This is a genomic window from Frigoribacterium sp. CFBP 13729 (assembly GCF_014841875.1).
Classification (GTDB): domain Bacteria; phylum Actinomycetota; class Actinomycetes; order Actinomycetales; family Microbacteriaceae; genus Frigoribacterium.
Window position 1 is genome coordinate 55,610 of record NZ_JACYUR010000006.1, and the last position, 57,538, is coordinate 113,147.

A 57,538-nucleotide genomic window follows, 5' to 3' on the forward strand; every position below is an offset into this window, starting at 1 on the left:
TCGCGGGCATCGACCTCGCCGTCACCAAGATCATCACCGGACAGGTCGCCATCCAGGGCATGACCAAGGTGCCCGCCTACGACTCGATCCAGCCCCTGTTCGGCGCGTCGGTCCAGATCGGCGGCGGCACCTTCTACGTGTCGGTGCTCTGGTGGTTCCTCGTCGCCGCGGCGGCCACCTGGATCCTGCTGCGCACCCGTGCCGGCAACTGGATCTTCGCCGTCGGCGGCGCGCTGAACTCGTCCCGCCAGGTCGGCGTGCCCGTCCTCAAGACCAAGATCGGCCTGTTCATGGGCACGGCCGGCGCCGCCTGGCTGGTCGGCATGATCTCGCTCTTCCGCACCTCCACGGTCCAGGCCAACACCGGCGTGGGCCAGGAATTCATCTACATCATCTGCGCCGTCGTCGGCGGCTGCCTGATGACCGGCGGCTACGGCTCCGCGATCGGCGCCGCCCTCGGCGCGCTGATCTACGGCATGGTCTTCCAGGGCATCACCTTCGCCCAGTGGGACACCAACTGGCTGCGCACGGTGCTCGGCGCCATGCTCCTCGCCGCGGTGCTGCTGAACAACTTCGTCAGGACACGAGCAGGAGGCGGGCGATGAGCACCGACACCACCAGCGACCGCAGCGACCGCACCTCCCGCACCGACGCGCAGCCCGTGCCGCCGCGTGCCGGGGTCGGCACGACGATCGTCGAGGTCCGCGACATCGGCAAGAGCTACGGGGCCGTCAACGCCCTCTCCGGGGTCTCGACCACGGTCGCGGCCGGCCAGGTCACCTGCGTGCTGGGCGACAACGGCGCCGGCAAGTCGACCTTCATCAAGATGCTGGCCGGGGCCCACACCCCGAGCGAGGGCGAGCTGCTGCTCGACGGCGAGCCCGTCACCTTCGCCTCGCCGCGCGCCGCCCTCAGCGCCGGCATCGCGACGGTCTACCAGGACCTGGCGGTCGTGCCCCTGATGCCCGTCTGGCGCAACTTCTTCCTCGGCTCCGAGATGACCACCGGGGTCGGCCCCTTCCGTCGCCTCGACGTGAAGGCGATGAAGCAGATCACCTTCGAGGAGCTGGCCCGCATGGGCATCGACCTGCGCGACGTCGACCAGCCGATCGGCACCCTGTCGGGCGGCGAGCGCCAGTGCGTCGCCATCGCCCGCGCCGTCTACTTCGGCGCCCGCGTGCTGATCCTCGACGAGCCGACGGCCGCCCTCGGCGTCAAGCAGTCCGGCGTCGTGCTCAAGTACATCGCCCGCTCGCGCGACCAGGGCCTCGGCGTCGTGTTCATCACGCACAACCCCCACCACGCGTACCCGGTGGGCGACCGGTTCCTGCTGCTCAACCGCGGCATGAGCCTCGGCAACTTCGAGAAGAGCGAGATCACGCTCCCCGAGCTGACGGCCCTGATGGCCGGCGGCGCCGAGCTCGACTCGCTCGCGCACGAGCTCGAGCGCGAGATGCCGGGCTCGCCCGTCGCTCGCGAGCTGGCTGCCGACGCCTCGGAGACGTCTGCGCCGCCGACCGTGACACCGCCGCCGACGACGACCACGGCGCCGCGCAGCTGAGGCCGCGCGGCTGAGGCCGCACGGCCAGGCCCGAGCTCTGCCGATCCGCCGCTGTGGGAGGATCGAGGACCACCGATCAAGAGCGGACATGATGCCTCAGGACGAGCAGCTGCTGCCCCCCGACTTCTTCCTCGGGCTCGATCGCTCCGGCCCCGTCCCGCTGTACTACCAGGTGTCGAACCTCCTCGAGGAGGCCATCCACGACGAGACGCTGCCCGCCGGCGCCCGCCTAGAGAACGAGGTGGCGCTGAGCGCGCGGCTCGGGCTCTCGCGCCCGACCATCCGCCGAGCGATCCAGGAGCTCGTCGACAAGGGCCTCCTCGTGCGTCGCCGCGGCATCGGCACCCAGGTCGTCCACGGTCGCGTCACCCGCAACGTCGAGCTGACCAGCCTCTACGAGGACCTGGAGCGGACGGGCCAGAAGCCCGAGACGCTGCTGCTCTCGTCGTCCGTCGAGGGCGCCGACGAGAAGACGGCCGAGGCGCTCGGCGTCGAGGTCGGCAGCCCCACGCTCCACCTCGCTCGGATGCGCTCCGCCGACGGCGTGCCCCTGGCCATCCTCGACAACGTGCTGCCCGAGCCGTTCGTCGACCTCGACATGGACTCGCTCGAGAAGCACGGGCTCTACCAGCTGCTGCGCGGACGCGGGGTGACGATGCGGGTCGCGAAGCAGCGCATCGGGGCTCGGTCGGCCACCGCCTCCGAGGCTCGCCTGCTCGACCTGCCCAAGAGCGCGGCCGTCCTGACGATGGGACGCACCGCCTTCGACAACAGCGGGCGCGCCGTCGAGCACGGTCAGCACTGCTACCGGCCCGACCTCTACTCGTTCGAGATCACGCTCGTCGAGCGCTGACGGGCGACGACGCAGGCCGGGCGCGCACGTTCGCGTGCGCCCGGTCCTGCGGCGGGATCGTCAGAACTGACGGGCTGCGACGTCCGCACGAGTCGACGCAGCCAGCAGTTCACGCAGACGGTCAGCCGTGACGGGGGCGGCAGGGGCGGACAGGTAGTCCGCGGTGAAGGCTTCGAGGTCGGCGGCGTAGATCGACGTGTAGGCCCCCGACTCGGGCTCTGCCCGCCACGACTCGGCCAGCGTGCCTGCATCGACGGACTCGAAGCCGAGATCGTCGACGATGGCCGAGACCTTGCCCTTGGCCTTGGCCTCATCGCCGGACACCGCGAGGGCGGTGCGGGGCGAGGAGTGGGCCAGCGTGGGGATGTGGTGGAACAAGATGTTGTTGAAGGCCTTGATCACGACTGCTCCGGGCAGCATGTCCTGCTCGAGCTCAGCGGTCGTGAGCTCGAGGGCGTCCAGGCGGGCGATCCGGCCGTCCCGATGCGGGTAGTAGTTGCCCGTCGACAGGATGGTCCTGCCCGAGAACGCGTCCCCGGGAAGCGCCTGATACGCGCCGAGCGGAACGGCCAGGACCGGCACGTCCCCGAACTCGACGGCCTCGCGGCTCTCGCCGGCGCGAGCCCGGGGTCCTAGCTCCTCGACGAGGCCTCGGAGCGACTCCGGCCCACGCGAGTTCGCGATCAGGACGTCGTAGCCGGCGGCGACTGCCAGGCGGGCGATGCCACTTCCGATGTCTCCGCTGCCGATGATGCCGATTCGCTTCGTGTCCGTGTCGTTCATCTCTGTCTCCTTCGTGGTGCGGTGGTTCGTGCTCGTGAGGACCCGGGGGACCGTCCTGTCAGTCACGCGGGCCTTCGGGTTGCGGTGTGGACTCCGCCCATCCCGTCCGGGTCAGCGCCGACAGCGCTGTCGCGGTCTCGTCGTCCGCCAGTGCGGCACCGCTCGCCCAGCTCGTCGCCAGCGCCGACAGGAAGAGGTCCCGAGCGCGGACGTCGCCGCGTGCCAGCCCGGCGCGCTGGGCAGCTGCCAGGAACTCGGCCGTCGTGGTCACGAATCCCTCGCAGGTCGTGGCCAGAGGCGACGAACTCGTCGTCGTCGCGGCCCGCAAGGGCTCAGGAAGGCCCTCGTACGCCGCAGCCCACGTGACGACTGCTCTGAGCCAGCCGTCGAGTGCCTGACCAGCGTCGACCGAGTCCTCGCGGAGGCTCTCACGCCTGGCGACCAGCTCCTCGTCACGTCCTGCGAGCAGGGCGGCCAGCAGGGCCTCGCGAGTCGGGAAGTGGCGGTAGAGCGTGCCCGCACCGACGCCCGCACGTTTCGCGATCGCGTCCAGCGAGCCACCGACGCCGTGCTCGACGAAGTGCTCCTCCGCAGTTCCGAGGATGAGGTCTCGGTTGCGCTGGGCATCAGCCCTGGGTGTGCGCCCTGGTGCACTCACGTCGATCGCCACGGGGCCCTCCTCCACAACGGAGACATTCTCCGCCTATAGAAGGAGACTATCTCCGTTTGTACGGCGTGCACAAATGGAGACATCTTCCGCGGCCTGCGGTCCGTGGCCCGGCCCGCGGCGTCAGCCCAGCAGCGGGCGGCGGGCCGCCGACTGGGTGACGTACTCGTCGTGCGCGCGCTGCGTGCTGGCCATGGTCGACACCTCGGCGACCGGCACGTCCCACCAGCCCTCGCCGCCGGGCGCGTAGAGCAGCGGGTCGCTCTCGACGTGGATCAGCGTCGCGGTGTCGGACGACTTCGCGGCCGCCACGGCCCTGCCCAGGTCGGCGACCGCCTCCGGCCCGGCCTCGATCTCGATGGTCTCGACGCCGTAGCTGCGGGCGTTGGCGGCCAGGTCGACGGGCAGGGTCGCCCCGCTCCCGTCGCGGTACCGGGTGCCGAACCGCTCGGAGCCGACCGTCTCGGAGAGGTGCCCGATCGACGCGTAGCCGTGGTTCTGGATGAGCACGACGATGATCTTGACGCCCTCGGCCACGGCCGTGACGAGCTCGGTGTGCAGCATCAGGTACGAGCCGTCGCCGACCATGACGATCACGTCGCGGTCGGGCGCGGCACGTCGGACGCCGAGGCCGCCGGCGATCTCGTAGCCCATGCACGAGAAGGCGTACTCGACGTGGTAGCCGAGCGCGTCGCGCACCCGCCAGAGCTTGTGCAGGTCACCCGGCAGCGAGCCGGCCGCCTGCACGACGACGTCACGGGGGTCGGAGGCGGCCTGCACGGCCCCGATGATCTCCGCCTGACCCGGCAGGGCGAGGCCCGAGGGCTCGAAGACGCGGTCGACGACGGCGTCCCAGCCGGCCTTCTCGGCGGCCGCCCGCTCGACCCACCCGGCCGGCGCGCGCCAGTCGGCGAGCTCGGCGCGCAGGGCGTCGATCGCCTCGCGGGCATCCGCGATCACCGGCAGCTGAGTGCCGTGCTTGTACGCGTCGAACGACGCCACGTTGACGTTGACGAACTGCACGCCGTCGGCCTGGAACGCGGTCCGGCTGGCCGTGGTGAAGTCCGAGTAGCGGGTGCCGATGCCGATCACCACGTCGGCCTCGGCGGCGAGGCGGTTCGCGGCGGTGCTGCCGGTCGCCCCGACGGCGCCGAGGTAGCCCGGCTGGTCCCAGACGAGCGAGCCGCCGCCGGCCTGGGTGGTGCCGACCGGGATGCCGGTCAGCTCGACGAGGGCGCGCAGCGACTCCTCGGCCCCCGAGTACAGGACCCCGCCGCCGGCGACGATGACCGGCGACTTCGCGGCGCGGATCGCGGCGACGGCGCGCTCGAGCGGGCCGCGCTCGGGCAAGGGACGGCGCACGTGCCACTCGCGCGGCGCGAGGAACTCGACGGGAACGTCGAGCGCCTCCGCCTGCACGTCCTCGGGCAGGGCGATCGTGACCGCTCCCGTCTCGGCCGGGTCGGTCAGCACGCGCATCGCGGCCAGCGCGATCGAGAACAGCTTCTCGGGTCGGTCGACCCGGTCGAAGAACCGCGACAGCGGCCGGAACGCGTCCGTGACCTGCACGCTCGTGTCGTGCGGCAGCTCGAGCTGCTGCAGCACCGGGTCGGCGACCCGGGTCGCGAACGTGTCGCTCGGCAGCAGCAGGGCAGGCAGCCGGTTCGCGGTCGCCAGCGCGGCGCCGGTGAGCATGTTGGCGGCGCCCGGACCGACGGAGGCGGTGCTCGCGAAGGTGCCCCGCCTCCTGGTCATCCGCGCGTAGCCGACGGCCTGGTGCACCATCGCCTGCTCGTTGCGGGCCTGGTGGTACGGCATCAGGCCCGGCTGCTCGACCTCGAGCTGCGCCAGCGCCTGGCCGACGCCGGCGACGTTGCCGTGGCCGAAGATGCCGAACGTGCCGGCGACGGTGCGCTCGCGGTGGTCGCCGTCGACCGTCCACTGGTTCGTGAGGAACTCGATCAGCGCCTGCGCGACCGTCATCCGCCTGGTGGAGCCCATGTCATCGTGTCCTGTCGTCGTGGCTTCGTCGCCGTGGGTGGTCGTCACGTGGTGGTCGTCGTGCTGGTGGTGCTGGTGCTCGTGCTGCCGCCGGGTGCTCGTCAGGCCCGGCGCTCGTAGGGGAGGCGCGGATCGACGCCCTGCCCCTCCCACGTGCCGCGGACCCAGCCGTGGGCCGGGTCGTCCGAGATGTTCCAGACCCGCTCGGGGTCGGGCCCCGCCATGACGTTGAGGTAGTAGAGGTCGTAGCCGGGGGCCGCGACGCAGGGGCCGTGCCAGCCGTGCGGCAGCAGGGCGACGTCGCCGGTGCGCACCTCGGCGAGCACGTCGATCTCGCCGGCCGGGGACGAGTAGGCGCGGACGAACCCGAACGGATCCGCCTCGGGCGGCGCCTCACGACCCCGCTCGACCGCGGTCTCGAAGTAGTAGATCTCCTCGAGCCGCGACTCCTGCCCCGGCTTCAGCTCGTCGTGCTTGTGCGGCGGCCAGCTCGACCAGTTCTCGGCGGGCGTGACGACCTCGCAGACGATGAACCGGCCGGCGTCGAGCGCCTGGGGCGTGCCGAAGTTGTGCACCTGGCGGCTGGAGCGGCCTGCGCCGCGCAGCTCGACGGGCACCTCCTCGCGCCGGACGTGCCGGCTGGGCCGCACCTCCTCGGTGGGCGCCGCGGCCACGGCCACGCGCCCCTCCCCCTCGATCGTCGCGGAGGCGCCGGTCGAGAGGTAGAGGACGTCGGTCGGGCCGTCGAAGACCGAGGGCCGTCCCTCCAGCCGCGTGGTCTCGAGGTCGCCCGAGCCCTGCTGCCGGACGGTGAACGACCCCGACAGCGGGACGACGAGGCGCTCGACGCCGGCCGCGGGCAGCGAGAGCTCGCCGCCGGCCGCGAGCTCGGCGACGCGCAGGCCGGTGTGCTGCCAGCCGTCGATCCCGCCGTCGACGACGGACTCCCACTGGCCGCGCGCCAGGGCGCCCCTCGGGAACACCGTCTCGTTCTGCGTGGTCATGCCGCGCCTCCTCGTGCTGTCTCGGTCCTGGCGGCTCAGTTCTGCGGGAACCCGAGGTCGACGCCGCCGTGCGACGGGTCGAGCCAGCGCGAGGTGATCGCCTTCTGCTGGGTGAAGAACCGGACGCCCTCGGCGCCGTGGGCCTTCGTGTCGCCGAAGAGCGAGTCCTTCCAGCCGCCGAACGAGAACGTCGCGACGGGCACCGGGATCGGCACGTTGATGCCGATCATCCCGACCTGCACCTCGTTCTGGAAGCGCCGCGCCGCACCTCCGTCGTTCGTGAAGATCGCCGTGCCGTTGCCGAACGCGCCGTCGTTGATCAGGACGACGCCCTCCTCGTAGGAGGCGACGCGCACGATCGAGAGGACCGGTCCGAAGATCTCCTCCGTGTAGGCCCGCGACGTGGTGGGCACCTTGTCGAGCAGGGTCGGTCCGAGCCAGAAGCCAGCGGCGTCGCCGTCGACCTCGACGCCGCGGCCGTCGATGACGACCTCGGCGCCGTCCTCCTCGGCGATCGCGATGTACGAGGCGACCTTGTCGCGGTGCTGCTCGGTGACGAGCGGGCCCATGTCGCAGCCGCGACGGCCGTCGCCGATGCGCAGCGTCGCCGCGCGCTCCTTGATCTTGGCGATCAGCTCGTCGGCCACGGGCTCGACCGCGACGACGACGGAGATCGCCATGCAGCGCTCGCCCGCCGAGCCGAAGCCGGCGTTGATCGCGGAGTCGGCGACGAGGTCGAGGTCGGCGTCGGGCAGCACCAGCATGTGGTTCTTCGCGCCGCCGAGGGCCTGCACGCGCTTGTGGTTCGCGGTGCCCGTCTCGGAGACGTACCGGGCGATCGGGGTGGAGCCGACGAACGAGACGGCACGGACGTCCGGGTGCGTGAGCAGCCCGTCGACGGCCTGCTTGTCGCCGTTGAGCACCGTGAAGACGCCGTCGGGCAGGCCGGCCTCGGACCAGAGCGCGGCGAGCCAGAGCGCGGCGGAGGGATCCTTCTCGGACGGCTTGAGGACGACGGTGTTGCCGGCGGCGATGGCGATCGGGAAGAACCACATCGGCACCATCGCGGGGAAGTTGAACGGCGAGATGACGCCGACGACGCCCAGCGGCTGCTTCGTCGAGTAGACGTCGACGCCCGTCGACACCTGCTCGGAGTACTCGCCCTTGAGGTGGTGCGCGAGGCCGGTCGCGAACTCGACGACCTCTTGGCCGCGGGTGATCTCGCCGAGCGCGTCGGAGACGACCTTGCCGTGCTCGGAGGTGATGATGTCGGCCAGCTCGCCCTTCTTCGCCTCGAGCAGCTCGCGGAACCGGAAGAGGATCTGCTGGCGCTTGGCGAGCGAGAGATCGCGCCAGGCGGGGAACGCGGCCTGGGCCGAGGCGATGGCCGCCGCGATCTCGGCGTCGTCGGCGAGGGCGACGTGCTTCGTCACGACGCCGAGGGCCGGGTCGTAGACGGGGGCCGTGCGCCCGGAGGTCGACGGCGACTCGCGGCCGTCGATCCAGTGCGGGACGACGGGCAGGTCGGCGGCGGTGTCGGCAGCGTTCGTCGGGGTGTCAGACATGGTCCTGCTTCTCTTCTCGGGAGGGATCAGCCGTGCACGAGCGCGGCGGCGGTGTCGACCGCGGCGACCACGTCGCCGTCGGCCGGGTACAGCAGGGTGCGGCCGACGACGAGGCCGCGGACGCCGGGGAGGCCGAGCGCGGCCTCCCACGACGCATAGGTCTCGTCGGGGCGGCCCGACGGGTCGCCGCCGAGCAGGAGGGTCGGCAGCGTCGTCGACGCCATCACCCGCTCCATCTCGGGCACGACGGGGAGCTTCAGCCACGACCAGGCGGACGTGGCACCGAGGCCCGAGGCGACGGCGACCGACGTGACGACCGCCTCCGGCGTGAGGTCGTTCTCGACGGTGCCGTCGACCCAGCGGCTGACGAACGGCTCGAGCATGATCGGCACCTGTGCCGCCGCGGCGGCGTCCACCGCCCGGGCGGTCGACTCGAGGGTGGCGGCGGTCGCGGCGTCGCCGAGGTTGATCCTGATCAGCAGCTTGGCGAAGTCGATGCCCGACGCGACGATGCTCGGCACGTCGTAGCCGGTGAACCGGTCGTCCATCTCGAACGAGGCGCCCTTGAGGCCGCCGCGGTTCATCGAGCCGACCACGACCTTGCCCTCGAGGGCGCCGAGGAGGGCCAAGTCCTCGATGACGTCGGGCGTGCCGAGCACGCCGTCGACGCCCGGTCGAGAGAGGGCGGTGACGAGGCGGGTGAGCATCTCGTAGCGGTCGGCCATCGCGGCGGGGTCGTCGCGGACGCCCAGCGCCCCGCGGGCCGGGTGGTCGGCGGCGACGATGAACAGGCGGCCGTCGTCGGCGAGCAGCGTCCGGCGGGCGCGGTCGCGCACCCGCGGCAGCACGGTCTGCGGGGCGAAGGTGCGGACGTGGCGCAGCGCCTCGAAGTCGAGGGAGGCGGTGGTGGGGCTGGCGGGGCTGGCGGCGGTGACCTCAGGCGTCGACACGGGCGATGCTCCTCACGATCTCGTCGACCTCGGCGGTCGAGGGCATGGCGGTCGAGCACTCGCGGCGGCTGGCCACGATCGCGCCGGCGACGTTGGCGAAGCGGAGGACGTCCCGCAGCGACCAGTCGTCCTGCAGCAGGCCGTGGCAGAGGGCGCCGCCGAAGCCGTCGCCCGCGCCGAGGCCGTTGACGACCTCGACGAAGTGAGGGGGCACCTCCACGGTCTCGTCGCGGGTCTTCGCGAGCACGCCGCGCGGGCCCTGCTTCACGATCGCCAGGTCGAGACCGCGGTCGAGCAGTGCGTCGGCGGCACGGTGCGGGTCGGTCTCGCCGACGGCGATCTCGCACTCCTCGCGGTTGCCGACGGCGACGCTGACGTGCTCGAGGGCGAGGGACACCTCGCGGCGGGCGTCGTCGGGCGAGGACCAGAACATGGGCCGGTAGTCGAGGTCGAGGATCGTGAGCGGTGTGCGTCCGCGTGCCTCCCAGGCAGCGTGGTGGGCCGTCCGGCTCGGGTCCTCGGAGAGCCCGGTGACGGTGGCCCAGAAGATGCGGGCGTCGGTGATCGCGTCGAGGTCGAGCTCGTCGGCGTTCACGACCATGTCGGGAGCCTTGGGCGCCCGGTAGAAGTAGAGGGGGAAGTCGTCGGGCGGGAAGATCTCGCAGAACGTGACCGGGGTGTTGAGGTCGGGCACCGTGCGGACGAACCGGGTCGAGACCCCGAGACGCTCGAGCTCGCCCGAGACGAAGCGGCCGAAGGGGTCGTCGCCGGTGCGGGTGACGATGGCCGTGCGGAGTCCGTGCCGCGCCGCGGCGACGGTCACGTTCGCGGCGCTGCCGCCGAGGTACTTGCCGAACGTCTCGACCTGCTCGAGGCCGACGCCGTCCTGCAGGGGGTAGAGGTCGACGCCCGAGCGGCCGATGGTGACGAGGTCGAGGGGCGCGGACGTCGCGGAGGTGGTGGTGTCGGTCATACGTCGCTGTACACCTTGCTGATCGTGGAGTCGGGACCCGCCCTGTCGTGGCCCCATGTGCTTACATATGAACATAGCGCACGACCGCCGAGAAGTCACGGCCGCCCCCTAGAGTCGAGTGACCCACACGTCCCAGCACGACGGGAGCGTCATGGCACTCCGCATCACCTCGGCCACCTCGAAGGTCGGCATCGTCCTCGTGGCGGTCGTCCTCGGCTTCGCCCTCGGCTTCTTCTCGATGTTCCTGCTCGGCCCCACGGCCGGGGCCCTCACGCTCCTGGCCGTCACCGTCGCCACGGTCGTCTTCTGCGGGCGCACCTTCCGAGCGGACGACGAGCCGACCGCCCCTCCTCGTCCGGCGTGGCGCCTCACCGGCGGGACGACCTCGAGCGTCGTGATGGCGGGGCTCTTCATCCTCCAGGGGCTGAGCACCGTCCTCGCCCTGGTCGCCGGCGACGACGGAGCCGCCGTCGCGGTCGTCTCCGCCGTGGTCTACACGGCCCTCGCCGCGGCCTACGTCCTGTCGGCCGTCAGACAGCGGGCAGGCCTGCTTCGAGCGCAGCATCCCGGCGGCGCCGGCTGAGGCTGCCCGCAGGCCGTCGAACGACCGACGCAGGCTCGGTCGCGCACGACGCCGGCGACTCGACTCGACCCGACCCGATCCGATCCGACTCACGATGCTCCCCCCGGCGGATGATGCCGACGCGCCGACGTGATGGACTCGTCCCATGACCGATGGTGACGCCCGCCTTCCCCCGCACACGTCTCGACCCGGCGCCGTGACGACAGCGGCGACGGCCGCGGGGCTGTGGCTCGTGAGCGGAGGCCTGGCCGTCGCCGTCAGCTGGAGCGGACTGCTGCCGGCCAGCGTCGGCGCGGTCCTGCCCGCGACCATCCCGTTCTCGCCCGGCGTGCGCCCCTGGGCTTGGGGCGTGGGCACGACGCTGCTGGCCGCAGCCGTCGTGTTCCTCGTCGCTCGCCTCCTCGTCCCGCTCGCCGGTCGGGTCGACGACCGCACCGCGCGGTTCGCGCTCGCCTGGTTCGCGCTCGTCCTGGCAGGAGGCTCGGCCGGCCTCGCCCTGGACCTCGCGACGATCGTGGGCGCGCTCCCGGCACCGCGCCTCCGCATGCTCCTCGACGGCCTGGGCACGGACGCGACCGTCGGCGCCTGGTGGGGAGTGGTGCAGGGCTGGCTGCCTGCTCTGCTCGTTCGGCGGCACGCGACGGGCGCGGACACATCGCCCGCCGGGCCCGACGACCGGACGACCCCTCCGACGGGCTCCGCCGCCCGCCGACGGCAGGCCGTCCTCGTCACGACCGCCGTCGTCGCGGCCGCTGCGGTCGTCGCCACCGGCGCGCTCGGGCAGCGTGCGGCACGCGTCGCGTCCGCGCAGGAGGCGGCGGTCGCCGAGGGCGCAGACCCCGGCTTTGGTGCCCTCCCCGACCCGTACGCCGACGGCACGCCCGTCCCGACGCTGGATCCCGACCGCGATCCGGACCGCGATCCGTCATGGTGCACCCGGGACCAGGCGATGCTGCTGCTCGGGGAGACCGGTGCGGCGACGGGTCACCGCAGCCAGACGCTGCGGCTGACGAACTTCACGGATGCCTCGTGCGTCGTCGAGGGCTATCCCGACGTCGCCTTCGCCGACCAGAACGGCAACGAGCTCGCGGTCACCGTCGAGCAGGGCGCGTCGTTCCTCGCGGAGAACCCGGGCTACGACCAGTTCGAGCTGCCCGCCGGGGCCTCGGCCGTCACGACACTGGGCTGGGACGCGGGCGCCACCTCCGACGCCCTCGTCGCGAGGACCCTCTTCGCGGCGCCCTTCCCGACCGACGAACGCGGCTCGTGGCCCGTCGAGCTCGACGTCGTCGAGGGGTCGGTCGTGCACGTGACCGCGTGGGCGCTCGAGACCGGTGGGCAGGGCGCGACGCCCTGACGCGGTCCTGTTCCGAGCATCCCGTCGCGTCCTGGCGAGACGGGATGCTCGGAACAGGACGGGACGGAACACGACGCACTCGGCGGACCCGCCCGCTACCCTCTCAGCCATGTCCGGAGACCGTGTCCTCGCCCCCGAGCCGCCCGCCGACGGGTCGAAGCCCAAGGGCCCCGCGTCGTACTTCGCGAGCATCGAGAAGACCTACGGGCGCCCGGTCCAGGAGTGGCTCGACCTCGTCAGCGAGCGTCTCGACCACGACGCCCACATGCAGGTCGTCGCGTGGCTGAAGTCCGACCACGGCATGGGCCACGGCCACGCGAACGCGATCGTCGCGTACGTGCGGGCCGCCCGCGCCTGACCGGGAGACCGCCCTGTCGCCGAATGCCGAAAGGTGACACGACCTGGAGATGATCTTTCCTCGATCGAGCGGATGACCTTAGGCAACAGGATGGTAACGGGCCCCTCGGGGGCGCGAACCGACTCGTACGGTGGGACACAGGGCCCCACGACCACCTGGTCACCGGGCTCGTGGGGGCGAGCACGAGGCTCGCGTCGATCATCCGTACAAGGGGGAACCATGAAGAGATCCGTGCTGACCGCACTGGTCCTGCCGTCCGTCGTCGCCGTGATGCTGGGGGGAACGGCGCTGTCCGCGCCGATGGCGTCGGCGGCGCCGGTCTCGAGCTCGACCGTGGCAGCAGTGCCCGACGACGGAGGCGCGGCGGCCGACCCGACGTCTGCTCCCGTTCCCGACGCGGCAGCCCCCGCGGCCGAGGCCGCGCCGGCCCCGGTCGAGTCCGCGCCCGCCGAGGCGCCTGTCGAGGCAGAGCCCGCCGAGTCCGGGCCGGTCGAGTCCGCTCCGATCGAGGCCCCCGCGGCCGACGACCCATCGGCCCCGGCCCCCGCCCCTGCCCCTGCCCCCGGCACGGACGAGGTCGTCGGCATCGCCGCCGCCACCGAGCCCGGCACCGTGACCATCGCGGGCACGACCGAGTTCGGCGACCTCCAGACCGCCGTCACCGACGGCTGGCCCGACGGCACGACCTTCACCTACCAGTGGACCCGTGACGACGCGGCCATCGAGGGCGCCACCGCCGAGACCTACGTCCTCGTCCGGGCCGACATCGGTCGCGTCGTCGAGGTCGCCGTCACCGGCACCGGACCCGCTGCGGGCGACGAGCCGACCACCGTGGTGAGCGAGCGTCGCGTCGCCGCCGGCGTGCCGCCCACCTTCGTCGCCCAGCCGGGCGCCGACCTCGTCGTCGTCGCGGGCGAGCCGTTCTCGTTCACGTGGGAGGCGGCTGGCGACCCCACGCCGATGGTCAACGTCGTCAGCGACCCGAGGACGCTGACCCGGTCGATCCCCGAGGGCGCGGTCGTCACCGAGACCCCTGGTTCCCTGACGATCAGCGGCACGAGCACCGTGGCGGGCTCCTACTCGTTCGGCGTCTCGACGTTGAACATGGTGGCCATCGGCGAGACCCTCGCCGTCGACCTCCGGGTCGCCCCGGGAGCTCCCACGAGCATCTTCGCCACGGTGGGCACCGCCTACGGCACCGGACCGTCGACCTTCGTGGGGGTCATCGGCTCCGGGCCCGGCGAGACGATCTCGCCCGTGGCCCTCGACCCCGGCGAGGGTGTCGTGCTGGCGGCCTTCCCGGGACCTGACGCGTTCGGCAACATCGTGACTCCTCAGGACCTGCCCGAGGGGGTCGAGGCCGTCTACTCGAGCAGCGACCCGGACGACGAACTCGTCGTCCGTGAGGCCGGGCTCCCCCCCAGGATCGACTTCACCGGGCCGGGAACGCGTGTCGTGACCATCTCGCTGGCCGGCTTCACGACCTCGTTCCAGGTCGACGTGCGGAGCGCGGTGGTCGTCGAGCCCGCAGTGTCCGGCGCGACACCGATCTCCACCTCCGGCAGCCTCGCCTACACCGGGAGCGAGCCCACCGAGGGCCTGTTCGCTCTCGCTGCCGGCCTGCTGGCCGCCGGTGCTGCGCTGACCGTCGTGCGCCTCCGTCGCCGCCGCCTCCAGCACTGACCACCGACGACGGGCCCGTCGCCCTCCCCCTGCGGGAGGGCGACGGGCCCGTCGGCGTTCCGGGGGGCCTGCGCGGTCCTACGGCCGGACCGCCGCCTCCTCGTCGGCCGCGACGTCCTCCTGCACGGCGAACTGGGTGCGGTGCAGCTCCTCGTAGCGGCCGGAGACGGCTCGCAGCTCGGTGCCGCCGGAGCAGGAGGCGCTACGGTCGACCCGTGATGCGAACGGTGATCCTCGTGGGCGTCGCGGTGGCGGTCGTCATCGCCGTGGTCGCGATCGTGCTGGGCGCCAGGGACATCCGGGCCGACCGGTCCCTGTCACGCGGAACGTTGTCGGCGTTCTGCGCCGCCGGCGTGGCGGCGGCCGCCGTCATCGCCTACGCGGTGATCTGACGCCTCTGCTGCGGGCCGACCTCGACCGCCGAGCGCTCGCCGCCGACCGCTCGCCGAGCCTGTCCTACCGCCGGACCGCCGCCTCCTCGTCGGCCGCGACGTCCTTCTGCACGGCGAACTGGGTGCGGTGCAGCTCCTCGTAGCGTCCGGCCGCGGCGAGCAGCTCGTCGTGCGTGCCGCGCTCGACGATGGAGCCGTCCTCGACCACGAGGATCAGGTCGGCGCTGCGGATCGTGGAGAGGCGGTGGGCGATCACCATCGCCGTCCGCCCCTCGAGCGCCTCGCTCAGCGCCGCCTGCACGGCGGCCTCCGAGGTCGAGTCGAGCGCCGCGGTCGCCTCGTCGAGGATGACGACGCGAGGCTGGGCCAGCAGGAGGCGCGCGATCGTCATCCGCTGACGCTCGCCTCCGGAGAGCCGGTAGCCCCGCTCCCCCACCATCGTGTCGAGCTGGTCCGGCAGCGAGCGGAGCAGCGGCTCGAGCCGCGCACGACGGACGGCGTCCCACACCTCGTCCTCGGTCGCCTCCGGCCGCGCCAGGCGCAGGTTGCTGAGGATGGTCTCGTGGAACAGGTGCCCGTCCTGCGTCACCATGCCCAGGGTGTGGCGCATGGAGGCGAAGGTCACGTCGCGCACGTCGGCGCCGGCGAGGCGCACGGCACCGCTGTCGACGTCGTACAGGCGCGAGAGCAGCTGGGCGATCGTGGACTTGCCCGCACCCGACGTGCCCACGAGGGCGACGGTCTGCCCTGGCTCGATGCGGAACGAGACGCCGTGCAGCACCTCCTCGCCGCCGCGGGTGTCGAGGGTCGAGACCTCCTCCAAGGAGGCGAGCGACACCTTGTCGGCGGACGGGTACGCGAACCGGACGTCGTCGAACTCGACGCTCACCGGGCCCTCGGGGACGGAGGAGGCGGTCGGCTTCTCCTGGATGAGCGGCTTGAGGTCGAGCACCTCGAAGACGCGCTCGAAGCTGACGACGGCGCTCATGATCTCGACCCGGGCGCTGGCGAGGCCGGTGAGCGGGACGTAGAGGCGGGTGAGGAGGAGCGCCAGGGTGACGACCTCGCCGGTGTCGAGCTGGCCGGCGAGGGCGAGGAAGCCGCCGAGGCCGTAGACGAGGGCGAGGGCCAGGGCGGAGACGAGCGTCAGCGCGGTGACGAAGACGAACTGCAGCAGTGCGCTGCGGACCCCGATGTCTCGGACACGGGCGGCGCGCACGCGGAACTCCTCCGCCTCCTCGTCGGGACGGCCGAAGAGCTTGACGAGGGTGGCGCCGGGGGCCGAGAAGCGCTCGGTCATCTGGGTGCTCATCGCGGAGTTGTGGTCGGCGGCCTCGCGGCGGAGGGCGGCGAGGCGGCTGCCCATGCGGCGGGCGGGGATCAGGAAGATCGGCAGCATGATGACGGCGAGCACCGTCACGAGCCAGGAGGTGCTGAGCATGACGATGAGGGTGAGGATCAGCGCGACGACGTTGGTGACGACGCCGGAGAGCGTGCCGCTGAAGGCCTGCTGGGCGCCGATGACGTCGTTGTTGAGGCGGCTGACGAGGGCGCCGGTGCGGGTGCGGGTGAAGAACGCGATCGGCATCTTCTGGACGTGGTTGAAGACGGCGGTGCGGAGGTCGAGGATGACGCCCTCGCCGATCCGGGCCGAGTACCAGCGCGTCAGCAACGAGACGCCGGCGTCGGCCACGGCCACGACGGCGATCAGCACGGCGAGGCGGACGATCATCGACACCTCGCCCTTCGCGACGATGACGTCGACCACGCGGCCGGCGAGCACCGGTGTCGCGACGGCGAGGAACGCTCCCACGACGGAGAGCGCGATGAAGACGACGAGCTTCGCCCGGTAGGGCACGGCGAACGTCATGATCCGCCGGACGGACTCGCGCGAGATGCCGTGCTTGCCGTCCCTCGCGGACGAGATCTTGTAGAGCGAGCTCCAGGCCGCGCCTTCCATGCTCATGGGTGGTTCCTTCCGTGGGGTGCAGGCCCGGCGTCTGCGGCGGGCCGCCCCGGGTCGCGATTCTCCCCCTGGGCGGCGAGAGGGGGGGCACCACGAGTCAACTCGGGTGGGGGCGGTTGTGTGGGCCGCGGCCGCGACGTGGCTGCCTCCGGTGTCACATCCGGCGCGCCCTCACGCACTCACGACGACGGTTCCCAAGCGCCACACTCACCGCTGACGCGCGCAGAGATGACCCTGGCGCCCATCGGCGCCAGGGTCATCCCTCACCGTCAACTCGGGAGGTCAGCTGGCCCCGGAGGCCCACCTGGGCCAGCCCTCTCGGGCCTTTCATCGCGACCTCTCCGCGGTCGCTCTGGTCGGATGACCGCCCCGACCTGAGCAACTGCACAGGCGATGACGGTCAGCGCCCAGATGATCGATACGTCTGGGTCGAGAGCCAGCCCTACGCCGTAGGCGGCGATGATGACGCTGTTGGCGATGGCCAACCACTGGATTTCCGAGCGAGTCATAGGACTGTCAGACCATCGAGTAGAACTTGTTCTCGAAACCGGTCATGAAGATCGGTCCGCCGACCGGGCCCAGCATTCCGAGGGCCGTAGTACGAACCTGCCACTTGACCCTCTGCCACTGGGGATTGCGAAGTCCCATGTAGTAGAGGCGTTCCGCCGCTTTCTGCCCCATCGCGTAAGCAGCACCGCCGGCCAGGATGACCGCGGTGATGACCGGGATGACAGCGACAGCAGCCCGCGTCTCCCGGTCGACAGAACCGAGCTCCTCCCCTCTCATCGAGTCGCGATCCCCCTCGGCCACACTGGCCGTAGCCCCCGCCACCTCGACGAATTCGCTTGGAGCGACAGGGCTTGCCGTCGCGGCTGATGCGCCTCCGAAGACGCACGAAATTGTGAGGGCTGCCGCCACTGTGACCCCAGTGGCTTTTCTCGTCACCTGCATGTGGATCCTTTCGCCTAATTCGCCTCGTTGCGAATGGCTCGACCATAAGGCGTACGGAACATCAGTGCAATAGTCAATATTTATACGCTGGAAAGTTGTTCCTGGCAGGGGATGCACCCAGCCGCCTAGTCGTTGCGTAAAGGTGGCCGGTAACAGCGTTCGGGCGCCTGAGGCTCCAGAGATGCCTCAGGCGGCTGCCCCCAAGCGCGCAGATCTCGACAAGCTTTCCGACCGCCCGGCGGACTCTCGTGAAGGTCACCGAGGCTGGTGTGGTGCGCGCGGGATCCGACCGGTCACCCGAGTCGAGGGAGGGGGGATGTGTGGGTGGTGGGCGCGATGCGGCGGCGAACCTGCCCAAGTTTGAGCGCCTAGCCACGCCCTTCGCGGGGCCGGAGGTGCCCCCGTACCAGTTGGAATGGCCCGTCTGAACGGTCTGACCGGCCGGTATCGTCACGGTCATGGGGATCTGGTCTCGGCTCGTCGGCGCGGCGTCGAGCGACGTGCCCGCGGAGCTCGTCGTCGTCGACCGGGAGAGCGTGTCGATGGGCGACGACGCCCGGTCGCACCGGCGTGAGCTGCGGGTCCGGGCCGGGTCGCTCGTCGGCGACGTGGTCGAGCGCAGCAGCCCCGACGTGCGCGAGCCAGGCTGGTCGTGGGTAGCCGTCGTCGACGGCACCGTCCTGGCCGTGTGGTCGGTCGACCACGGCGTCGCCCTGCTCGTCCCCGATCGGCCCCTCACCGCGTCGGACCCCGACGGGGTCGTGCAGGTGCGCTTCCGCTACCTCGGCCAGCTCGACCCCACCTGGCTGCACGCGCGCCTCGCCCAGGGTGCGCCGCTCGACCGGGAGGCGCTCACCGCCGAGCACGCTCCGCTCGCCCGGGCGGAGCTGGAGCGTGAGCGCCGGGAGCGCGAGGCCGCGACGACCGCTCGCTTGCTCGGCCCGACGTGCGTGCGGGCGCTGGAGCACCTCGGTGCGGTCGTCGACCTCCATTCCGACATGCTCTGCCGGTTCGACGTCGGCGGCGTCGCCTGGCAGGTCGAGCGCCGGGACAGCATGACGGTCGTCTTCGGCCGGGGGCGCCGGTCGCCCCTGGCGTCGCTGCGCCCGGTCGGCCTCGCGGAACGTTGGGTGTTGGGGGCGCTCGCCGTCGACCGGCGTGCCGCCGACGGCCTCGACCCGCTGCCCGACGCGCCCGTACGCGCCGAGGCCGAGCCGGTGCGGCTCATGGTCGCGGGCAGGGCCCGTGCCGTCGAGGGCTCGTCGGGCGCGGTCGTCGCGCAGCTGAGGGACGCACGCGACGTCGGGTCCCTCAACCTCATTCTGGGCCGCGACCTCGACGAGGTCGTTGCCTTGTTCGGCCTCGCCGGCCCCGGCGCCTGAGGCACCCGTCGCGGCTCGACCCGTGACACCGGCGGCCGGCCCGACCCGCTACCGCCCCTGCCGGAGGAACTCCCTCATGACGTTCGCGATCAACGTGGACACGTTGTTCTCGTAGTTGTCGTGCGAGAGCGCGCCGGTGAAGCAGATGGATCCGACGCTGAACACGGACCCGCCAGACGGGTGGTTCCAGAGGGTCATGTCCGACCTGACCTCGGGACTCTCCGTCCCCCCGAGGCCGGGCCGGCTGGCCTTGACGTCCTCCCCGGCGAGTTGGTAGTAGTCGCTGTGCCCGGTCGAGCGGGCGAGCACGAGCGTCTCGGGCGGGCTCCCGAGCTCGAGGTCGAAACGGTCGATCTCGTCTCCGGATGCGCCGTCCATGATGAGGCCGAAGTCCCCGATGATCTCGTCCGGGTCGATCCCCTCGAAGGCGAAGGCCGCCTCCGGAAGGGCGCTGTCGGGCATGCGAGCGTAACCAGGCGCCTTCTCGTCCCACCCCTGTGCCGTCATGCCCACCCCGGTGAGCCTGTTGGGGCCGCGCCCTCGATGGCGCCACAGCCCACCTGGTTCTCCGGTCGTGCTGTGCACTCCCTCTCCTGGTTCGCCGTCGGACGGGCGGGTGCCGACCGGCCCCCGTCGCACCTCGACGAGGTGCGGGCGCTGGGGGTCCTGGCTGGTCACCCAGTAGAAGCCGTTCCCGCCGAGGTACATGAGCGATCCGCCGGTCTCGACGAGGTGCTCCAACGAGTCGAGCATCGTGCTGCTCACGTACTCGGGGTGGCTCCCCGTGATCACGAGGTCGTACGGGCTGAGGAGGTCGGGGCCCGACTCGGCGAGATCGTGGTCGGTGATGACGTCGAAGGCCTCCCCCTTCTCGGTGAGCCAGTCGACGAGGTAGAGGTCGGCGGCCAGGTGGCGGGGAGCGTTCTGCAACCAGGCTCGGTAGTCCGGCCTCAGGTTCGGGATGGGGCGCAGGGACGTGGAGTGCACGCAGGTGCTGCCGTCGCTGTGCAGGTCGTAGAGGCTCAGTCCCCATTCCGGGTGCTCAGCGAGGAGGCGGTCGTGTCGGCCGGGCAGGACGGGGTGGTCGGTCATCTGCTCGCCCTCGAAGTCGAGGCGGTCGATCATCCGCTCGTTGCCGTACGCGATGTACGTGAACGTCGGGAGCAGCACCGCAGTCCTGGCGTGTGGCCCTGCCGCGGACGGGCGGACGACGAAGGGGATGTGGTCGACTTCGCCGTCGCCCTGGATGCGGACGGCGTAGACACCCGAGGCGAGGTCGGTCGGCGTCGTGACCGTCGTCGAGGTCGACCATCCTGCGTCGTCGAGGTCGTCCTCGTGGAAGTGGATCGCGCCGAACTGCTCGGCCGCGAGGGTGAAGTCCGTGACGGAGCCGTCCCACGACCGCCCGGTGGCGGCACGGAGAGGGGCGTTGACGACGATCCCGTGGCGTTCCCGGCCGCTGGTGTCGACGCACTCGGACGATTCGGGCGACAGCTCGAACCGCCAGTCCCCCACGGCCTCGTCTCCGTCCCCCGCTCCTCCGGCCCGGGAGATGCGGGGTCTCTCGATCTTGCCGCTGAAGCCGCGGACGGGACGCCACTGCCCGTCGACCTGCGGGCAGGCGCCGGCTCCGACGACGAGGCCGTGTGCCGTCCCGAGCGACGTCGGCAGGGACGCTCCTGCATGCGAGGAGGTCGCGATCACCCCGAAGGAGGCCTCCGTCTCGACCCGGAGGTCGACTCCTGCAGTGCCCACCGTGACGACGACTCGGTGCCAGGACCCGCTCCTCCAGACCGTCTCGATCTCGCAGAGCAGGCGATCGTCCTGGTCTCGCAGCCCGACGGTGCCGGTCTCGGTGAGCTCGACTCCGAGGATCGGTGCCCCGTCGGCCGCCACCAGGGTCAGGATGCCCTGTCGTCGACCAGCCTCCGGCAGCGTCGGCTGGACGAGCGCCTCCACCTGCAGGCCGACGATCTCCGGGTCGCCGAGCTCGGGCACCACGACACACGACCCCAGGTAGGTCTGCTGGACAGCCGCGGGCACCTGCTGAGCAGGGACGGCGTCGATCCGCTCGGACTTGTGCCCGGGGCCGCGGGGGTTGGTGTCGCCGTGCAGCAGGCGCACCACGTCGAGCGACACGACGGGCGCGGTCGAGCTGAGCATGCACGAGATGGTCTCGCCCGGTCCGTACGACAGGCGATCCGTGTAGCCGGTGAGCGTCATGCCGAGCACTTCCCTTCGTACCAGAGCGCCTTGCCGTCGGGGGTGTCCACGTCGTCGCTCGTCAGGATGGTGATGGGCGACGCGACCGTCGCCTCGACCTCCTTGCCTTCGATCTTCGCCGCGATCTGGCGGATGGCCAGCTCGCCCATCGTGAAGGGCTGCTGGGCGACGGTCGCCTGGACGACGCCTTCCTGCATCAGCTTGACGTTCTGAGCACCGGTGTCCCAGCTGACCATCTTCACGTCGCCGACGAGATCGGCGTTCCGGAGTGCGACCGCCGCCCCCGTCGAGTTCAGGTAGTTCGTCGTGTAGATCGCCTTCAGGTCGGGGTTCTTGATCAGCAGCGCGGCAGCCTCGGCCTGGATCGCGTCGGGAGACACGTCGGGGTAGGAGGTCGAGACGAGCTCGATGTCCGGGTGGTCCTCGAGTTCGTCGGTGAAGCCCTCGATGCGGGCCTGGGTGATGGGGTTGCTCGGCAGCGAACCGATGGCCGCGACTTCGCCCTCGTCGCCCATCAAGCTCGCGAGGGTCTTCGTGAGTTCGCGAGCGCCTTCGTAGTGGTCGGACGAGACGAACGAGTCGTACAGGTCGTGGTCGTCGAGCTGCGCGTCGACGTTGATGACCGTGACGCCGTCCTCCTTGGCGGTCCGGACAGGGATGCCGCCGGCCACGGGATCGGCCGGCGTGTAGATCACGGCGTCGGGCGACTTGCCCAGCACGCCCTGCATGATCGTGTTCTGGTCAGCTTGGGACTGGTTCTGGGACGCCTGCTGTTCGCCGACCTCCATGCCCAGCTTGGCGCCCTCGGTCCGGGCTCCGCACGCGACCTCCTGGTAGTAGGGGTCGCCGGACTGAGGGCCGACGATGGCGACGGTGGCGCCCTCGACCGTCCCTGTTCCCCCGGCAGCACCACCTGCCTCCGAGCAGCCGCTGAGGGTGACGAGGGCGGCGACGCCCAGGACGGAGACGGCCGTGCGAGCGAGGACGGTCCTGCTGCGGTTCTTCGTGCTCATTTTTTGCTCCTTGACGAGTGGTGACACGGGAGGAGGTGCTGGGTGGCCTGCGTGTGGACGCAGCTCACCGCTTGGGACGCCGCACGGTGCGGCGGAGACGTCGGATCCGGTCGAGGTACACCGCGCCGATGAGGACCACGCCGGTGACCGCCTGCTGCCAGAACGACTGCAGGCCCGCGATGACGAGCCCGCTGGCGAGGACGACGGGGATGGCGTTGCCGATGACGGTCCCGGCCACGGTCCCGATCCCGCCGAAGAGGCTCGCGCCGCCCAGGAGCGCGGCCGTGGCCCCGCTGAGCGCGTCGAGGGAGTGCCCCGCGATGTTCGTGGTGCCGTAGACGGCCAGCGAGAGCCAGCCGGCGAGCCCAGCCAGGAGCCCGGAGATGAGGTACACCGTCGTCAGGTGGCGCTTGACGGGGATGCCGGCCCGCACCGCCGCCTCCTTGTTGGAGCCGATCGCGTAGGTGTGCCGCCCGAAGGCCGTGGACCGCAGGACGATGCCGGCGATCAGGGCGACGAGCGCCGCGACGACGACGACGAGAGGCACGCCGAGCACGCGGTCGACACCGAAGTCGGCCATCACCGGGGGGACGTCGTTGAGGTCCTGTCCGCCCGTCACGACCTGGGCCAGGCCGAGCGCGGCGCCGAGGGTCCCCAACGTGACGATGATCGCGTTGAGGTCGGCGTAGGCGACGAGCGCTCCGTTGATCGCCCCCAGCGCCGCCCCGGCCGCGAGGGCGACGACGAGACCGAGCAGCGCGGCGGGCCAGCCCTCCGCACCCACGGCCCTCATCGCGACGACGCTCAGCACGCCGGAGAACACGAGGACCGACCCGACCGAGAGGTCGAAGCCCGCCGTGACGATGACGTACGTGATCCCGATCGCGAGCAGGAGGATGATCGAGCCGGCGAGGAGCATGTTGCGGATGTTCGGAACGCCGATGAACGTCGGTCCGTTCACGACGGTGAAGCCGACGAAGAGCACGATCAGCGCTGTCGTGACGACGAAGAGCGGGTGCTGCGTGATGCGGGTGAGACGTCCGGTCGAGACCGTCTGCGAGTCGGGAGCCTCGGCGGCCGAGGCGGTGGCGGGCTGTGGCTCTCGGGTGGTGGTCATCGTGCGTCTCCTTCTGCGGTCGTGGCGGCGTCCGGTCCCGGCTGTGCGCTTCCGGTGGCTGCTGTTCCCCCGGTCATCGCTGCGACGAGGGACTCGAGCGAGGCGTCGGCCCGGTCGATGCTCGCGACGCGCGTGCCGAGCCGGAGCACCTCGATGCGATCGGAGACGCTCAGGACGTCGCTCATGTTGTGCGTGATCAGGACCACGGCGAGCCCTTGGTCGGCGACCCGGCGGACCATGTCGAGGACGCCCTTCGTCTGCACGACGCCGAGCGCGGCCGTCGGCTCGTCGAGGAGCACGACGCGCTCGGCCCAGCTGACGGCCTTCGCCACGGCCACGCCCTGTCGTTGCCCGCCGGACATCTCGCGGACGGATCCGCGGCGGGGGTCGACCCGGAGCCCGAGCCGTTCGAACTCCTTCACGGCCTTGTCGCGCATCGCCTTCTCGTCCAGGAAGCCCAGACGGCCGAGCAGGCCCCGCCGGTGCACCTCGCGCCCCAGGTAGAGGTTCTGGACCGCGCCGAGGTCGGGGGCGAGCGCGAGGTCCTGCCAGACGGTCTCGATGCCCTCCTGCTGCGGGTCGGTCGGGGAGGTGAACCGGACTTCTCGACCGTCGACCGAGACCTGGCCGGCATCAGGTGCGAGGGCGCCCGAGAGCACCTTCACGAGGGTCGACTTGCCGGCGCCGTTGTCGCCGATCAAGGCGGTCACCTCGCCGGGCCGGCAGTCGAAGTCGGCGCCTCTCAGGGCGTGCACCTGCCCGTAGGACACGTGCACGTCCCTCACGCTGAGAGCGTGCTCCTGGAGGTCGGTCGCGCGCGCGGCGTCGGCGGGCTGCCCGCTCATGGACGGTGTGACGTGCTGCTGGTCGTTCATCGATTGCCTCTCGTCGTCGAGATGTGGTTCGTGGACGGTGCGGGTCAGATGGAGGTGTAGCCGCCGTCGATCACGATCTGCTGCCCCGTGATGTAGCTCGAGACGTCGGAGGCGAGGAAGCTCACGAGACCGGTGAGGTCGGCGGGGAGGGCCATGCGTCCCTGCGGGATGAGGGCCTCCCACTCGTCGCGCAGCTCGGGCTGACGGTCGATGATCTGCTGCGTCAGGTCGGTCAGCACGTACCCGGGCGACATCGAGTTCACCCGGACGCCGCGCGACGCCCACTCGACGGCGAGCGACTTGGCGAGGTGCGCGACAGCGGCCTTCGACGAGTTGTACGACGCGGCCCACTGGGGCACGTTGACGATCAGCCCGGACATCGACGCGATCAGGATCGCGCTGCCGGGCAGCCCGCGGCTGACGAGGCCGCGGCCGAAGGCCTGGGCCGAGAAGAAGGTGCCGGTCAGGTTGACGTCGATCACCTTGCGCCACTGGTCGGCGGTGACGTCGACGGAGTCGCCGTTGATCTCGATGCCCGCGGCCGTCAACAGCACCTGCGGCACGGACAGCTCCTCCGCCACGCGGTCGAACGCCGCGTCGGTCGCGGCCTGGTCGGTGACGTCGAGATGCAGGCCGAGGGTGCGGACCCCGAACTCGTCACCGATCTGGGACGCGGTGTCGGATACGGTGTCGAGCAGGTCGAGCAGGGCGATGTCGGCGCCGTCCGCCGCGAGGGCACGGGCGACGGTCAGGCCGATGCCGCGAGCTCCGCCCGTGATGACGGCGGTCTTGCCGGTGAGGTCGGTGTGCATGGTGGTTCTCCTGTTCGTGGATGGTTCGAGTGGCCCCTGGCTCCAGGCGGTCCGGAGGGGGCGAGGGTGCGTCGGTCAGCGCAGACGGTCGGCGGCCTGCGCCGCGTCCCAGCCGGCCCGGGTGGCCGAGATGAACTCCCGCGCGGCTCCGGCGGGGTCGGTCGCCCCGAGGACTCCGCTCGTCGAGCCCGTCCCGTCGACGCCGGCGGCCATGATCGACTCGGCGACGCCGGGCGACGAGACGCCGCCCGCCTGCATCATGAGGACGGTCGGGTCGACCGCGTGCACGGACAGGGCGCTCGAGGTGATCCAGGGCCGATCCGTCCCGCCCGCCGCACCGATCAGGTGCGGCGGCTCGTAGAGGACGACGTCCGGGCCGAGCGCGGCCACCTCGGCGGCCTCGTCGTCCGTGCCCGCGCAGACGATGGTCGCGAGGCCGACGCTCGTGGCGCGCTCCACGGCGTGACGCAGCTGCTCCTGCGAGAGGGGAGCGCTGTCGTGGTTGAGCATCACCCCGTGGGCCCCGACGTCGACGAGCGCCTCGGCCGTCACGGACCCGAAGGACGGGCCGAGTCCGTCGCCGCTGAGCTGCTGGGCGAAGACGAGTGCACCGGTGCCGAGCCCGACGACGGGCGCGATGTACGCCGTCGGGACGGTGACGACGACGGCGACGCCGTGGTCCGCCCCTGCCTGTGCGGCGGCGACGACGAGCGCCTCGAGCTCGGCGAGGCGGAGCAGGTTCTTCGGCCCGATCTCGAAGAACGGTGCCGACAGGAGACGGGTCATGCGGTGATCAGGCCACGCAGGAACGTGGCTGCGGCCGGCAGCGTGGTGGCCGGATCGCCCTCGGTCGAGCACTCGAGGTTGAGGTAGCCGTCGTAGTCGACGTCCTTCAGCGCCCGGATGATCGCTGTCCAGTCGAGGGTGCCGTGCCCCGGGAGGAGCCGGTTGTTGTCGCCGAGGTGGACGTGGGCGATCTGCCCGCCGGCTGCACGGAGAGCCGCAGGGATGTCCGCCTCCTCGATCGACATGTGGAAGACGTCAGGGAGGAGTCCGGCGTTCGGGTGGTCCACCTCCTCGATGATGGCGAGGTTGGCGGACACCAGGTTGAGGTAGCGGCTCTCGTAGCGGTTCAGGGGCTCGAGCAGGACCATCCCCTCCGTCCCGGTGACGACGCCGAGCATCTGCCGGTAGAAGTCGACGAACCCCTCGGTCTGACGAGCGTCGAGCTCCTGGTGCACGTCGAACAGCGGGAGGGGGTCCTGCACGCCGTACTGGTACTCGATCTCGGTGACCGCGCCGATCTCCGCACAGACGGAGGCTGCCTCCAGGTACATGGCACGGCAGCGCGTCCGCAGGTCCGCGTCGTCCGACATGGCGTGGCCGTAGACCTCGTCGGTCAGGACGAACTCGACGGGGCGGATGCCGGTCCGGCTCTCGAGGGTGACGAGGTCACGTCGGACCGAGTCGTCCCAGGAGTCCAGGGGCTGGAAGACGGCGAGTGCGTCGTATCCCCACGACGAGAGCAGTTCGGCCTTCTCGGTCAGGGTGTCGCCGGGGACCATCGGGGAGGAGCATGCGAGTTTCATCGTGGTTCCGTTCGTGTCAGTGGGAGTACAGCCGGTCGAGGTAGTCCTCGAAGAGGCGATAGCGGTGGTCGTGCGTCTCGGTGTGCGCGGTGGCGAAGCGCGTGACGGGTGGCCGGGCGAGCGCGTCAGCGTCGGCGAGGCTCGACAGGGTGCCCGACGCGACGAGGGCCAGGACGGCTGCACCGCGGCAGGTGGCTTCGCGCTCGTCCGGGACGATCACGTCCAGGTCGCAGACGTCGGCCTTCAGCTGGCTCCAGAACGAGGAGGCGGCGCCTCCGCCGGTGGACACGATCGCGTCCACGTCGTCGGCGCCGGGCGTCAGGTAGTCCACGTTCCTCTTGAGCAGGTGGGCGAGGCCCTCCTCGACGGCGAAGGCCATGTCGAGCCGGTCGTGCGACAGGTCGAGCCCGAGGAAGGCTCCGCGAGCCGACGTGAGGAAATCAGGAGGTGCCACACCGGTCAGGTAGGGCAGGAAGACGGGGGCAGGCGGCCGCGAGGCGGATGCGCGTCGCGCGAGTCCTTCCTCGAGCTCGGTCCAGTCCATGCCCGCGAGCCCCTCGCGCCGGAACCACTCGAGGGCGACGCCCCCGCTGTCGGCGCCGTTGAAGAGGATCGTCTCGCCGGGGCGCAGGCCGGCGTGGAACGAGACCTTGCGTGCCGCGTCGAAGGACCAGTCGTCGGCCAGCATCGACAACGACAAGACGGTGCCGGCCGATTCGCTGACGGTCCCGGCGGTGTACGAGCCGGTCCCGACCATCGCGCAGAAGTGGTCGAGCGCGCCCGCGTTGACGCGGTAGCTCCGGGCTGCGGGGAGGCGGGCCGCCACGTCCGCCGTCACCGGGCCGACATCCGTCCCGGCGGGAACGACGTCCGGCAGGGTCTCGCGGCGGACGCCGCAGTGCTGGACGGCTGCGTCCCAGTAGGCGCCACGGCGGACGTCCCACAGGTACGTGAACCCCCGGGTCGTGACCTCGCCGACGGCCTGACCGGTGAGCTGCAGCACCAGGTAGTCCTTGATCATGAGCACGTGAGCCGCGGCGTCCAGCGAGGCGGGCTCGTGTCGGCGCAGCCACGCCAGCTTCGCGGCCGGCCAGGTCGTGCTCGGGAAGGGCTCTCCGGTGATCGCGAAGGCCTCGTCGGCTCCGAACGCCGTCTCCAGCTCGGCCGCCTCGGCTGCCGCCCGTTCGTCGAGCCAGGACAGGGCCGGGCGGACCGCCGTGCCGTGTCCGTCCGTCACGACCAGGGTCTCGGCCTGCCCGGTGAGGACGATGACGACGTCGTGGCCGTCGGTGCCCCCGGCATCCGACGCGCACGCCGCGATGAGCGTCAGGACGCTCTCGGTGAGCGTCGACGGATCGAACTCGACCTGGTCGCCGCGGCGGTCGTACCTCATGGGCTGGCTCCGAGACGCGAGCACCCTCAGCTGCTCGTCGTAGAGGACGACCTTGAGGTTCGTCGTGCCGAGGTCGACGGAGGAGACGAGCACCGCTACTCGCCCAGCAGCTGGACGTGGACGGTGCGGGTGCGGGCGCGCACGGAGTCGAGGTCGCCGAGGTAGATCCGGCCGAACTCGCCGAGCAGGGCGGAGCCACCGGCGACGGGGATCGTGACGCTGCGGCCGAGCAGCGACGAGATGATGTGCCCGTCGGTGTTGAGGCCCCACTCGGGCAGCTCGTCCCGGAGGGCAGCGGCGTTCGCGATGTGCACCGGCCCCGGGTGCAGGTACTGACCCTCGTGGCGAGTCGGCGGGGCGATCTTCGCCAGCACGTTCAGCGTGTCCTGGAGCAGCAGCTGCGTGCCGTAGTAGGTGGTGTCCTCCGACTCCTCCTGCACGAAGACGCAGCAGCTGGTGTGCGCCGTGTGGACGGTGGCGAGCCCGTCCGAGAGACCGATCTCGGCGATGTACTCGACCAGCTGGTCCGTGACGTCGAAGAACTCCTGGCGGGCCGGCGTCTCGATCTGGACGGACTTCAGGGTGATTCCCACTTGGACCTCTTCGTTCTCGTGCGGCTGGAGGTGCCCACGATCCCTGGCCCGGCAACGGTTGTGAAGCAACGGTTGTCGATGAGGTGATAACTTGCGCCTATCGCACCCGGGAGGACTCGACCATGCAGAACGACGTGACGCTGCGCCTCCTGAGGTACTTCACCGTGCTGAGCCAGGAGCTCAACTACCGTCGAGCCGCCGAGGTCCTGTTCATCTCCCAGCCCGCCCTGTCCGCTGCCATCCGGCAACTGGAAGCCGCCGTGGGCGGCCGCCTCTTCGACCGCGACACCCGCTCGGTCGCGCTGACGGACCTCGGGCAGAAGTGGCTCCCCTCGGTCGAGAAGGCCCTCCGTGAGGTCGATCTCACGCTGGCGACCGCAGCGGATCTCGTCGGACGCTCGCACGTGCGGATCGGGTACCTCATCGGCACCGGAGCCGATCTCCTCTTCCGCCTCCTGGACGACCTCGGCGGCGACCTCGCCGGCGTGACGGTCGAGACGATCGAGTACGACTTCTCCGATCCGACCGCCGGCCTGGGGTCCGGTGCGTCCGACATCGCCATCGTCCGCCCACCGGTCCTCCTGCCCGGCCTCGAGATGGTGGTCGTGGCCCGGGAGACGTGGGTCGCCTGCCTGCCCCGAGCCCATGCGCTGGCTTCTCGGGAGTCGCTCGTCATCGGCGAGCTCCTCGACGAGCCGATCGTCGTGGCGCCGGCCAGCGCAGGCTCCTGGCGCGACTACTGGATGGCGGCGGACGTGCGCGGTGATCGACCTGCCGTGATCGCCGCGGAGGCGGCGACGTACGAGGCCGAGACGACGATGGTCTCGAGGGGCGTGGGCATCAGCTTCACCACCTCCTCGACCTCCCGGCTCTACGACCGGCCGGGCCTCGCCTTCGTGCCGATCCTCGACCGGCCCGTCAGCTACACCACGGTGGCGTGGCGCCCTGATCGTCTCTCGACCTCGGCCGCCCGCCTGGTGCAGCACATGCTGGAGCGCATCCCGCCGGAGCCCGGGACGAACTCGTGAACCACGAGGCTGGCGGCATCGAGCGCACCATTGATAAGCCTGGCTTATGACCTCATAAAGCCATGGTCCTTCCCGGTTCCTCGGTGGCCCAGTTCACTTCCTCCACGACGTTCGCGACCCTTCCTGCGGACTGGCACCGATGCGAGGAGCAGATCGTGACCGATCCCGTCGACCCGACCAGGCAGCACCCAGTGAGAGTGACGAGCCCCGCGGCACGTGACGCCGACGGCGAGGACGCGCGCCTGGCGGAGTTCGGCTACGAGCAGAAGCTCGACCGATCGGTCGGCAAGATCGCGTCCTTCGCGATCGGCTTCTCGACGATCAGCGCGACGACGGCGGTGTTCACCGGCTTCGGTGCCGGCTACAGCAACGCGGGTGCGCCGTTCATCTGGACGCTGTTCCTGGCGGTCCCGGTGTTCCTCCTGTGGACGCTGATCGCGGCCGACGTGGCCGCGAAGATCCCACTGGCCGGGTACGCCTACCAGTGGACCAGCCGGCTCAACGGCTCGAGCTTCGGGTGGTTCACCGGCGTGTCAGCCCTGATCGGCTGGATCGGAGGCATGACGAGCCTCGGCTACATCTTCGCGGGCTACCTCGGCAGCGTCTTCGGCTGGCAGCTCACGCAGACGGCACAGATCCTGATCGCCGTCGCGGTGGTCGCCGTCTGTGCGCTGATCAACGCGTACCGCGTGAGCCTCGCCACCCTCATCAACAACATCGGCGTGGGCATCGAGCTGGTCATCACGATCGGCGTGACGGCTGTCGTGGCCGGGGTCGCGTTCCTCGTGCCCGGCAACGCGCAGCCCTTCAGTTCGCTGTTCGAGGGGAAGAGCCCGGACGAGGCGACGCCCTACGTCCTGGCGTTCCTCGCGGCATCGCTCGGCCCCTTCTTCGGGCTCGTCGGGGTGGAGGCGGTGGCCGACATCGCCGAGGAGACCAAGAGCGCTCGACGAGTGATCCCGAGGACGATGTTCATCGCCTTCGCGGCGTCCTGCGTGATCGAGTTCGCGATGTACCTCGTCTACACGCTCGCGATCAAGGACTCCGCGGCGGTGGCGGCCTCGTCCGCCCCCATCGAGGAGATCATCGGGCAACAGATCGGCCCGGTCTTCTCGCGCATCGTCGTGGCGTTCGCCCTGACGAACATCCTCGTCTGCCTGCTCTCGAACATGCTGGTCGGCACGCGGTTGCTCTACTCGATGTCCCGCGACAACATGATGCCCTTCTCGGCAGCCCTGCGCCACGTCGCCCCCCACCGCAAGTCGCCCTCGGTCGCCGTGGTCGCGTTGGGGAGCATCTCGATCTTGCTGCTGCTCTCGGCACTGGTGAACGAGAGGGCCTTCACCTACTTCCTCGGCATGGCGACCCTCGCCTTCTTCACCTCGTACGTGCTCCAGACCGTCGGGCTGCTGATCGCTGCGTTCCGCGGAGCCATCCCCGCCCCGGAGGCGGGGACCTTCAACCTCGGCCGAGCTCGGATCCCGCTCCTCCTCGTCAGCCTCCCCATCTTCCTGACCGTGGAGGCGGCGCTGCTGTTCCTGCCTGCCTTCGCCGGCAACGGCGCCGTCTTCGCAGGCATCATCGCCCTCGCGTTCCTCTGGTGGCTCGTCGTCCTGCGCAAGCGCCTGAGGACCGGCTTCGCCGGCTCCGACTACGCGAAGGTCCACACGCAGGCGATCCCGACCGGCGAGCTCGGTCGCTAGGCGGGTCTTCCCTCGGGGCGTGCGGACGCGGATCCGCCCCGTTACGCCCCGAGGGCGCCGATCCGCGCCTGCACGGCGACCGCCGCCGCACCACGCGCCCACGCGCCGAAGTCGGCGTCCCCGGTGAGGACCCTCACCTCCGACGCGTCGGGGTCCCGGTCGGCGGCGATGCCGGCGCGCATCTCAGACGCAGCCACAGGGACGTCGACCAGGCCGATGCCCTCTCCCGAGAGCACCACGGTCCCGACCATGGTGAGGTTCGCGACCGCGGCGATCATGCGCCCGAGCGACCGTCCGGCCGTGCCGACGACCTGCACCGCGACCGCGTTGCCCGAGGCGGCGAGCGCCAGCAGCTCCTCGTAGCTGACCAGCCGACCGAGGCCGACCGCCGCCGAGGCGCACATGCTGGTCGTCGACAGCATCGCCGTCGAGCAGCCGCGGTGTCCGTCGGCACAGATCGGGCCGGTGGGATCGAGGGGGAAGTGCCCTCCGAGACCGAGACCCGTGTCGGGCGTGATGACCTGCCTGCCGTGGATCACGAGACCGTAACCGACACCGGCCCCCGTCGTCACCACGGCGAAGTCGTCGATCCCCCGCCCGAGACCGAACCAGCGCTCGGCCTCCGTCAGCGCCACCACGTCGTTCTCGACGACGACCGGCAGCCCGAGCCGCCGCGACAGCATCCCGCCGAGGTCCACCTCCCGCCACTCGAGGAACGGCGCGCGCAGCACCACCTGCTGCCCGGTCACCTTGCCGCCGATGCTCACCCCGACACCCGCGATGTCCGCGACGTCACCACCCGACCCGGCGAGCGCCTCCACCACCGCGGCCAGCGCCTCCATCACCTCCTCGGGCGAGTGCCCGGCGAGGTCGGCGACGTGCTCGCCCAGCGTCTTGGCCCGCAGGTCGGTGAGCACGCCGAGGGCCTGGTCACCGGTCAGCTTGATGCCGACGAAGCGCTGCAGGTCGACCCGCACGTCGAGCGGCTTGGCGGGGCGGCCGACGGCTCCGGCGAGCTCGACGGCTCCCTCGACGAAGAGGCCGCGGTCGAGGAACGGCTTGCTCAGCCGCGTGAGGCTCGCCGGCGACAGGCCCAGCCGGCGCCCGAGCTCCGCCCGCGCGATCGGCCCGTGGATCAGCACCTCGCGCACCAGCTCGCGCCCGGACTCGCCCAGCACCGGCTCCGTCGTCGTCATGCGACCGAGCATATCTTCCAGGCCGAACGAAAAGGAGGCGCCGTTCGGCTTTCCGGGATCACTTGACAGGCCTATTAGTTCCGTCGTAGAACTAACCCATGCAGCGTCGCACCGAAGTCCGCATGACCGAGCTCCACCTCCGCCAGGGAGGCACGAGCGTCGTCCTCGACACCTCCGGCTCCGGCCTCCCCGGCATCGTCCACTGGGGACCCGACCTCGGCGAGCTCAGCGCCGCCGCCCTCGCGGGAGTCGTCCTCGCCTCCCGCGCCCAGCGCACCTCGGGCGCCATCGACGAGCCAGCCCGCCTCACGCTCCTCCCCCTCGAGTCCGACGGCTGGCAGGGCACCCCCGGCCTCCTCGGCAGCCGTGCCGGCGCCTCCTTCTCGCCTGCCTTCACCGTCACCGACGTCGACGTCGCCGAAAACGGCACCGACGGCGACGACAGCCCGGAGGAGGCGCGCGACACCACCGAGACCGGTGTCACCCCCGGCAGCGACAGCAACACCGGCGTCACGGGCACCTCCGGCACCGTCGTCACCATCACGGCTGAGGACCCCGCCGCCGAACTCCGCATCATCATCACCCTGCGTCTCGACCCCCACGGCCTGCTGCACCAGCGCCTCCGCCTCACCAACACCGCGGCCGGCTCGACCGGCGACGACGCCCACGACCTTGAAGGCCACCGCCTCGACGCCTCCGCCGCCGCCGCACTCGACACCGCCGCCACCTACGAGCTCGGCGAGCTCGCGGCGAGCTTCCCCCTGCCGCACACCGCCGGCGAGGTGCTCGACACCACCGGTCGCCACCTCCGCGAGCGCACCCCCCAGCGGCACGACCTCACGATCGGCCGCTACGACCGCGAGAGCCGCCGCGGCCGTCCCGGAGCCGACGCCACCCTGCTCGTCGCCACCGGAACGCCCGGCTTCGGCTTCGAACGCGGCCTCGTCCACGCCGCCCACCTCGCCTGGAGCGGCAACCACCGCGTCAGCGTCGAGCGCCTCGTCACCGGCGCCACCCACACCCGCGTCGCCGAGCTGCCGGCCCCGGGCGAGATCCGGCTGGGGCCGGGCGAGAGCTACGAGACGCCGGAGGCGCTCGGCTCGTGGGGAGACGGGCTCACCGAGCTCTCGGCACGGTTCCACCGCCTCCTTCGTGCCCGCCCGATCCACCCGGCGACGCCCCGTCCCGTGACCCTCAACACGTGGGAGGCCGTCTACTTCGACCACGACCTCGGCCGCCTCAGCGCCCTCGCCGACGCCGGGGCCCGCGTCGGGATCGAGCGCTTCGTGCTCGACGACGGCTGGTTCCACGGCCGCCGCGACGACACCACCGCGCTCGGCGACTGGTGGGTCGACGAGACGGTCTGGCCCGACGGACTCGCGCCGATCATCGACCACGTCACCGACCTCGGCATGCAGTTCGGCATCTGGGTCGAGCCCGAGATGGTCAGCCCCGACAGCGAGCTCGCCCGGGCGCACCCCGAGTGGATCCTCGGCCCCGGCGAAGGGCGCCTGCCCGCGATCGCCCGCCAGCAGCAGGTGCTCGACCTCTCGAACCCCGACGCGTTCGACTACATCCTCGGCAAGCTCGACGCGCTGCTCACCGACCACGACATCGCCTACCTGAAGTGGGACCACAACCGCGACCTGCTGGAGGCGGGGGCCGGCGCCCCGGCACGACCGGCGGTCCACGAGAACGTCGTCGCGCTCTACCGCGTGCTCGACGAGCTGCGCAGCCGTCACCCCGGCGTCGAGATCGAGAGCTGCGCCTCCGGCGGGGCCCGGGTCGACCTGGGGATCCTCGACCACACCGACCGCATCTGGACGAGCGACTGCATCGACCCGATGGAGCGCCTCGTCAACCAGAAGCACACCGGCCTGCTGGTGCCCTACGAGCTGATGGGCGCCCACGTCAGCGGACCCCGCTCGCACTCCACCGGACGTCGCCACGACCTGTCGTTCCGTGCGGGGGTCGCCCTGCCCGGCCACTTCGGCGTCGAGTGGGACATCAGCTCGCCCGACGTCGACGACGCCACCCTCGACGAGCTCGCTGCCTGGATCGCCGTGCACAAGGCGAACCGGTCGCTCCTCCACACGGGAGCCGTCGTCCACGCCGACCTGCCCGACCCCGGCATGGACCTGCGCGGAGTCGTCGCCGCCGACCGCAGCCGCGCGCTCTACACGTTCACGCAGGTCGCGACGAGCGCCAGCTACCCGGCCGGCCCGATCACGCTGCCCGGCCTCGACGACGACCGCGAGTACCGCGTCGCCCTCGCGGCGCCGACCGCCACCGTCGGCGGCCCCGGCCAGTCCCCGCTCGACTGGGCCCTCGACGGGGTCGTCCTCACCGGCCGCGCCCTCCGCCTCGGCGGCGTGCAGGCCCCGGTCCTCTTCCCCGAGCAGCTCGTCCTGCTCGAGGCCACCGCCCTCTAGCCCGTACCCCTCTCCCTCTCCCTCTCCCTCTCCCTCTCCCTCTCCCTCTCCCTCTCCCTCTCCCTCTCCTCATTCAGGAACATCCCGCCTGATCCTCGCAAGGGGGAGACCGATCGTCCTGATTCGTGAACGGATCAGGAATCCCCGACCCGCACCTCCTGCAATCTGAGGAGGCGCCCCGCACGACCCAGCATCAGCACGACCCCCGCGGCCCCGGCCGCACCCCCAGCGCAAGGAGGCGCACAGTGAGTCCCCGATCCCCTTTCACTGACCGGAACAGGCCTGGTCCGAGCCACGGCGACCGCATGCGCCCGCATCGCGGCCGCCTCGCCGCAGCCGCGCTCGGCACGGCCGTCGTCCTCGCCGGCCTCACCGGCTGCGCGCCCGGCAGCGGCCCCGACGCCGACGGCGTCACGACGCTCGACTTCTTCCAGTTCAAGCCGGAGGCGGTGCAGGACTTCGCCGACATCATCACCGACTTCGAGGCCGAGAACCCCGACATCCGCGTGGTGCAGAACGCGGTGCCCGACCCCGACACGGCGATCCGCACCCTGCTCGTCAAGAACAAGGTGCCCGACGTGCTGACGCTCAACGTCAGCGGCAACTTCGCCGAGCTGGCGCGGGCCTGCGTCTTCGCCGACCTCAGCGACGAGCCCTCCGCCGACACGGTGAACCCCGCGGTGCAGGAGATCGTGCAGGACCTCGGCAGCTGTGACCAGGGAAGCGGGCAAGAGGTCAACGCCCTCCCCTTCGCCAACAACGCCTCGGGCATCATCTACAACCCCGACATCTTCGCGGCCCAGGGCGTCGAGGTCCCCACCACGTGGACCGAGCTGATCGCCGCCGCCGACACCTTCGAGCAGGCCGGCATCGCACCGTTCTACTGCACGATGAAGGACGCGTGGACGGCCGGCCCCGCTTTCGTCAACCTCGGCGGCGCGCTGATGCCCGACGGCTTCTTCGACGACCTGCGGGCCGAGGGCTCCGACGTGCAGGACGGCGCCGTGTCGTTCAGCAAGGACTTCGGCCCCGCCATGGAGAAGGAGGTACAGCTCTTCTCCTACTGCCAGGACGACTTCGCCAGCCGCGACTACAACGCCGGCAACCTCGCCTTCGCGAACGGCGAGTCGGCGATGTACCTGCAGGGCTCGTACGCGATCCCGGCGATCCGCGCCAACGCCCCCGACGCCTCCATCGGCACCTTCCCCTACCCCGTGACCGAGAACGCGGACGACCGCATCGCGGTCTCCGGCGTCGACGTCGGCCTCTCGATCGGCCGGGACAGCCCCCACAAGGAGGAGGCGCAGCGCTTCGTCGACTACCTCATGTCGCCCGAGGTGGTGCAGGCCTACTCGGAGTCGCAGTCCACCTTCTCGCCGCTCAACGACGCCGAGCCCAACACCGACCCTGCCCTCGCGGGGCTCGAGCCGTACTTCACGAGCGGCCGGATCATCGGCTTCATCGACCACCAGGTGCCCGCGTCGATCCCGCTGGTCAACATGCTGCAGACCCTGGTCATCACCGGCGATGTGGACGAGTTCCTCACCGACCTCGACGACGAGTGGAGCAAGGTCGCCGCCCGCACCACCACGCAGAGAGAAGGCAAGTGATGACCGCCACCGCACCGCGGCCGACGACCGACGCCGGCCCTGAGGGGCCGACCCGCGCCTCCTCGAAGCGACAGCCGACGCTTCGCGCCGGCCAGGGCAAGACGCCCCGCGCCTTCTACTGGATGGTCGTGCCGGCCGTCGTCATCTTCTTCGGCCTGCACACGATCCCCGTCGTCACGGGCATGTTCTTCAGCCTCACCAACTACGCGGGCTACGGCACGTGGAGCTTCGTCGGGCTGTCGAACTACCTCAACCTGTTCCGCGACGACCGCGTCATCGCGTCGTACCTGTTCACGTTCGGGTTCGCCATCGTGTCGACGATCGCCGTCAACGTGATCTCGCTCGCCATCGCGCTCGGCCTCAACTCGCGGATCAAGTTCCGCACCGCGTTCCGCGGGATCTTCTTCATCCCCTACGTGCTGGCGATCCTGATCATCGGCTACGTCTTCAACTACCTGTTCGCGAACTCGTTCCCGACGATCCTGCAGTCGATGGGGCTGCCGGGCGCCAACATCCTGGCCGACCCGCAGTGGGCCTGGGTCGGCATCGTCATCACGACGGTGTGGCAGGCGTGCGCGTTCAACGTGATCCTCTACCTGGCGGGGCTGCAGACCATCCCCGCCGAGCTGTACGAGGCGGCCGGCATCGACGGCGCGTCGTCGTGGCGGCAGTTCCGCTCGATCACGTTCCCGCTGATCGGCGCCTACTTCACCATCAACATGGTGTTGTCGTTCAAGTCGTTCCTGCAGGTGTTCGACCAGATCGTCGCCCTGACGAACGGCGGCCCTGGCACGTCGACCGAGTCGATCGCGCTCGTCATCTTCCGCGGCGGGTTCCAGGGCGGCGAGTACGGCTACCAGATGGCCAACGCCGTGCTGTACCTCTTCGTCATCATCCTCGTGTCGTTCATCCAGTTGCGCTTCCTCCAGCGCAGAGAGGCGTCGTTCTGATGAGCTCGACGATCCAGGGCGCTGAGGCCCTCCAGACCACCACCAGCCCCGTCGACCCCGGCAGCTCCGACGGCATCGGCACGGGGCCGGCAGGCACGCCCCCGAAGTCCCGTCGTCGGCGTCGCCTCGACGGCGGCACGGGAGGCACCAACTGGTGGCTCACCGCACTGATCGCCGTCTGCTCGCTGACGGTGCTCCTCCCCCTGTACTTCACGATCGTGACGTCGCTCAAGACGCCCGACCAGCTGGGCGGAACCGGCTTCGAGCTGCCGACCGAGATCCGCTGGCAGAACTTCGTCGACGCCTACCAGCTGACGAACTTCCCGCAGGCGCTGCTCAACACGGCGCTCATCACCGTGGGGGCCGTCGTGCTGACGCTCTTCACGAACTCGTTGGTGGCCTACGCCATCGCGCGCAACATGCACAAGAAGTTCTTCCGCGGGCTGTACTTCTACTTCCTGGCCGCGATCTTCGTGCCGTTCCCGATCATCATGCTGCCGGTGGTGAAGGAGACCGCGCTGCTCGGCCTCGACACCCCCGTCGGCCTCGTGCTGCTCTATACCGTCTACGGGCTGTCGTTCAACATCTTCATCTTCACCGCGTACATCAACTCGATCCCGATCGAGCTCGAGGAGGCGGCGCGCATGGACGGCGCCAGCACCTGGGGCGTCTTCTGGAAGGTCGTGTTCCCGCTGCTGGCGCCGATGAACGCCACGGTGGGCATCCTCACCTGCGTCTGGGCGTGGAACGACTTCCTGCTGCCGCTCGTGATCCTCTCCGACCCGTCGGCGCGCACGCTGCCCCTGGCGCAGTTCATCTTCCAGGGCCAGTTCAACACGAACTACACCGTGGCCTTCGCCTCGTACCTGATGGCCCTGGCACCGCTGCTGGTCGTCTACATCGTGGCGCAGAAGTGGGTCGTCAGCGGCGTGATGCGGGGGTCGACCAAGTGACCGACGCCCGAACGCAGGACCACACTCGAGACATGACCAGCACGAACGAAGGAGGAGCGGTGCCGCACACCGACGCACCCTGGTGGACGTCCGCCACCGTCTACCAGATCTGGCCCCGCAGCTTCGCCGACGGCAACGGCGACGGCGTGGGCGACCTGGCGGGCATCCGCAGCAAGCTGGGCCACCTGCACGACCTCGGCGTCGACGTGATCTGGCTGTCGCCGATCTACCGCTCGCCGCAGGCCGACGCCGGCTACGACATCAGCGACTACGACGACATCGACCCGCTGTTCGGCACGCTCGACGAGTTCGACGAGCTGCTGGCCGAGGTGCACGGCCTCGGCATGAAGCTCGTGATGGACCTCGTCGTCAACCACACGAGCGACGAGCACGCCTGGTTCACCGAGTCGCGGTCGTCGGTCGACAGCCCCAAGCGCGACTGGTACGTCTGGCGTCCGCAGTCGGACGACGGGTCGCTGCCGACCGAGTGGCGCAGCGCCTTCAGCGGCCCCGCCTGGCAGCTCGACGAGGCGACCGGCGAGTGGTACCTGCACATGTTCGCGACGAAGCAGCCCGACCTCAACTGGCAGAACGCGGACATGCGCGCGGCCGTCTACGCGATGATGAACCGCTGGCTCGACCGCGGCGTCGACGGCTTCCGGATGGACGTCATCAACTTCATCGCCAAGACCCCCGCGTCGCTCGAGCCCGGCTCGGCCAGCTTCGAGATGGACCCGGCGATCCACGACCACCTGCAGGAGATGCACCGCGAGGTCTTCGCGCACCGCGGCGACCGCCAGCTCATCACGGTCGGCGAGATGCCCGGCGTCACGGTCGACGACGCCGCGCTCTTCACCGACCAGGGGCGCAGCGAGCTCGACATGGTGTTCCAGTTCGAGCACGTCGACCTCGACCGCGGCCCCGAGTCGAAGTTCGACAACGTGCCGCTCGCGCTGACCGACCTCAAGCGGTCGCTCGGCCGCTGGCAGGAGGGCCTCGCCGAGCGCGGCTGGAACAGCCTCTACCTCGGCAACCACGACCAGCCCCGCAGCGTCTCGCGCTTCGGCGACGACGGTGCCCACCGGTACGAGTCGGCGACGATGCTGGCCGCCGTGCTGCACCTCCACCGCGGCACTCCGTACGTCTACCAGGGCGACGAGATCGGCATGACGAACGCGGGCTTCACCTCGATCGACCAGTACCGCGACATCGAGTCGCTGAACTGGCACGAGGAGGCGCTGGCCGGGGGAGCCTCCGAGGCCGACGTCCTCGAGGCGCTCCGCTTCCGCAGCCGCGACAACGCCCGCACGCCGGTGCAGTGGTCGGCGGGCGCCTCCGCGGGCTTCACGACGGGGACCCCGTGGATCGGCGTGAACCCGAACAGCGCGGAGCTGAACGTCGAGGCCGACCGCGCCTCCGGCGACCGCAGCGTCTTCGAGTTCTACCGGCGGCTGATCGCGCTGCGGCACGAGCTGCCGGTGGTGCAGCTCGGCGACTTCGCGATGCTCGCGCCCGACGACGAGCGGCTCTACGCGTTCACGCGCACGCTCGGCGACGAGCGCCTGCTCGTGCTCGCGAACTGGTCGGGCGAGCCGTACGACCTCGACCCCGGGCTCGACCCGGTGCTGCGGCGCCGGTCGATCCCCGAGGTGCTCGTCGGCAACGTGGCGCACGGCCCCGGGTCGCTGACGCTCGCGCCCTGGGAGGTGCGCGTCCTGCGCGCCTGACCCCCGCCTCCTGCCCTCCCCTCCTCATTCAGGAAGATCCGTCCTGATCCGCGCGAGAGGGGGCACGGGGTTCCTGATCGGTGCACGAGTCAGGAACCCCGGGGCCCAGATTCCTGAATCTCGCAGGAGGTGCGCTCAGGACGCAGGGAGGGGCGCGCCTCCTACAGCCAGCGCTTGAGCTTGAAGGCGCCCCAGAGCCCGCCGCCGATGCCCACCATGAGCGCGAGGGCGAACGGGTAGCCCCACTCCCAGTGCAGCTCGGGCATCACGTCGAAGTTCATGCCGTAGATCGCGCCGATCAGCGTCGGGGCGAAGAGGATGGCGGCCCAGGCCGAGATGCGCTTGGTGACGTCGTTCTGCACCTGGGCGACGAGCGTGGCGTTCAGCGACAGCGCGTTCTGCAGCACCGCGCGGAACGTGTCGGCGCGGTCGACGACGCGGATGACGTGGTCCTGCACGTCGCGCAGCCGGCGCTCGAGCTCCGTGCCGACCTGGTACTTCTCGCCGCCGCGCAGCAGCCCGTCGAGCATGCCGACGAGCGGGCGGGTGGCCTTCTGGAAGTCCGCCACCTCGCCGAACAGCTCGTAGATGCGGCGCGAGACCCCGGCCTCGCCGGCGAACAGCTGCTGCTCGATCTCGTCGATGTCGTTCTCGAGCCCCTCGACGACCGGCGCATAGGCGTCGACGATCGCGTCGAGCACCGCCCAGAGGATCGCCTGCGGGCCCACCCGCAGCAGGTCGGGCTTCGCGCGCAGCCTCGACACGCTGCGCGCGAGGTAGCGCGAGTCGATGTCGGAGACGTGGTTGATGCCGATGAGGAAGTCCGGCCCGACGAAGAAGTGGATCTCGCCGAACTCGACCCGCTCCTCGGCGTCGAGGTAGACCGCCGGACGCACGACGACGAACAGGGTCGTGCCGTAGCGCTCGAGCTTGGCGCGCTGGTGGCCGTGGCCCGCGTCCTCGACGGCGAGCTCGTGCAGGTCGAAGCGGGCGGCCAAGGAGGCGAGCTCGGCCTCGTCGGGCTCGCTCAGCACCACCCAGGCGGTGCCGTGCGTCTCGGCGAGCGCCGCGTAGGTCTCGTCGAGCGTGTCGGGGCTCGCGGCGACTCGTCCGTCGACGTAGACGTCGTTGATCAGCAGGGGCATCCGCCCAGTGTCGCAGCCCGGCGGGCCGGGGTCGCGCCGCGCCTCCCCGGCCCCGCCTCCCGGGGGCGCGCCGCGCCTCCCCGGCCCCCCTGTCTCGGCGAGAGTCCCCGAATCGACCTGCGGGGGCTCCGCGAGGTCGATCTGAGGCCTCTCGACGGCCGGAGAGGCGGCGAGACGGTGCACCGTGTCCTCCCCGAGGTCGGAGAGGACACTTTCTGCCGGTTCACCGGCCGGGCCGGGGAGGCCGGACCGGGGAGGCCGGACCGAGAGGGAGGCGGCTCAGCGGCCGTTCTTGACGTGCTGCGCGATCGTCGCGGCCGAGAGGGCCGTGTTGTACGCGGCCGTGTCGTCGAGGCTGCCCGAGAACCAGTAGTTCGCCGAGCTCGCCGGGATGTTCGGCCAACCGGAGAGGTTGTCGTAGCCGACGCGCCAGTAGCCCGTCATCGGCTCCCCGGCGGCGTTCGACATCGTGCCGACGACCGCACCGTCGACGTAGAGCGTGAGCACGCCCGCCGAGGTGACGGTGCCGGCGACGTGGTGCCAGGTGCCGTCGCGGTAGGTCTTCGTGGTGCTGACGGTCTTGGTGCCGCCGTTGTAGGTGCCGAAGGTGATGACGCCGGTGCTGGACGCCCAGATCTGCCGGTCGTACTGGCCCGAGAGGCCGCTGGCCTGGTTGCCGAAGCCGATGATCTTGCCGCCGGTGCTGTTCGCGGGCAGGTTGATCCACGACTCCACGGTGAAGGCGGTCGGCGCCGTGACGGCGGGAGCGTTGGTGGTGACCGCGCCGGAGGTGCCGTTCAGGGTCACGTAGGGGCTCGAGCCGCAGGCGCCCGCGACACGGCTGACGCCGGCGGAGAGGGTGCCGGCGCGGCCGGTCGAGCTGCTGTCGAGGGCGGCGGTGCCTGACGCCTCGTTGTAGCCGTACGAGAAGACGGGCGAGTCGGTGACCGCGGGCATCAGGCACTCATAGGCCGAGGCCGCGGCGAAGTTGCTCGTCTTGTTCGCGGCCTGCGACGAGAAGGCCGCACCGGCGCCGCCCGAGACGACGAGCGTGAGGGCGAGCCCGCCGACGAGGCCGACGACGGCGAGGGTGCCGGCGGCGCCGCGCAGGCGACGGAGGCGGCGCTCACGACGGTCGGCGAGGCGCGTGCTGCGACGCGATGCCGGGTCGGCGGCGACGGCCGGGGCGGCGAGGGAGGCGAGGACGAGCCCCGTGGAGACAGTCACGGTGGAGGCGCCCGAGACCGAGGCGCCGGAGGTGCCGGTCGCGGAGGAGGTGCCGGTCGCGTCCTCGGGAGCGCTGGCGGCGCCTCCTTCGCCCCGGCCCTCGGCGTTGAGGTCGCGGCGCAGCGAGCGGTCGGCCTGGGCGCCGAGCACGAGCAGCATCAGCGCGCTGCCCGTGACGAGCAGGTGGCCCCACTGGTGGCCGGCGGCCCAGACGAAGGGGGTGCCGATGTACGGCACGCGGAGGTAGCCGACGCCGACGACGGCGCTGCGGTCGATCGGGGTCGAGTCCGCGGTCGGGTTCGCGTCGCCCTTGGTGACGATCTGCGTGCCCTGGCCGTTGTCGTCGTAGCGGTGCAGGCGGAGGTGGTCGGCGTGGTCGGGGTCCTGGAACAGGAGCACCTGCCCGCGGTGGATCGACGACTCCGCGACCGGGCGGGCGACGACGACGTCGCCGGGGTGGATGCGCGGCTCCATCGAGCCGGTCATGACGGTGGTGGGCGTCCAGCCGATCACGGCGGGGACGGCGGCCCAGAGCAGCAGGCCGACCAGGGTGCCGAGCACGGTGCGCGACAGGATGCCGACGACGATGCGGAGCCAGCCGAGGCGGGCGCTGGCCGTGCTGCCGCTGGTGCGGGCCTCGCGGCGGGCGCCGACGGCCGCGACGGAGGCGGTGGCCGGGTGACGGGGGACGTCGTACGTGGTCATGGCGTCCTCCTGTCTGGTCGGTGCTGGTGCGGGTGCCGGCGCTGGTCGGGCGCGGGTGCGGGTGCGGTGCTGGTCGGGCTGGTGGTGCGCTGCGCCCCCAGGGGGCCGCGGGTCATCGGGCGACCCACGGACCCCTGCGTCGACGGTCCGGGCCGTCGTGGTGCGCGCCCGGCTGGTGACCGGGCAGGTGGCCCGCCGGCGGGTTCGGGAAGCCGGCGGAGCTGGTTCGTCGCCGCCCACGGGGGAGGAAGGCGGCGGCGGGGTCGTGCCCCGTCGCCGCCCACTGGGAGGGAGACGACGGGAGTCGAGCGGGCTCTAGCTGTTCTGGGCTTCCCAGGTGAGGCCGAGCGAGGCGGTGCCGGACTGCGTCGTGTTGGGCGCAGCGTTCGAGACCGTGTACGAGACCTGGTAGACGCGGGTCTCCGAGGTCGTGGTCTGGGTGCCGGTGGTGCCCGTGGGGGCCCAGTTGCCGACGCCGTTGCTGAAGTTCGTGTAGCTGGTGCCGAAGCCGGCGAGCGTGCCGTTGTACAGCGACGAGCCGGCGGCGAGGGGGGTGAAGCCCGAGCAGGAGCCGAAGCCGCCGCCGGTGCCCTGCACGACGCTGAGCGTGATGTTCGAGGCCAGGTTGTTCGTCGTCGCGGCGGCGGTGCCGTAGAGCTTGACGGTCGAGGCGAGCGTGCCGGTCGAGGTGACGGCGATGCAGTTGCTGCCGGTCGAGCCGGGCTTGAGGTTCGTGGCCGTGAACAGCGCGGTGTTCGAGTCGTCGTCGGTGAGGGCGACGGAACCGGCGGTCCAGTTGCTGGTCGGGTTGACCGTGGTCGACGAGAAGGCCGAGTACGAGGCCTGCGAGACGACGATGCCGCTGGCGACGAGGGCGGCGGGGATGGCGATCCAGGCGGCGAGGCGGGCGGCGCGGGGGGTGGGACGGGACATCGTGGGCTCCAGGGGTGTGAGAAGTGGTGGTGAGTCAGTTCGGGTGGTGCAGCGGTGCGTGAAGTTCGGTGGGGGCTGAGCATCTCGATCTCCGTGTCTCCCGGTTGTCGAGAGGTTCGGTGCCCGTGTGGCTCGGTGCCCAAGTGGTACGACAATCAAGTTATTCGGGTGTCGAGTAGCTTGCAAGCCGAGGGATGCCCCCAGTGGTGGGGGGTACCTTTTCTGTCGTGTTGCTCGATGACCGAGCTATAGTGGGGGGACGATCAATGAGCCGCCGTCCCTGCCGCCGTGGTCTCCCTCTCTTCGGCACCTCCGCCTCCTCCGCCTCGTTCGCCCCTGGAGCCTCATGACCGACATCTCTCCCCAGCCCCCCGCCGGCACCGCCCCGCCCCGCGACGCCGACGGCCTCGTCGACGTGGACGAGGTCCTCTCCGCCTTCTCGACGCTCCTCGGGCAGAACGCCCGCGTCGAGCGCCTCGTCGCGACCCACTTCGGCATCGGCACCACCGACCTCAAGTGCCTCGTCTTCATCGCGAACTCCCCCGAGAGCACCCCCAAGCTCGCCGCCGAGGCGCTCGAGCTGTCGACCGGGGCCACCACCAGCCTCATCGACCGGCTCGAGAAGGCCGGGTTCGTGGCCCGGCGCGCGCACCCCACCGACCGCCGCAGCGTCGTGCTCGAGCTCGCCCCCGAGGGCCAGGCCGCCGTCGCCGAGACGGGCGACTTCTACCGCAGCGCCTTCCGCGACGCGATCGACCCGCGCCAGCTCGACTTCCTCGCCTCGGTGATGCGCGCCATCGGCGACTCGCTGACGCGCCGCGCCGTCGACGACGACACGACGGGCGCGCAGGCCTCGAGCTGAGGACTGCCCCACGGGGCTGCCCCACGGGCGGGCACCTGGGACCGCTGCCCGCCCCGGTCGTAGGGTGGCGCGATGACTCCCTCCGACGTGCTCATCGAGGCCTTCGACCGCCTCCCCGCCATCGCCTCCGCCGCCGTCGACGGCCTCTCGGTCGACGACCTGGCCTGGCGCCCGGACGCCGAAGCGAACACGATCGCCTGGCTGGTCTGGCACACCGCCCGCGGTCAGGACGTGCAGATCGCCGACCTCGCCGCCTCCGACCAGGTCTGGACCGCCGACGGCTGGGCCGACCGCTTCGCGCTCCCCTTCGACCACGCCGAGATGGGCTACGGCCAGTCGCCTGCGGAGGTGGGCGAGGTGCGTGCCGAGCCGCACCTCCTCGTCGCCTACCTCGAGGCGGTCACGCTGCGCACCCGCGGCTACCTCGAGGGGCTGGACGCCGCCTCGTACACGGACGTCGTCGACGACGCGTGGGACCCGCCCGTCACCGCCGGCTCGCGCCTCGTGAGCATCCTCGGCGACTGCACGCAGCACCTCGGCCAGGCGTCGTACGTGCGCGGGCTGCTCGACCGCCGCTAGCCAGCGACGAAGGAGGCGCGGGTCGCCTCCCGCGACCGCCCGCCTATCGCAGGGACTCGGGCGCGACCTCCGCAGGCACCTCGTAGCTCAGCGACCCGGCCAGCTCGTCGAGCACCGCCCGTGCGGCCTCGTACTCGCCCACGAGGACGGGATCGACGACGGCGTGGGCGTGCGGCCAGTCGACGTCGGGCTCGCCCCAGCGCCAGGCGTCGAGGGTCGACGCGGCCGCCCGGGTCGCGCTGACCGCCCGCGCGAGGGCGACCAGGTCGTGGTGGGCGAGCGACCTCCCGTCGGACCCGGCCCACGTCGCGAAGCTCGCGGGCACCTCCACCAGGGACTCGCGGGCGACGCGGGTCGCGGTCCGCTGCCGCGCGCGGGTCTGCTCCTGCACGCGCCCGTCGAGCCAGGCCCAGACGGGGATCCCGCCCGCCGCAGCTCCCACGGCGCCCAGGGCGATCCACGACGGCCACTCCACGAGCCCGAACGCACCGATCGCGAGGGCGATGCCGAGGACTCCTCCGCCTGCTGCCGCGGCTCCGGCGGCCGTCGGGTCCACCGGCCCGTCGACCCGGGGCCAGGTGAGCGCGCTCCGGAGCGCTGCCTCCGCCTCCTGCCGCGACAGGTCGGGGTCGGCCACCAGCCACCGGGTGCCGTCGCGGTCCTGATGTGCGACGCCGCCGCCGGATACGTGCACGGCCGACGCGTCGCGATCGAACTCGTCCCCGTGTCCGAGCGCGCCCCCGGGCACGTCGTCGAGGAAGACGCTCACGATCCCTCCGTCCCGGGGCGCACGCCAGCGGCCGCGGGGAACCCGACCTCGTCGCTGAGGACGCGCAGCTCCTCCGACGCCCTGAGCCGTGCCGCCTCCAGGGCCACCGCCGCCGGGTGGCTGCCGTGGCGGTCGCCGGGCCCCGCGTCGGCGTCGTCGCCCTGGCCATGGCCGTGGCCGTGGCCGTGGCCGCCGGCGCCGGCGCCGTAGTCGGGGTCGTCGTCGAGGTCGTCCAGCCGCCAGTACAGGACGTCGCCCAGCCGCCAGTGAGCCGCCTCGAGCTCGGACAGCACGTCGACCGCCGCGACCACGCGCCAGACGTCAGCCGCGGCGGGGGCGTCTGCGCCGGCGTCGGCGCCGCCGGCCCAGCCGAGCACGGAGCCCGGGATCGGCACGACGCGTGGGCTCGTCACCGTCTCGGGCTCGACCCGGTCGCACCGCCAGGGCGCCTCGTGCAGCACGATGCCCGCCGTGGCCGCGGCGACGAAGCCGATCCCGCCCAGCACGACGGCGACGGCGATCCGCCCGGGAAGCTCGGCCAGGTCGAGCTCGTCCATGACGATCACGGTGCCCCAGACCGCCCCGCCCAGCACGAGGAGGGCGACGACGCCGGGCGTCCACGCCAGCACCCGGCGCACCAGGCTGCGGTTCGTGGGAGCGTTCGCGGCGCGGTGCGCTCGCACCGCCTCCTCGGCCTCGGCTGGCGTCAACGACGGGTCGACGACGTGCCAGACCTCACGGTCGCTGATGCGGACCCGGACGATGCCGGGCCTCTCGCGGGTCGGGGCCACGCTGCGAGCCTAAGCCGCAGCCGCAGCCGCGGTGCGCGCCTCCGACCGGGCAGCCGCAGCTGCACTGAACCCCGTTCCGTTCAAAGAACCTCGCTGCAACGTGGTTCTGTGAACGGAACGGGGTTCGGAAGAACGTGTTGGACGGAGCACGCCCCGCGGACGCCGGACGGGCGCCCACCCACGAGGGGTGAGCGCCCGTCAGGGTGCCGAAGGAGGTGCGGTGCGGCCTAGACGCCGGCCAGCTGGTCGACGAGTGCGTCGCCCGAACGGGCGTCGATCATCTCGGCCTCGATCTCGGCACGGTCGAGCAGCTCCTCCATGCGGCGACGACGGGGGCGCGTGATCAGCGTGACGACGGTGCCCTCCTTGCCGGCACGGCCGGTGCGGCCCGAGCGGTGCAGGTACGTCTTGTACTCGTCGGGCATGTCGGCCTGGACGACGAGCTCGATGTCGTCGACGTGGATGCCGCGGGCGGCGACGTCGGTCGCGACGAGCACGTTGACCTTGCCGCTGGTGAGCAGGCCGAGGTTGCGCGTGCGGCGGGCCTGGTTCAGGTCGCCGTGCAGGCTGGTGGCGCGGATGCCCGCGTCCTCGAGCTGGTCGGTCAGCTGCTCGGCGAACGCACGGGTGCGCGCGAAGACGAGCGTCTTGCCGGGGCCCGACGCGAGCTGCTCGATGACGGCCGTCTTGTCGCGCTGCTCGATGACGAGCACACGGTGGTCGATCGTCGAGCTGGCCTGGTCCTCGCCGGCGACCTCGTGCACGGCGGGCTTGACGAGGAACTCGTCGACGAGCTTCGCCACGCCCTTGTCGAGGGTCGCGCTGAAGAGCAGCTTCTGGGCCCGGTCGCCGTTCGGCTTGACCTGCGCGGTCTCGCGGATGATGCGCTGCACGGGCTCGAGGAACCCGAGGTCGCACATGTGGTCGGCCTCGTCGAGCACCGTGATGACGACCTCGCTGAGATCGAGTCGGCCCTGGTCGATCAGGTCCTCGATGCGTCCCGGGGTGCCGATCACGATGTCGACGCCGCGGTTCAGCGCGCCGACCTGGCGGGCCTGGGGCACGCCTCCGTAGACCTGCGTGGTGAACAGGCCGACCGAGCGGGCGATCGGCTGCACGGTGCGGTCGATCTGCATCGCGAGCTCGCGCGTCGGGGCGAGGATCAGCGCACGGGGCCGACGGCCCATCTTGCGGTTCTTCGCGCCGTTGTTCTCCATCAGCTTCTCGACGAGCGGGGCGCCGAAGGCGATGGTCTTGCCGGAGCCGGTGCGACCACGGCCGAGGACGTCACGACCCGCGAGCACGTCGGGGATCGTCGCGGCCTGGATCGCGAACGGAGCCGCGGCGCCCATCGAGGCCAGCTGGCGCTCGATGTTGTCGCCGAGGCCGAGGTCGCCGAAGCTGACGCCCTCGACGTCCTGCGCCGTGAGCACCTCCGCCTGGAGCTTCTCGAGCTTGACGTCGTCCTCGGGCGAGTAGTGCGCGCCCTGGTCGCGCTTCGGGTAGAAGTCGGATCGATCGTTGCGCTCGGCGGCGCCGGGGCCGCGGTCGAAGCTGCGGGGGGCGCGATCGTCGCGGCCGCCACGGCTGTCGCGGTCGAAGCTGCGGGGCACGCGGTCGTCGCGGCCGCCACGGGCGTCGCGGTCGTACGAGCCGCCGGAGGTGCGTCCGCCGCGCTCGGGACGGTCACCGAACGAACGGGCCGGCTGGTCGTCGCGGGGCGGGCGCCCGGCCGGCGTGTAGTTCTTGGGCGCGCGGTCGTCGCGGCGAGCGGGACGCTCGTTGCGGTCGTCGCGGCGGGGAGCTCGGTCGTCGCGGTCATAGCCGCGGGCGGGTCGCTCGTTGCGGTCGTACGAACGGGGCGCGCGATCGTCGCGTGCAGGACGGGCGTCGCGGTCGTCGCGGCCGTACGGACGGCCGCCGCGGTCGTCACGGCCGCCGTTGTCGCGGGCCGGACGAGCATCGCGGTCCCAGCTGCGGGCGGGACGTCCGTCGCGTCCGGCGCGGGCCGCCTCCTTGCCGACGTCCCGGCCATAGCGGGGGGCACCTCCGTCGCGGCCGCGCTCGGCGTTGCGGGCGTCGTGGTCGCGGGGGGCGAAGCGGCTGTTCGAGGTCTTCTCGCGCGGCTCCCAGTTGGGGCGGCTGCTGCCGCTGCGGGGGGCCTCGCCGCGGCGCTCGGCGCGGGCGTCGGAGTTCCAGCGGTTCTTGCGCTCGGGGGCGCCGGCCTCGTCGGGGCGGTGGCCGCGGTGCGAGGAGCTCTTGGAGCCCGGCTTGCGGTGCGGGTCGGTGCCTCGCGAGCGTGAAGGAGTCTTGTCGTAGGGGGGCATGGTGTTCTTTCCGGGCTTGTGCGATGACGCGAAGAAATACCCGGGCAGCCATTGACCAGGACCGTTCACATACGTGAATTCATCCCGACGAGATCCGTCGTGAATCCGGCCCACAAGACGTACAAACCCTCATGTGTCCCGCTCGTCGCCTCCGGTGGTTGTCCGGGGAGCGACGCCGCAGGACGTGCGCGCCACAGGCGAGCGGTCTTGAGCCGACCCACCAACGATACCCGACCCTCCCCCGGAACAGAACCCCCGCCTCTCGGCTCGCGCCCCACCCGGCTCGACGGGGGTCCCCGCGGCGCCGTGCCGACGCGGAGACGACGAACCTCCGCGGTGTCCCGCGGAGGTTCGTCGTTCTCGCGTCGCTAGACCGAGGTGTCGGCCGACGCTCCAGCCGAGATGTCATCCGACGCCCCGGCCGAGACGCCGTCGCGACGGTCCGCCCGCCGCTCCCGCCACCCCTCGTACAGCGAGTAGAGCACCGGCAGCACGACCAGCGTCAGCACGGTCGACGACACGAGCCCGCCGATCACGACGACGGCCAGCGGCTGCGAGATGAACCCGCCGTGGCCGGTGATGCCGAGCGCCATCGGGGTCAGGGCGAAGATCGTCGCGGTCGCCGTCATCAGGATGGGCCGCAGCCTGCGCGACGCTCCCTCGAGCAGCGCCTCGCGCACCCGCAGACCCCGGGTCCGGTACTGGTTCACGAGGTCGATCAGCACGATCGCGTTGGTGACCACGATGCCGACGAGCATGAGCACCCCGATCAGCGACGCGACGCCGAGCGGGATGCCGGAGGCGAGCTGCAGCAGGATCGCGCCGGTCGCCGCGAACGGGATCGACACCAGCAGGAGGAGCGGCTGCAGCAGGCTGCGGAACGTCGCCACCATGACGATGTACACGATGAGGATCGCGATGAGCACCGCGAGGAACAGCTGCGAGAACGCGTTCGACTGGTCGGCCACAGCGCCGCCGACGACGGCGTCCGCCCCGGCGGGCAGGTCGAGCCCGGCGATCGCGTCGTCGACCTCGGTGCCGGCGCTCGACAGGTCGTCGCTCGACGGGGTCACGGTGACAGTGGCGCTCCGGACGGCGTCGGTCGTGGTGACCGAGGTGGGGCCGTTCGTCTGCTCGACCGTGGCGATCGAGTCGAGGCGCACGGGCCCGGTCGCGCTCGGCAGCTCCAGCGCGCGGAGCTCGTCGAGGGTCGCGGGCGGCGTCGGGTCGACGGTGTAGATGTCGACCGAGCTGTTCTCGATCTCGAGCGAGCCCACCCGGAACGGCTGCACGGCCTGCGAGACGATGCCGCCGACGGCGACCTCGCTGAGGCCGATGTCGGCCGCCGCGTCGCGGTCGACGACGACGCCGATGACGGGCTGAGCGGCCTGCAGGTTCGACCCGGCCTCGGCCGTCCCCGGCAGGTCGCCGACCGCGGTGAGCACGGTCTCGGTCGCGGTCTGCAGGGTGTCGGGGTCGGGCGCGGTCACGTCGACGGTGATGTCGTTGCTCGTGCCGAAGCCGCTCGACGCGGTCAGCTCGATGTCGCCCGCGTCGGCCACGTCATCGAGGCGCGAGCGCACCTCGGCCTGGAGCGCGTCCTGGTCGGCGTCCTCGTTCGTGGTGATCGAGTAGGTGACGGTGCTGTCGCCGGTGCCGCCGAAGAAGCTGGCGATGGAGGTGCCGCTCGAGCCGATCGTGAGCTGCACCGTCTCGATGCCGTCGACGCCGTCGAGCTCCGTCTCGACCTTCGAGGCGGCGTCCGAGAGCACCTGCAGGCTGGAGGCGGGCGCGAGGGTCTGCGTGACGGTGAACGTGTTCTGCCCGCTCGCCCCGAGGAAGTTCGTCTTCATCAGCGGGATGGCCGCCGCAGTGCCGCCGAGCACGAGCACGGCGACCAGCAGCGTCACGACGGGGTGGCGGAGCGTGCCGCGCAGCACCGGCACGTAGACGCGGCGCAGCCGGTCGAGCGGCGCCGGGTCGGTCGGGTCGGACGCGGCGGTCGTGAGGCGCTCCTGGGCCTGCTCTCCCGCGGCACCCGGCGCGTGCTTGTGCACCTTCGGCGCCCGCAGGAACCAGTACGCGAGCACCGGCACGATCGTCAGCGAGACGAACAGCGACGCGAGCAGGGCGATCGTCACCGTCAGCGCGAAGGGCCGGAACAGCTCGCCGGTGATGTTGCCGACGAAGGCGAGCGGCAGGAACACGACGACGGTCGTGACGGTCGACGCCGTGACGGCGCCCGCGACCTCGCGGACGGCGGTGGTGATCGACGCGACGCGGCCGTCGCCTCCTGCGAGGTGCCTCTTGATGTTCTCGATGACGACGATCGAGTCGTCGACCACGCGCCCGATGGCGATGGTGAGCGCGCCCAGCGTCAGGATGTTGAGCGTGTAGCCGGCGGCCTGCAGGCCGATGAAGGTGATGAGCACGCTCGTCGGGATGCTGATCGCGGTGACGATCGTCGAGCGCACCGACAGCAGGAACACGAGGATGACGATCACGGCGAAGACGAGCCCGAGCAGCCCCTCCTCCGCCAGCGCGTCGATCGACTGCTGGATGAACGGCGCCTGGTCGAAGACGATCGACAGGTCGACGTCGGAGCCGAGGTCGGCGGCGAGCGACGGCAGGGCGTCCTGCACCGTGGTCGACACGTCGACCGTGTTGGCGTCGAGCGTCTTGGTGACCGCGATCGTGAGGGCGTCCTGGCCGTCGACACGGCTGATCGAGGTGACGGGCGCGCCGCTGAGGGCCACGTCGGCGACGTCGTCGATCGTGACCGCCGAGGTGCCGCCGAGCAGCGGCAGGGCCGCGACCTCGTCGGTGCTCGTGAGGCGCTGGCCGGCCTGGATCGAGAGGGTCTGGCCGTTCTCGGTGAGGGTGCCGCCGGGGATGAGCGTGCCGTTCGCGTCGAGCGCGTCCTGGAAGGCCTGCGTGGTGAGGCCCGCCGCGGCGAGCGCCGTGCGGTCGGGCGTGATGACGACGCGCTGGCCGGCGTCGCCGTAGATCGAGGCCTCGCGCACGCCGTCGAGCTTCTGCAGGTCGGGCACGGTCGTGTTCGTGAGCCGGTCGACGAGCGCCTGGGTGTCGTCGGCCGAGTAGCCGGTGACCGCGATCTGGACGATGGGCAGGTCGTCGAGGCTGCCGGTGACCACCTGGGTGTCGACGCTGTCGGGCAACGTCAGCCGGTTGATCGCCGACTGGATCTTCTGCTCGGCCGCGCCGAGGTCGGTGCCGTAGGTGAACTCGGCCGAGACGGTGCTCTGCGACGTGCTCGACGTCGCGGTGGTGCCCTCGAGCCCGGGGATGATCTGCACCGCCTGCTCGATCGGCGTCGAGACGTCGTCGTTGACCACCTCGGGCGTCGCGCCGGGGTACGAGCTGACGATCGCGATCTGCGGGAACTGCACGTTGGGCGCGAGCTCCTGCTTGAGCGACGTCAGCGCGATGCCGCCGAAGACGGCGACGACGATGGTGACGAGGGCGATCAGCGCGCGGTTGCGCAGGCTGAAGACGGACAGAAGATGCACGAGGCTCCGGTGGTGAGAGGGAGGGGAGAACGGGGGAGGCGACGGTCACGACCTGCACCGCACCTCCATTGTCACCAGCCTCTCTGGGAACTGGCGGCGCTTTCTTACGCGCTGTGCAGAGGTGGTGCGGTCGACACGACGGTGGACGAGCCGATAGCCTGCTCGGCTGCCCACTCTGCGGTGGCATCTGCACGCGCAGCCGGACGACCGCGTCCGTACCGCGCCGCCACGACCGCCACCCCCACAGAGAGACCTCCCATGGGCTACATCGACGTCAACCGCGTCTCCTACGTACTCGCCGACGGCAGGCCGCTGCTCGACGAGGTGTCGTTCCGCGTCGGCGAGGGCCAGAACGCGGTGCTGATCGGGGCGAACGGGGTCGGCAAGTCGACCCTGCTGCGGATGGTGCGCGGCGAGCTCCGAGCCGACGAGGGCGCGATCAGCATCGACGGCGGCCTGGGGGTGATGGACCAGTTCATCGGCCACGTCCGTGACGACAGCACCGTGCACGACCTCCTCGTCGGCATCGCGCCGCCGGCCGTCCGCGACGCCGCGCGCGCCCTCGACGCGGCCGAGCTCGCCCTGGTCGAGGACGACGTCACCGAGACGCAGATGGCGTACGCCACGGCGCTCTCCGACTACGCGGACGCCGGGGGCTACGAGGTCGAGACCCTCTGGGACACCTGCACCACCGCCTCCCTCGGCGTGCCCTGGGAGCGCGCTCGCTGGCGGCAGGTGTCGACCCTCAGCGGCGGCGAGCAGAAGCGGCTCGTGCTCGAGGCGCTGCTCCGCGGGCCCGAGCAGGTGCTGGTGCTCGACGAGCCGGACAACTACCTCGACGTCCCCGGCAAGCGCTGGCTCGAGGAGGCGCTGGTCGCGACCCCCAAGACGGTCCTGCTGGTCAGCCACGACCGCGAGCTGCTCGGCCGCGTCGCCGACCGGGTGGTCACGATCGAGACCGGGGCGGCCGGCAACACGGCCTGGACCCACGGCGGCTCGTTCCGCACCTACCACCAGGCCCGGGCCGATCGGATGGACCGCCTCGACGAGCTCCGCCGCCGGTGGGACGAGCAGCACGAGAAGCTCCTGACCCTGGTGCGCAACCTCAAGGTCAAGGCGACCGCGATGGACAGCATGGCGTCGCGCTACCAGGCCGCCCTGACGCGTCTGCACAAGTTCGAGCTCGCCGGTCCTCCCCAGGAGCGCCCGCCCGAGCAGGACCTGAACATGCGCCTGACCGGCTCGCGCACCGGCAAGCGGGTGGTGGTCTGCGAGCAGCTCGAGCTGACCGGGCTCATGGCGCCGTTCGACGCCGAGCTGTGGTTCGGCGAGCGGATCGCCGTGCTCGGCTCGAACGGGTCGGGCAAGTCGCACTTCCTGCGGCTGCTGGCACGCGGAGGCACCGATCCCGACCCGCGCGACGGCCACGTGACGACCGTGGGCGGCATGCTCGCCCCCGTGCCGCACACCGGCCGGGCCGTCCTCGGCGCCCGCGTCGTGCCCGGCTGGTTCGCGCAGGCGCACGAGCACCCGGCGATGATCGGGCGCACCCTGCTCGAGATCGTGCACGAGGGCGACGACGAGCGCCGGGGCCTCGGTCGCGAGGCCGCCAGCCGCGCCCTCGACCGCTACGGGCTGGTGGGGTCGGCCGAGCAGGTCTTCGAGTCGCTCAGCGGCGGGCAGCAGGCCCGTCTGCAGATCCTGCTGCTCGAGCTGAGCGGCGCGACCCTCCTGTTGCTCGACGAGCCCACCGACAACCTCGACATCGTCTCGGCCGAGGCACTCGAGGAGGCGCTGGACCGGTTCGAGGGAACGGTCATGGCCGTCACCCACGACCGCTGGTTCGCCCGGTCGTTCGACCGGTTCCTCGTGTTCGGCAGCGACGGCGACGTCTACGAGGCGCCCGGCCCGGTCTGGGACGAGAAGCGGGTGCAGCGGGCCCGCTGAGCGGGCCGGCCGCCGGTCGAGCCACACCCCTGAAACCGCACCACACCCTCTATTCCAGGGGTGTAGTGCCGGATGAGGGGTGTGGTGCGCAGCCGCGACGCGCCGACGCGACGGGCTAGACGACCTCAGCCATGAGCGCGCCGCGCGGCGCCTGCACCCCGTCGATGCCGTCCCACGCCGCGGCGAGCGCCGCGAGCGCGCGGTCGGTCTCGTCGTCCGGGTACGAGTACGGCACCCGCAGGAACCGCTCGAACGCCCCGTCGACGCCGAACATCGGCCCGGCCGCGAGCAGCAGCCCGTGCCGGCGGGCGGCGAGCACGAGCTGCGAGCTGACCGGTGCGCCGAGGCCCACCCACGTCGTGAGGCCGCCTGCCGGCGCCGGCACGCTCCACCCGGGGAACGCGCTGCGGAGGCCGGCGACGAGCCGGTCGCGACCGTGCCTCAGCTGCCGGGAGCGCGCCTCCAGCACGCCGTCCATGTCGCCGAGCAGGTCGGCGACGATCAGCTGCTCGAGCACGGGGGTGCCGAGATCGCCGGCCGAGCGCGCGCGCACGAGGCGCTCGACGAGGGGCCGCTCGGCCCGGATCCAGCCGATCCGCAGCCCGCCCCAGAGCGACTTGCCGACCGAGCCGATCGTGACGGCGGGCCCGTAGGCCGCCATCGGCAGCGGCCGAGCACCAGCACCGCCACCAGCGCCGGCACCGGCGGGGGAGGCGCCCCGCGGCCCCCCGACGACGAGCTCGGCCATCGTCTCGTCGGCGATCACGATCGTCCCCTCGTCCGCGGCGGCCTCGAGCACGCGCACCCGCTGCGCCTCGGGCATCGTCGCCCCGGTCGGGTTGTGGAAGTCGGGCATCAGGTAGGCGACGGGCGGGCTCGTGCGCCGCAGCGTCTGCAGCAGCGCCGACTCGTCCCACCCGTCCTCGACGGTCACGCTGACGGGCGCGAGCCGGGCGCCCGCGGCCCGCAGCGCCTCGAACGCGTGCGGGTAGCCGGGGGTCTCGACGACCGCGCGGTCCCCCCGCCCGACGAGCACCCGGGCCAGCAGGGCGATGGCGTGCTGGGCGCCGAGGGTGACGACGATCTGGTCGGCGCTCGTCTCGAGGCCGCGAGCGCGGTAGCGGGCGGCGATCGCCTCGCGCAGCACCGGGCGACCGACGGTGTCGTAGCCGGGCTCGGAGAGGTACGCGCCGAGGCGTCCCGCAGCCCGCTGCGCCGCCTCCGCGATGCCGTCGACGGCTGGCATGGCCGCCTTGGTGAAGTCGAGCACGTCGCCCTCGGCGGCGGGCCGCGTCGACCGGATCCGCGCCTGGTCGGGCAGCCGCACGACGCTGCCGCTCCCCCGCAGGCTCGTGACGTGGCCGGCGTCGCGCAGCGCGGCGTACGCCGCGGCGACGGTCGTGCGGCTGACCCCGAGGTGCGTCGCGAGGTCGCGCTCGCTCGGCAGGCGCGTGCCCACGGAGAGCCGGCCGTCGAGCACGAGCAGGCGGATGCGGTCGGCGAGCGCGGCGTAGCCGGGCGACGAGGAGGCGCGCCACGAGTCCAGCAGCACCCCCAGCGCCCGCGACGACACGGCCGGTCCGCTCGTGACGATGCTCATGCGACGACAGCTCTCATGCAGCCACACTAGGCCGATTGGACTCTTGCTGCCAGGCCTCTCGCCCGATTGGATCGGTCCATGCTCCTCACCCGCCGTCTCCTGCAGCTCTTCGTCGGCCTCTTCCTCTACGGCGTCGCCATCGCGCTGATGGTGCGCGCCGGCATCGGGGTCGCCCCGTGGGACGTGCTGACGCAGGGCATCGCGCGGCAGACCGGCCTCGGATTCGGCCTCGTCGTGTTCCTCACGAGCGTCCTCGTGCTGCTGCTCTGGATCCCGCTGCGTCAGAGGCCGCGCTTCGGCACGATCGCCAACGCACTGCTCGTCGGGCCCTTCGCCGACCTCGGCCTGCACGTGCTGCCGCAGCAGACGGTGTGGTGGGCGCAGGGCCTGACCTTCGCGCTCGGCCTGCTGTTGCTCGCCGCCGCGAGCGGCCTCTACATCGGCGCGGCGTTCGGTCCCGGTCCGCGCGACGGCCTGATGCTCGGCCTGCATCGCCGGTTCGGGGTCCGGGTCGGGGTGGCCCGCACCGCGATCGAGGTGACGGTTCTCGCGATCGGCTGGCTGCTGGGCGGCCAGGTCGGCGTCGGCACGGCGCTCGAGGCCGTCCTGATCGGGCCGATGGTCGCCTTCGCGCTGCCGCTCTTCGCGCCTCGTGCGACACGTGTAGCCGAACCCTCGACCGACTCGACCACCGCCTCCGGCACGCCCACCGGCCCGGTGCCGACGACCACCTCGACGGCCGCCTGACGAATCGGGAATGCCCCGTCCCCGCCGCGAGTTGACAGGCCCTCGGCGCGGAGTAGAGTCGCCGCTCGTGACTGACGACACCAGGTCGCCGAAGCGGTGGCTGATCGGTGAACCCCTCCCCTCGGAGAAGCTC

Annotated in this window: 48 protein-coding genes (2 of these 48 cut by a window edge); 21 read left to right on the forward strand and 27 right to left on the reverse strand. The window is 71.6% G+C overall.

Annotated features, from left to right (window positions below; translation table 11 throughout):
• The 3 genes from IFT77_RS14715 to IFT77_RS14725 all read left to right on the forward strand — a co-directional run.
• A protein-coding gene (locus tag IFT77_RS14715; RefSeq protein WP_192170421.1) for an ABC transporter permease crosses the window boundary here: on the forward strand, nt 1–605 show its 3' portion. The gene continues 439 nt to the left of window position 1, outside the view; only the last 605 of its 1,044 coding nucleotides appear in the window; its start codon lies beyond the left edge, outside the window; its stop codon occupies nt 603–605.
• Nucleotides 602–1,561: an ATP-binding cassette domain-containing protein gene (locus IFT77_RS14720; protein WP_192170422.1), complete on the forward strand. Its 960-nt coding sequence runs from the start codon at nt 602–604 to the stop codon at nt 1,559–1,561. The genes IFT77_RS14715 and IFT77_RS14720 overlap by 4 nt, the downstream gene beginning before the upstream one ends.
• A gap of 91 nt (nt 1,562–1,652) precedes the next feature.
• Nucleotides 1,653–2,414, forward strand: a complete 762-nt coding sequence (locus tag IFT77_RS14725) for a GntR family transcriptional regulator (protein WP_192042884.1) — start codon at nt 1,653–1,655, stop codon at nt 2,412–2,414.
• A gap of 60 nt (nt 2,415–2,474) precedes the next feature.
• Here IFT77_RS14725 and IFT77_RS14730 read toward each other — a convergent pair whose 3' ends face one another.
• From IFT77_RS14730 to iolC, 7 genes are all read right to left on the reverse strand, one after another.
• A complete protein-coding gene (locus IFT77_RS14730; protein WP_371741081.1) occupies nt 2,475–3,263 on the reverse strand; it encodes an NADPH-dependent F420 reductase in 789 nt (262 codons plus the stop codon).
• The gene (locus IFT77_RS14735; RefSeq protein ID WP_192042816.1) at nt 3,256–3,867 is read right to left on the reverse strand and encodes a TetR family transcriptional regulator; all 612 of its coding nucleotides are present in this window, start codon (nt 3,865–3,867) and stop codon (nt 3,256–3,258) included. The genes IFT77_RS14730 and IFT77_RS14735 overlap by 8 nt, the downstream gene beginning before the upstream one ends.
• 120 nt (nt 3,868–3,987) lie before the next feature.
• Nucleotides 3,988–5,865, reverse strand: coding sequence for a 3D-(3,5/4)-trihydroxycyclohexane-1,2-dione acylhydrolase (decyclizing) (iolD, locus tag IFT77_RS14740; RefSeq protein WP_192170424.1), 1,878 nt, complete (start codon nt 5,863–5,865; stop codon nt 3,988–3,990).
• Between the two features lie 101 nt (nt 5,866–5,966).
• Entirely contained in the window at nt 5,967–6,869 is a 903-nt protein-coding gene (iolB, locus tag IFT77_RS14745; RefSeq protein WP_192170425.1) for a 5-deoxy-glucuronate isomerase, read from the reverse strand.
• A gap of 35 nt (nt 6,870–6,904) precedes the next feature.
• Nucleotides 6,905–8,434 (reverse strand): CoA-acylating methylmalonate-semialdehyde dehydrogenase, encoded by a 1,530-nt coding sequence (locus IFT77_RS14750; protein WP_305798194.1) that lies wholly within the window; start codon nt 8,432–8,434, stop codon nt 6,905–6,907.
• A gap of 26 nt (nt 8,435–8,460) precedes the next feature.
• On the reverse strand, nt 8,461–9,384 hold the full coding sequence (locus IFT77_RS14755) for a deoxyribose-phosphate aldolase (RefSeq protein ID WP_192170426.1): 924 nt from the start codon (nt 9,382–9,384) through the stop codon (nt 8,461–8,463).
• Nucleotides 9,371–10,357, reverse strand: a complete 987-nt coding sequence (gene iolC, locus IFT77_RS14760; protein ID WP_192170427.1) for a 5-dehydro-2-deoxygluconokinase — start codon at nt 10,355–10,357, stop codon at nt 9,371–9,373. The genes IFT77_RS14755 and iolC overlap by 14 nt, the downstream gene beginning before the upstream one ends.
• Nucleotides 10,358–10,508: 151 nt before the next feature.
• Here iolC and IFT77_RS14765 point away from each other — a divergent pair, with 151 nt between their 5' ends.
• From IFT77_RS14765 to IFT77_RS14785, 5 genes are all read left to right on the forward strand, one after another.
• The gene (locus IFT77_RS14765; RefSeq protein WP_206758552.1) at nt 10,509–10,940 is read left to right on the forward strand and encodes a hypothetical protein; all 432 of its coding nucleotides are present in this window, start codon (nt 10,509–10,511) and stop codon (nt 10,938–10,940) included.
• A gap of 145 nt (nt 10,941–11,085) precedes the next feature.
• A complete protein-coding gene (locus IFT77_RS14770; protein ID WP_192170429.1) occupies nt 11,086–12,297 on the forward strand; it encodes a DUF4232 domain-containing protein in 1,212 nt (403 codons plus the stop codon).
• A 109-nt stretch (nt 12,298–12,406) separates the two neighbouring features.
• Complete coding sequence (locus IFT77_RS14775) at nt 12,407–12,655, forward strand: DUF4287 domain-containing protein (RefSeq protein WP_192042824.1); 249 nt, start codon at nt 12,407–12,409, stop codon at nt 12,653–12,655.
• Nucleotides 12,656–12,874: 219 nt separating this feature from the next.
• Nucleotides 12,875–14,338, forward strand: a complete 1,464-nt coding sequence (locus tag IFT77_RS14780) for a hypothetical protein (protein WP_192170430.1) — start codon at nt 12,875–12,877, stop codon at nt 14,336–14,338.
• A 215-nt stretch (nt 14,339–14,553) separates the two neighbouring features.
• Nucleotides 14,554–14,730, forward strand: a complete 177-nt coding sequence (locus tag IFT77_RS14785) for a hypothetical protein (protein ID WP_192170431.1) — start codon at nt 14,554–14,556, stop codon at nt 14,728–14,730.
• A gap of 64 nt (nt 14,731–14,794) precedes the next feature.
• On the opposite strand, the gene IFT77_RS14790 is transcribed toward IFT77_RS14785, so the two are convergent.
• Both IFT77_RS14790 and IFT77_RS14795 read right to left on the reverse strand, forming a co-directional pair.
• Nucleotides 14,795–16,696, reverse strand: coding sequence for an ABC transporter ATP-binding protein (locus IFT77_RS14790; protein ID WP_192170432.1), 1,902 nt, complete (start codon nt 16,694–16,696; stop codon nt 14,795–14,797).
• Nucleotides 16,697–17,212: 516 nt separating this feature from the next.
• Nucleotides 17,213–17,641, reverse strand: coding sequence for a hypothetical protein (locus IFT77_RS14795; RefSeq protein ID WP_192042828.1), 429 nt, complete (start codon nt 17,639–17,641; stop codon nt 17,213–17,215).
• 464 nt (nt 17,642–18,105) lie between these two features.
• Here IFT77_RS14795 and IFT77_RS14800 point away from each other — a divergent pair, with 464 nt between their 5' ends.
• The gene (locus IFT77_RS14800; RefSeq protein ID WP_192042829.1) at nt 18,106–19,029 is read left to right on the forward strand and encodes a hypothetical protein; all 924 of its coding nucleotides are present in this window, start codon (nt 18,106–18,108) and stop codon (nt 19,027–19,029) included.
• Between the two features lie 48 nt (nt 19,030–19,077).
• On the opposite strand, the gene IFT77_RS14805 is transcribed toward IFT77_RS14800, so the two are convergent.
• From IFT77_RS14805 to IFT77_RS14845, 9 genes are all read right to left on the reverse strand, one after another.
• Entirely contained in the window at nt 19,078–21,252 is a 2,175-nt protein-coding gene (locus tag IFT77_RS14805) for a N,N-dimethylformamidase beta subunit family domain-containing protein (protein WP_192170433.1), read from the reverse strand.
• Nucleotides 21,249–22,265, reverse strand: a complete 1,017-nt coding sequence (locus tag IFT77_RS14810; protein WP_192042831.1) for a substrate-binding domain-containing protein — start codon at nt 22,263–22,265, stop codon at nt 21,249–21,251. Before IFT77_RS14810 ends, IFT77_RS14805 begins: the two co-directional genes overlap by 4 nt.
• Before the next feature lie 64 nt (nt 22,266–22,329).
• Nucleotides 22,330–23,382, reverse strand: a complete 1,053-nt coding sequence (locus tag IFT77_RS14815) for an ABC transporter permease (protein ID WP_192170434.1) — start codon at nt 23,380–23,382, stop codon at nt 22,330–22,332.
• Complete coding sequence (locus tag IFT77_RS14820; protein WP_244638855.1) at nt 23,379–24,257, reverse strand: ATP-binding cassette domain-containing protein; 879 nt, start codon at nt 24,255–24,257, stop codon at nt 23,379–23,381. The genes IFT77_RS14815 and IFT77_RS14820 overlap by 4 nt, the downstream gene beginning before the upstream one ends.
• 44 nt (nt 24,258–24,301) lie before the next feature.
• A complete protein-coding gene (locus IFT77_RS14825) occupies nt 24,302–25,069 on the reverse strand; it encodes an SDR family oxidoreductase (RefSeq protein ID WP_192042833.1) in 768 nt (255 codons plus the stop codon).
• 75 nt (nt 25,070–25,144) lie between these two features.
• Nucleotides 25,145–25,855: a triose-phosphate isomerase gene (locus IFT77_RS14830; protein WP_192042834.1), complete on the reverse strand. Its 711-nt coding sequence runs from the start codon at nt 25,853–25,855 to the stop codon at nt 25,145–25,147.
• A complete protein-coding gene (locus IFT77_RS14835) occupies nt 25,852–26,634 on the reverse strand; it encodes a sugar phosphate isomerase/epimerase family protein (protein WP_192170435.1) in 783 nt (260 codons plus the stop codon). Before IFT77_RS14835 ends, IFT77_RS14830 begins: the two co-directional genes overlap by 4 nt.
• Before the next feature lie 40 nt (nt 26,635–26,674).
• A complete protein-coding gene (locus IFT77_RS17585; RefSeq protein WP_192170436.1) occupies nt 26,675–28,144 on the reverse strand; it encodes an FGGY family carbohydrate kinase in 1,470 nt (489 codons plus the stop codon).
• A gap of 2 nt (nt 28,145–28,146) precedes the next feature.
• Complete coding sequence (locus IFT77_RS14845) at nt 28,147–28,644, reverse strand: YjbQ family protein (protein ID WP_192042837.1); 498 nt, start codon at nt 28,642–28,644, stop codon at nt 28,147–28,149.
• A 122-nt stretch (nt 28,645–28,766) separates the two neighbouring features.
• Here IFT77_RS14845 and IFT77_RS14850 point away from each other — a divergent pair, with 122 nt between their 5' ends.
• On the forward strand, nt 28,767–29,672 hold the full coding sequence (locus IFT77_RS14850; protein WP_192042838.1) for a LysR family transcriptional regulator: 906 nt from the start codon (nt 28,767–28,769) through the stop codon (nt 29,670–29,672).
• Between the two features lie 155 nt (nt 29,673–29,827).
• Entirely contained in the window at nt 29,828–31,375 is a 1,548-nt protein-coding gene (locus IFT77_RS14855; RefSeq protein WP_213016647.1) for an amino acid permease, read from the forward strand.
• Nucleotides 31,376–31,416: 41 nt separating this feature from the next.
• Here IFT77_RS14855 and IFT77_RS14860 read toward each other — a convergent pair whose 3' ends face one another.
• Nucleotides 31,417–32,571, reverse strand: a complete 1,155-nt coding sequence (locus IFT77_RS14860) for an ROK family transcriptional regulator (protein ID WP_192042840.1) — start codon at nt 32,569–32,571, stop codon at nt 31,417–31,419.
• A 122-nt stretch (nt 32,572–32,693) separates the two neighbouring features.
• Between IFT77_RS14860 and IFT77_RS14865 the strand changes: the two genes are divergently transcribed.
• The 5 genes from IFT77_RS14865 to IFT77_RS14885 all read left to right on the forward strand — a co-directional run bounded on the left by IFT77_RS14865 (nt 32,694) and on the right by IFT77_RS14885 (nt 40,243).
• A complete protein-coding gene (locus IFT77_RS14865) occupies nt 32,694–35,003 on the forward strand; it encodes an alpha-galactosidase (protein WP_192170437.1) in 2,310 nt (769 codons plus the stop codon).
• Between the two features lie 305 nt (nt 35,004–35,308).
• Nucleotides 35,309–36,613, forward strand: coding sequence for an ABC transporter substrate-binding protein (locus IFT77_RS14870; RefSeq protein WP_192170438.1), 1,305 nt, complete (start codon nt 35,309–35,311; stop codon nt 36,611–36,613).
• A complete protein-coding gene (locus tag IFT77_RS14875; RefSeq protein ID WP_192042843.1) occupies nt 36,613–37,563 on the forward strand; it encodes a carbohydrate ABC transporter permease in 951 nt (316 codons plus the stop codon). The genes IFT77_RS14870 and IFT77_RS14875 overlap by 1 nt, the downstream gene beginning before the upstream one ends.
• A complete protein-coding gene (locus IFT77_RS14880) occupies nt 37,563–38,516 on the forward strand; it encodes a carbohydrate ABC transporter permease (protein WP_192042844.1) in 954 nt (317 codons plus the stop codon). Before IFT77_RS14875 ends, IFT77_RS14880 begins: the two co-directional genes overlap by 1 nt.
• A gap of 32 nt (nt 38,517–38,548) precedes the next feature.
• Nucleotides 38,549–40,243 carry an alpha-glucosidase gene (locus tag IFT77_RS14885; protein ID WP_192170439.1) on the forward strand — a complete coding sequence of 565 codons (1,695 nt, stop codon included), beginning with the start codon at nt 38,549–38,551 and terminating at the stop codon, nt 40,241–40,243.
• A 161-nt stretch (nt 40,244–40,404) separates the two neighbouring features.
• Here the strand turns inward: IFT77_RS14885 and IFT77_RS14890 are convergent, their stop codons facing one another.
• The 3 genes from IFT77_RS14890 to IFT77_RS14900 form a co-directional block, all read right to left on the reverse strand.
• Nucleotides 40,405–41,388 carry a magnesium and cobalt transport protein CorA gene (locus IFT77_RS14890; RefSeq protein WP_133739250.1) on the reverse strand — a complete coding sequence of 328 codons (984 nt, stop codon included), beginning with the start codon at nt 41,386–41,388 and terminating at the stop codon, nt 40,405–40,407.
• 279 nt (nt 41,389–41,667) lie between these two features.
• Nucleotides 41,668–43,320 carry a signal peptidase I gene (locus IFT77_RS14895; protein WP_192170440.1) on the reverse strand — a complete coding sequence of 551 codons (1,653 nt, stop codon included), beginning with the start codon at nt 43,318–43,320 and terminating at the stop codon, nt 41,668–41,670.
• Nucleotides 43,321–43,635: 315 nt separating this feature from the next.
• Nucleotides 43,636–44,253: a hypothetical protein gene (locus tag IFT77_RS14900; RefSeq protein ID WP_192042847.1), complete on the reverse strand. Its 618-nt coding sequence runs from the start codon at nt 44,251–44,253 to the stop codon at nt 43,636–43,638.
• 346 nt (nt 44,254–44,599) lie between these two features.
• On the opposite strand from IFT77_RS14900, the gene IFT77_RS14905 reads away from it, so the two are divergent.
• Nucleotides 44,600–45,115 (forward strand): MarR family winged helix-turn-helix transcriptional regulator, encoded by a 516-nt coding sequence (locus IFT77_RS14905; protein WP_192042848.1) that lies wholly within the window; start codon nt 44,600–44,602, stop codon nt 45,113–45,115.
• 72 nt (nt 45,116–45,187) lie between these two features.
• Nucleotides 45,188–45,694, forward strand: a complete 507-nt coding sequence (locus IFT77_RS14910) for a DinB family protein (RefSeq protein WP_146906047.1) — start codon at nt 45,188–45,190, stop codon at nt 45,692–45,694.
• Between the two features lie 43 nt (nt 45,695–45,737).
• On the opposite strand, the gene IFT77_RS14915 is transcribed toward IFT77_RS14910, so the two are convergent.
• The 4 genes from IFT77_RS14915 to IFT77_RS14930 form a co-directional block, all read right to left on the reverse strand.
• Entirely contained in the window at nt 45,738–46,463 is a 726-nt protein-coding gene (locus IFT77_RS14915) for a hypothetical protein (protein ID WP_192170441.1), read from the reverse strand.
• Nucleotides 46,460–47,254: a hypothetical protein gene (locus IFT77_RS14920; RefSeq protein ID WP_192170442.1), complete on the reverse strand. Its 795-nt coding sequence runs from the start codon at nt 47,252–47,254 to the stop codon at nt 46,460–46,462. Before IFT77_RS14920 ends, IFT77_RS14915 begins: the two co-directional genes overlap by 4 nt.
• A gap of 227 nt (nt 47,255–47,481) precedes the next feature.
• Complete coding sequence (locus tag IFT77_RS14925; protein ID WP_192170443.1) at nt 47,482–49,581, reverse strand: DEAD/DEAH box helicase; 2,100 nt, start codon at nt 49,579–49,581, stop codon at nt 47,482–47,484.
• A gap of 368 nt (nt 49,582–49,949) precedes the next feature.
• The gene (locus tag IFT77_RS14930) at nt 49,950–53,111 is read right to left on the reverse strand and encodes an efflux RND transporter permease subunit (RefSeq protein WP_192170444.1); all 3,162 of its coding nucleotides are present in this window, start codon (nt 53,109–53,111) and stop codon (nt 49,950–49,952) included.
• Nucleotides 53,112–53,369: 258 nt separating this feature from the next.
• Here IFT77_RS14930 and IFT77_RS14935 point away from each other — a divergent pair, with 258 nt between their 5' ends.
• The gene (locus IFT77_RS14935; protein WP_192170445.1) at nt 53,370–55,058 is read left to right on the forward strand and encodes an ABC-F family ATP-binding cassette domain-containing protein; all 1,689 of its coding nucleotides are present in this window, start codon (nt 53,370–53,372) and stop codon (nt 55,056–55,058) included.
• A 115-nt stretch (nt 55,059–55,173) separates the two neighbouring features.
• Here IFT77_RS14935 and IFT77_RS14940 read toward each other — a convergent pair whose 3' ends face one another.
• Nucleotides 55,174–56,658 (reverse strand): PLP-dependent aminotransferase family protein, encoded by a 1,485-nt coding sequence (locus IFT77_RS14940; protein WP_192170446.1) that lies wholly within the window; start codon nt 56,656–56,658, stop codon nt 55,174–55,176.
• Between the two features lie 78 nt (nt 56,659–56,736).
• Here IFT77_RS14940 and IFT77_RS14945 point away from each other — a divergent pair, with 78 nt between their 5' ends.
• A complete protein-coding gene (locus IFT77_RS14945) occupies nt 56,737–57,405 on the forward strand; it encodes a YitT family protein (protein WP_192170447.1) in 669 nt (222 codons plus the stop codon).
• A gap of 100 nt (nt 57,406–57,505) precedes the next feature.
• Nucleotides 57,506–57,538, forward strand: partial view of an amino acid permease gene (locus IFT77_RS14950; protein WP_244638865.1) — the beginning only. It continues 2,232 nt past the right edge of the window; the window shows 33 of its 2,265 coding nt (coding positions 1–33); the start codon lies at nt 57,506–57,508; its stop codon lies beyond the right edge, outside the window.

Bases quoted from the DNA above. Each gene is read 5' to 3' on its own strand.
- IFT77_RS14790 (WP_192170432.1), bottom strand. From the start codon at position 16,696: ATGAGCATGGAAGGCGCGGCCTGGAGCTCGCTCTACAAGATCTCGTCC.
- IFT77_RS14940 (WP_192170446.1), bottom strand. From the start codon at position 56,658: ATGAGCATCGTCACGAGCGGACCGGCCGTGTCGTCGCGGGCGCTGGGG.
- IFT77_RS14835 (WP_192170435.1), bottom strand. From the start codon at position 26,634: ATGGTCCCCGGCGACACCCTGACCGAGAAGGCCGAACTGCTCTCGTCG.
- IFT77_RS14905 (WP_192042848.1), top strand. From the start codon at position 44,600: ATGACCGACATCTCTCCCCAGCCCCCCGCCGGCACCGCCCCGCCCCGC.
- IFT77_RS14825 (WP_192042833.1), bottom strand. From the start codon at position 25,069: ATGCACACCGACCTCACCGGCAAGACCGCCGTCATCACGGGCGGAGCT.
- IFT77_RS14830 (WP_192042834.1), bottom strand. From the start codon at position 25,855: ATGACCCGTCTCCTGTCGGCACCGTTCTTCGAGATCGGGCCGAAGAAC.
- IFT77_RS14865 (WP_192170437.1), top strand. From the start codon at position 32,694: ATGACCGAGCTCCACCTCCGCCAGGGAGGCACGAGCGTCGTCCTCGAC.
- IFT77_RS14810 (WP_192042831.1), bottom strand. From the start codon at position 22,265: ATGAGCACGAAGAACCGCAGCAGGACCGTCCTCGCTCGCACGGCCGTC.
- IFT77_RS14875 (WP_192042843.1), top strand. From the start codon at position 36,613: ATGACCGCCACCGCACCGCGGCCGACGACCGACGCCGGCCCTGAGGGG.
- IFT77_RS14890 (WP_133739250.1), bottom strand. From the start codon at position 41,388: ATGCCCCTGCTGATCAACGACGTCTACGTCGACGGACGAGTCGCCGCG.
- IFT77_RS14880 (WP_192042844.1), top strand. From the start codon at position 37,563: ATGAGCTCGACGATCCAGGGCGCTGAGGCCCTCCAGACCACCACCAGC.
- iolD (WP_192170424.1), bottom strand. From the start codon at position 5,865: ATGGGCTCCACCAGGCGGATGACGGTCGCGCAGGCGCTGATCGAGTTC.
- IFT77_RS14820 (WP_244638855.1), bottom strand. From the start codon at position 24,257: ATGAACGACCAGCAGCACGTCACACCGTCCATGAGCGGGCAGCCCGCC.
- IFT77_RS14910 (WP_146906047.1), top strand. From the start codon at position 45,188: ATGACTCCCTCCGACGTGCTCATCGAGGCCTTCGACCGCCTCCCCGCC.
- IFT77_RS14780 (WP_192170430.1), top strand. From the start codon at position 12,875: ATGAAGAGATCCGTGCTGACCGCACTGGTCCTGCCGTCCGTCGTCGCC.
- IFT77_RS14935 (WP_192170445.1), top strand. From the start codon at position 53,370: ATGGGCTACATCGACGTCAACCGCGTCTCCTACGTACTCGCCGACGGC.
- IFT77_RS14870 (WP_192170438.1), top strand. From the start codon at position 35,309: ATGCGCCCGCATCGCGGCCGCCTCGCCGCAGCCGCGCTCGGCACGGCC.
- IFT77_RS14860 (WP_192042840.1), bottom strand. From the start codon at position 32,571: ATGACGACGACGGAGCCGGTGCTGGGCGAGTCCGGGCGCGAGCTGGTG.
- IFT77_RS14765 (WP_206758552.1), top strand. From the start codon at position 10,509: ATGGCACTCCGCATCACCTCGGCCACCTCGAAGGTCGGCATCGTCCTC.
- IFT77_RS14770 (WP_192170429.1), top strand. From the start codon at position 11,086: ATGACCGATGGTGACGCCCGCCTTCCCCCGCACACGTCTCGACCCGGC.
- IFT77_RS14850 (WP_192042838.1), top strand. From the start codon at position 28,767: ATGCAGAACGACGTGACGCTGCGCCTCCTGAGGTACTTCACCGTGCTG.
- iolC (WP_192170427.1), bottom strand. From the start codon at position 10,357: ATGACCGACACCACCACCTCCGCGACGTCCGCGCCCCTCGACCTCGTC.
- IFT77_RS14885 (WP_192170439.1), top strand. From the start codon at position 38,549: ATGACCAGCACGAACGAAGGAGGAGCGGTGCCGCACACCGACGCACCC.
- IFT77_RS14805 (WP_192170433.1), bottom strand. From the start codon at position 21,252: ATGACGCTCACCGGCTACACGGATCGCCTGTCGTACGGACCGGGCGAG.
- IFT77_RS14720 (WP_192170422.1), top strand. From the start codon at position 602: ATGAGCACCGACACCACCAGCGACCGCAGCGACCGCACCTCCCGCACC.
- IFT77_RS14945 (WP_192170447.1), top strand. From the start codon at position 56,737: ATGCTCCTCACCCGCCGTCTCCTGCAGCTCTTCGTCGGCCTCTTCCTC.
- IFT77_RS14895 (WP_192170440.1), bottom strand. From the start codon at position 43,320: ATGACCACGTACGACGTCCCCCGTCACCCGGCCACCGCCTCCGTCGCG.
- IFT77_RS14775 (WP_192042824.1), top strand. From the start codon at position 12,407: ATGTCCGGAGACCGTGTCCTCGCCCCCGAGCCGCCCGCCGACGGGTCG.
- iolB (WP_192170425.1), bottom strand. From the start codon at position 6,869: ATGACCACGCAGAACGAGACGGTGTTCCCGAGGGGCGCCCTGGCGCGC.
- IFT77_RS14900 (WP_192042847.1), bottom strand. From the start codon at position 44,253: ATGTCCCGTCCCACCCCCCGCGCCGCCCGCCTCGCCGCCTGGATCGCC.
- IFT77_RS14800 (WP_192042829.1), top strand. From the start codon at position 18,106: ATGGGGATCTGGTCTCGGCTCGTCGGCGCGGCGTCGAGCGACGTGCCC.
- IFT77_RS14925 (WP_192170443.1), bottom strand. From the start codon at position 49,581: ATGCCCCCCTACGACAAGACTCCTTCACGCTCGCGAGGCACCGACCCG.
- IFT77_RS14750 (WP_305798194.1), bottom strand. From the start codon at position 8,434: ATGTCTGACACCCCGACGAACGCTGCCGACACCGCCGCCGACCTGCCC.
- IFT77_RS14815 (WP_192170434.1), bottom strand. From the start codon at position 23,382: ATGACCACCACCCGAGAGCCACAGCCCGCCACCGCCTCGGCCGCCGAG.
- IFT77_RS14725 (WP_192042884.1), top strand. From the start codon at position 1,653: ATGCCTCAGGACGAGCAGCTGCTGCCCCCCGACTTCTTCCTCGGGCTC.